The 56,809-nt window shown below is 64.2% G+C and carries 53 protein-coding genes (2 of these 53 running past the window's edge); 15 read left to right on the top strand and 38 right to left on the bottom strand.

Features of this window, described 5'->3' with window-relative positions; all coding sequences use genetic code 11:
• The 7 genes from AT984_RS03205 to AT984_RS03175 all read right to left on the bottom strand — a co-directional run.
• Positions 1–829: the 5' portion of an ABC transporter substrate-binding protein gene (locus AT984_RS03205; protein ID WP_058718875.1), read on the bottom strand. 221 nt of this gene lie to the left of the window's left edge; only the first 829 of its 1,050 coding nucleotides appear in the window; the start codon lies at positions 827–829; its stop codon lies beyond the left edge, outside the window.
• Between the two features lie 429 nt (positions 830–1,258).
• The gene (locus AT984_RS03200) at positions 1,259–1,969 is read right to left on the bottom strand and encodes an ABC transporter ATP-binding protein (RefSeq protein ID WP_058722056.1); all 711 of its coding nucleotides are present in this window, start codon (positions 1,967–1,969) and stop codon (positions 1,259–1,261) included.
• Positions 1,970–2,030: 61 nt separating this feature from the next.
• Positions 2,031–2,834, bottom strand: a complete 804-nt coding sequence (locus tag AT984_RS03195) for an ABC transporter ATP-binding protein (protein ID WP_231741507.1) — start codon at positions 2,832–2,834, stop codon at positions 2,031–2,033.
• Positions 2,831–4,126: a branched-chain amino acid ABC transporter permease gene (locus AT984_RS03190; protein ID WP_058718874.1), complete on the bottom strand. Its 1,296-nt coding sequence runs from the start codon at positions 4,124–4,126 to the stop codon at positions 2,831–2,833. Before AT984_RS03190 ends, AT984_RS03195 begins: the two co-directional genes overlap by 4 nt.
• Before the next feature lie 4 nt (positions 4,127–4,130).
• Positions 4,131–5,090 (bottom strand): branched-chain amino acid ABC transporter permease, encoded by a 960-nt coding sequence (locus tag AT984_RS03185; RefSeq protein WP_231741701.1) that lies wholly within the window; start codon positions 5,088–5,090, stop codon positions 4,131–4,133.
• A 225-nt stretch (positions 5,091–5,315) separates the two neighbouring features.
• On the bottom strand, positions 5,316–6,557 hold the full coding sequence (locus AT984_RS03180) for a branched-chain amino acid ABC transporter substrate-binding protein (protein WP_058718872.1): 1,242 nt from the start codon (positions 6,555–6,557) through the stop codon (positions 5,316–5,318).
• 49 nt (positions 6,558–6,606) lie between these two features.
• A complete protein-coding gene (locus tag AT984_RS03175) occupies positions 6,607–8,244 on the bottom strand; it encodes a 3-(methylthio)propionyl-CoA ligase (RefSeq protein WP_197418315.1) in 1,638 nt (545 codons plus the stop codon).
• A gap of 340 nt (positions 8,245–8,584) precedes the next feature.
• Here AT984_RS03175 and msrB point away from each other — a divergent pair, with 340 nt between their 5' ends.
• The 5 genes from msrB (at position 8,585) to AT984_RS03150 (ending at position 11,591) form a co-directional block, all read left to right on the top strand.
• On the top strand, positions 8,585–9,025 hold the full coding sequence (gene msrB, locus AT984_RS03170; protein ID WP_058718870.1) for a peptide-methionine (R)-S-oxide reductase MsrB: 441 nt from the start codon (positions 8,585–8,587) through the stop codon (positions 9,023–9,025).
• Positions 9,022–9,699, top strand: coding sequence for a septation protein A (locus tag AT984_RS03165; RefSeq protein ID WP_058718869.1), 678 nt, complete (start codon positions 9,022–9,024; stop codon positions 9,697–9,699). Before msrB ends, AT984_RS03165 begins: the two co-directional genes overlap by 4 nt.
• Positions 9,696–9,983, top strand: coding sequence for a BolA family protein (locus tag AT984_RS03160; protein WP_058718868.1), 288 nt, complete (start codon positions 9,696–9,698; stop codon positions 9,981–9,983). The genes AT984_RS03165 and AT984_RS03160 overlap by 4 nt, the downstream gene beginning before the upstream one ends.
• An 89-nt stretch (positions 9,984–10,072) precedes the next feature.
• Positions 10,073–10,879 (top strand): peptidylprolyl isomerase, encoded by an 807-nt coding sequence (locus tag AT984_RS03155; RefSeq protein ID WP_058722054.1) that lies wholly within the window; start codon positions 10,073–10,075, stop codon positions 10,877–10,879.
• Positions 10,880–11,003: 124 nt separating this feature from the next.
• On the top strand, positions 11,004–11,591 hold the full coding sequence (locus tag AT984_RS03150) for a DUF2062 domain-containing protein (RefSeq protein ID WP_058718867.1): 588 nt from the start codon (positions 11,004–11,006) through the stop codon (positions 11,589–11,591).
• 28 nt (positions 11,592–11,619) lie between these two features.
• Here the strand turns inward: AT984_RS03150 and AT984_RS03145 are convergent, their stop codons facing one another.
• The gene (locus AT984_RS03145) at positions 11,620–12,303 is read right to left on the bottom strand and encodes an ABC transporter ATP-binding protein (RefSeq protein WP_058718866.1); all 684 of its coding nucleotides are present in this window, start codon (positions 12,301–12,303) and stop codon (positions 11,620–11,622) included.
• A 105-nt stretch (positions 12,304–12,408) separates the two neighbouring features.
• Here AT984_RS03145 and AT984_RS03140 point away from each other — a divergent pair, with 105 nt between their 5' ends.
• Positions 12,409–13,080 (top strand): arylesterase, encoded by a 672-nt coding sequence (locus AT984_RS03140; RefSeq protein WP_442952161.1) that lies wholly within the window; start codon positions 12,409–12,411, stop codon positions 13,078–13,080.
• A 42-nt stretch (positions 13,081–13,122) separates the two neighbouring features.
• On the opposite strand, the gene AT984_RS03135 is transcribed toward AT984_RS03140, so the two are convergent.
• Positions 13,123–15,099 carry a DUF6600 domain-containing protein gene (locus tag AT984_RS03135; RefSeq protein WP_156421868.1) on the bottom strand — a complete coding sequence of 659 codons (1,977 nt, stop codon included), beginning with the start codon at positions 15,097–15,099 and terminating at the stop codon, positions 13,123–13,125.
• Between the two features lie 87 nt (positions 15,100–15,186).
• Entirely contained in the window at positions 15,187–15,723 is a 537-nt protein-coding gene (def, locus tag AT984_RS03130) for a peptide deformylase (RefSeq protein ID WP_058718863.1), read from the bottom strand.
• Between the two features lie 53 nt (positions 15,724–15,776).
• Here def and AT984_RS03125 point away from each other — a divergent pair, with 53 nt between their 5' ends.
• Complete coding sequence (locus AT984_RS03125) at positions 15,777–16,766, top strand: MBL fold metallo-hydrolase (protein ID WP_058718862.1); 990 nt, start codon at positions 15,777–15,779, stop codon at positions 16,764–16,766.
• Here the strand turns inward: AT984_RS03125 and AT984_RS03120 are convergent.
• From AT984_RS03120 to AT984_RS03060, 13 genes are all read right to left on the bottom strand, one after another.
• Positions 16,733–18,019 carry a solute carrier family 23 protein gene (locus AT984_RS03120; RefSeq protein ID WP_058718861.1) on the bottom strand — a complete coding sequence of 429 codons (1,287 nt, stop codon included), beginning with the start codon at positions 18,017–18,019 and terminating at the stop codon, positions 16,733–16,735. The two genes, AT984_RS03125 and AT984_RS03120, sit on opposite strands and share 34 nt — an antisense overlap.
• Before the next feature lie 58 nt (positions 18,020–18,077).
• Complete coding sequence (locus tag AT984_RS03115) at positions 18,078–19,739, bottom strand: hypothetical protein (RefSeq protein ID WP_058718860.1); 1,662 nt, start codon at positions 19,737–19,739, stop codon at positions 18,078–18,080.
• Positions 19,736–20,050, bottom strand: coding sequence for a DUF2628 domain-containing protein (locus tag AT984_RS03110; RefSeq protein ID WP_058718859.1), 315 nt, complete (start codon positions 20,048–20,050; stop codon positions 19,736–19,738). The genes AT984_RS03115 and AT984_RS03110 overlap by 4 nt, the downstream gene beginning before the upstream one ends.
• Before the next feature lie 45 nt (positions 20,051–20,095).
• Positions 20,096–21,616, bottom strand: a complete 1,521-nt coding sequence (gene ntrC / locus AT984_RS03105) for a nitrogen regulation protein NR(I) (RefSeq protein WP_058718858.1) — start codon at positions 21,614–21,616, stop codon at positions 20,096–20,098.
• 41 nt (positions 21,617–21,657) lie between these two features.
• Complete coding sequence (gene glnL, locus AT984_RS03100) at positions 21,658–22,737, bottom strand: nitrogen regulation protein NR(II) (RefSeq protein WP_058718857.1); 1,080 nt, start codon at positions 22,735–22,737, stop codon at positions 21,658–21,660.
• Between the two features lie 28 nt (positions 22,738–22,765).
• Positions 22,766–23,284, bottom strand: coding sequence for a hypothetical protein (locus AT984_RS03095; protein WP_058718856.1), 519 nt, complete (start codon positions 23,282–23,284; stop codon positions 22,766–22,768).
• Between the two features lie 106 nt (positions 23,285–23,390).
• A complete protein-coding gene (gene glnA, locus AT984_RS03090) occupies positions 23,391–24,806 on the bottom strand; it encodes a type I glutamate--ammonia ligase (RefSeq protein WP_058718855.1) in 1,416 nt (471 codons plus the stop codon).
• A 227-nt stretch (positions 24,807–25,033) separates the two neighbouring features.
• A complete protein-coding gene (locus AT984_RS03085; RefSeq protein WP_058718854.1) occupies positions 25,034–25,831 on the bottom strand; it encodes a competence/damage-inducible protein A in 798 nt (265 codons plus the stop codon).
• Positions 25,828–26,709 carry an EI24 domain-containing protein gene (locus AT984_RS03080; protein ID WP_082680289.1) on the bottom strand — a complete coding sequence of 294 codons (882 nt, stop codon included), beginning with the start codon at positions 26,707–26,709 and terminating at the stop codon, positions 25,828–25,830. The genes AT984_RS03085 and AT984_RS03080 overlap by 4 nt, the downstream gene beginning before the upstream one ends.
• A gap of 37 nt (positions 26,710–26,746) precedes the next feature.
• On the bottom strand, positions 26,747–27,709 hold the full coding sequence (locus tag AT984_RS03075) for a sterol desaturase family protein (RefSeq protein WP_197418230.1): 963 nt from the start codon (positions 27,707–27,709) through the stop codon (positions 26,747–26,749).
• A 5-nt stretch (positions 27,710–27,714) separates the two neighbouring features.
• Positions 27,715–28,509, bottom strand: coding sequence for a polysaccharide deacetylase family protein (locus AT984_RS03070; RefSeq protein ID WP_082679746.1), 795 nt, complete (start codon positions 28,507–28,509; stop codon positions 27,715–27,717).
• A 59-nt stretch (positions 28,510–28,568) separates the two neighbouring features.
• Positions 28,569–29,585, bottom strand: a complete 1,017-nt coding sequence (locus AT984_RS03065; RefSeq protein WP_058718851.1) for a YVTN family beta-propeller repeat protein — start codon at positions 29,583–29,585, stop codon at positions 28,569–28,571.
• Positions 29,586–29,699: 114 nt separating this feature from the next.
• Complete coding sequence (locus AT984_RS03060; protein WP_058718850.1) at positions 29,700–30,512, bottom strand: TIGR00266 family protein; 813 nt, start codon at positions 30,510–30,512, stop codon at positions 29,700–29,702.
• Between the two features lie 63 nt (positions 30,513–30,575).
• On the opposite strand from AT984_RS03060, the gene AT984_RS03055 reads away from it, so the two are divergent.
• Positions 30,576–31,451, top strand: a complete 876-nt coding sequence (locus tag AT984_RS03055; protein WP_082679745.1) for an IclR family transcriptional regulator domain-containing protein — start codon at positions 30,576–30,578, stop codon at positions 31,449–31,451.
• On the opposite strand, the gene AT984_RS03050 is transcribed toward AT984_RS03055, so the two are convergent.
• The 4 genes from AT984_RS03050 to phaC form a co-directional block, all read right to left on the bottom strand.
• Positions 31,441–34,266: an ATP-binding protein gene (locus tag AT984_RS03050; RefSeq protein ID WP_197418229.1), complete on the bottom strand. Its 2,826-nt coding sequence runs from the start codon at positions 34,264–34,266 to the stop codon at positions 31,441–31,443. The genes AT984_RS03055 and AT984_RS03050 overlap by 11 nt on opposite strands.
• Positions 34,267–34,529: 263 nt before the next feature.
• Positions 34,530–35,267, bottom strand: coding sequence for an acetoacetyl-CoA reductase (gene phbB / locus AT984_RS03045; protein WP_058718847.1), 738 nt, complete (start codon positions 35,265–35,267; stop codon positions 34,530–34,532).
• A gap of 183 nt (positions 35,268–35,450) precedes the next feature.
• Positions 35,451–36,632 carry an acetyl-CoA C-acetyltransferase gene (locus AT984_RS03040; RefSeq protein WP_058718846.1) on the bottom strand — a complete coding sequence of 394 codons (1,182 nt, stop codon included), beginning with the start codon at positions 36,630–36,632 and terminating at the stop codon, positions 35,451–35,453.
• Positions 36,633–36,659: 27 nt separating this feature from the next.
• Positions 36,660–38,456 carry a class I poly(R)-hydroxyalkanoic acid synthase gene (gene phaC / locus AT984_RS03035; protein ID WP_082679744.1) on the bottom strand — a complete coding sequence of 599 codons (1,797 nt, stop codon included), beginning with the start codon at positions 38,454–38,456 and terminating at the stop codon, positions 36,660–36,662.
• 172 nt (positions 38,457–38,628) lie between these two features.
• Here phaC and AT984_RS03030 point away from each other — a divergent pair, with 172 nt between their 5' ends.
• On the top strand, positions 38,629–38,937 hold the full coding sequence (locus AT984_RS03030) for a hypothetical protein (RefSeq protein ID WP_058718844.1): 309 nt from the start codon (positions 38,629–38,631) through the stop codon (positions 38,935–38,937).
• Here the strand turns inward: AT984_RS03030 and pgeF are convergent.
• The gene (gene pgeF / locus AT984_RS03025; protein WP_058722053.1) at positions 38,869–39,651 is read right to left on the bottom strand and encodes a peptidoglycan editing factor PgeF; all 783 of its coding nucleotides are present in this window, start codon (positions 39,649–39,651) and stop codon (positions 38,869–38,871) included. The two genes, AT984_RS03030 and pgeF, sit on opposite strands and share 69 nt — an antisense overlap.
• Complete coding sequence (gene maiA / locus AT984_RS03020; RefSeq protein WP_058718843.1) at positions 39,641–40,273, bottom strand: maleylacetoacetate isomerase; 633 nt, start codon at positions 40,271–40,273, stop codon at positions 39,641–39,643. The genes pgeF and maiA overlap by 11 nt, the downstream gene beginning before the upstream one ends.
• Before the next feature lie 156 nt (positions 40,274–40,429).
• Between maiA and AT984_RS03015 the strand changes: the two genes are divergently transcribed.
• A complete protein-coding gene (locus AT984_RS03015; RefSeq protein WP_058718842.1) occupies positions 40,430–40,990 on the top strand; it encodes an NUDIX hydrolase in 561 nt (186 codons plus the stop codon).
• Position 40,991: 1 nt separating this feature from the next.
• Here AT984_RS03015 and AT984_RS03010 read toward each other — a convergent pair whose 3' ends face one another.
• A complete protein-coding gene (locus tag AT984_RS03010; RefSeq protein ID WP_082679743.1) occupies positions 40,992–42,935 on the bottom strand; it encodes an EAL domain-containing protein in 1,944 nt (647 codons plus the stop codon).
• A gap of 38 nt (positions 42,936–42,973) precedes the next feature.
• Positions 42,974–43,669, bottom strand: a complete 696-nt coding sequence (locus AT984_RS03005; RefSeq protein ID WP_082679742.1) for a transglutaminase-like cysteine peptidase — start codon at positions 43,667–43,669, stop codon at positions 42,974–42,976.
• A 127-nt stretch (positions 43,670–43,796) separates the two neighbouring features.
• On the opposite strand from AT984_RS03005, the gene AT984_RS03000 reads away from it, so the two are divergent.
• Complete coding sequence (locus AT984_RS03000) at positions 43,797–44,660, top strand: HDOD domain-containing protein (RefSeq protein WP_058718840.1); 864 nt, start codon at positions 43,797–43,799, stop codon at positions 44,658–44,660.
• Positions 44,661–44,702: 42 nt separating this feature from the next.
• On the opposite strand, the gene AT984_RS02995 is transcribed toward AT984_RS03000, so the two are convergent.
• Positions 44,703–46,061 carry a glutamine synthetase family protein gene (locus tag AT984_RS02995; protein ID WP_197418228.1) on the bottom strand — a complete coding sequence of 453 codons (1,359 nt, stop codon included), beginning with the start codon at positions 46,059–46,061 and terminating at the stop codon, positions 44,703–44,705.
• 176 nt (positions 46,062–46,237) lie between these two features.
• On the opposite strand from AT984_RS02995, the gene AT984_RS02990 reads away from it, so the two are divergent.
• From AT984_RS02990 to AT984_RS02975, 4 genes are all read left to right on the top strand, one after another.
• Complete coding sequence (locus tag AT984_RS02990; protein WP_058718838.1) at positions 46,238–46,879, top strand: MBL fold metallo-hydrolase; 642 nt, start codon at positions 46,238–46,240, stop codon at positions 46,877–46,879.
• A 229-nt stretch (positions 46,880–47,108) separates the two neighbouring features.
• Positions 47,109–47,789, top strand: coding sequence for a rhodoquinone biosynthesis methyltransferase RquA (gene rquA, locus AT984_RS02985; protein WP_231741506.1), 681 nt, complete (start codon positions 47,109–47,111; stop codon positions 47,787–47,789).
• Positions 47,790–47,844: 55 nt separating this feature from the next.
• On the top strand, positions 47,845–48,480 hold the full coding sequence (locus AT984_RS02980; RefSeq protein ID WP_058718837.1) for a hypothetical protein: 636 nt from the start codon (positions 47,845–47,847) through the stop codon (positions 48,478–48,480).
• Positions 48,481–48,595: 115 nt separating this feature from the next.
• The gene (locus AT984_RS02975; protein ID WP_058718836.1) at positions 48,596–50,080 is read left to right on the top strand and encodes a peptide MFS transporter; all 1,485 of its coding nucleotides are present in this window, start codon (positions 48,596–48,598) and stop codon (positions 50,078–50,080) included.
• A gap of 8 nt (positions 50,081–50,088) precedes the next feature.
• Here AT984_RS02975 and AT984_RS02970 read toward each other — a convergent pair whose 3' ends face one another.
• The 6 genes from AT984_RS02970 to AT984_RS02945 form a co-directional block, all read right to left on the bottom strand.
• Positions 50,089–50,781: a LiaI-LiaF-like domain-containing protein gene (locus tag AT984_RS02970; RefSeq protein WP_058718835.1), complete on the bottom strand. Its 693-nt coding sequence runs from the start codon at positions 50,779–50,781 to the stop codon at positions 50,089–50,091.
• On the bottom strand, positions 50,778–51,194 hold the full coding sequence (locus AT984_RS02965) for a LiaI-LiaF-like domain-containing protein (protein ID WP_156421866.1): 417 nt from the start codon (positions 51,192–51,194) through the stop codon (positions 50,778–50,780). Before AT984_RS02965 ends, AT984_RS02970 begins: the two co-directional genes overlap by 4 nt.
• 153 nt (positions 51,195–51,347) lie before the next feature.
• Entirely contained in the window at positions 51,348–53,876 is a 2,529-nt protein-coding gene (gene lnt / locus AT984_RS02960; protein WP_058718833.1) for an apolipoprotein N-acyltransferase, read from the bottom strand.
• Positions 53,873–54,598 (bottom strand): hypothetical protein, encoded by a 726-nt coding sequence (locus tag AT984_RS02955; RefSeq protein WP_058718832.1) that lies wholly within the window; start codon positions 54,596–54,598, stop codon positions 53,873–53,875. The genes lnt and AT984_RS02955 overlap by 4 nt, the downstream gene beginning before the upstream one ends.
• Before the next feature lie 21 nt (positions 54,599–54,619).
• Positions 54,620–55,762, bottom strand: a complete 1,143-nt coding sequence (locus AT984_RS02950; RefSeq protein WP_231741505.1) for an SGNH/GDSL hydrolase family protein — start codon at positions 55,760–55,762, stop codon at positions 54,620–54,622.
• Between the two features lie 333 nt (positions 55,763–56,095).
• A protein-coding gene (locus AT984_RS02945; protein ID WP_058718831.1) for a M4 family metallopeptidase crosses the window boundary here: on the bottom strand, positions 56,096–56,809 show its 3' end. 894 nt of this gene lie beyond the right edge of the window; only the last 714 of its 1,608 coding nucleotides appear in the window; its start codon lies off the right edge, out of view; it ends in the stop codon at positions 56,096–56,098.

Genomic DNA, 56,809 nt, shown 5'->3' with positions numbered 1-56,809 from the left:
TCTCCAGTGCCTCGTTGATGATGCCGTCACGCTGCTTGACGAAGGCGATGGACGCATCCGGGTCGGCCATCACCTCCTTGGCGCCCTGGGCGAAGGCCTTCAGGAAGGCCTTGATCAGCTCGGGCTTTTCCTTGATCAGCTTGGGGCTGGCGATGATGGCGTTGCCATACAGCTTCACGCCATAGTCGGGGTAGGGAAAGATGTTCACCTCTTCGGCCTTGATGCCACGCGCTTCCAGGTTCAGCAGCGAGGTGAAGGAGAAGCCGGTGATCGCATCGACATCGCCGCGCACCAGCATGGTTTCGCGCAGCGGCGGGTCCATGCTGACCCAGCTGATGCCCTCGATCTTGTTGGCCTTGGCGAAGATGGGGAAGCCCTTGCGACCGGCGTCGAACACCGGCGCGCCCAGCTTCTTGCCGGCCAGCTGGGCGACCGTATTGATGCCGCCCTTCTTCAGAGTTAGCACCGCGGCCGGCGTATTGTTGTAGACCATCATCACCGCGACCGGCTTGTTCGGCGCGTCGGGATTGTTGGCGTGGAACTCCATCAGCGCCGCCAGGTCGGCAAAGCCCATGTCGTAGGAGCCCGAGGCCACGCGGGTCACCGCCCCGCCGGAGCCGCTGCCGGCGTCCAACTGCACATCGAGCCCGGCGGCCTTGAAGGTGCCTTTGGCGATGGGTTGCAGGAACAGCGCCGACGGCCCTTCGAAGCGCCAATCGAGCTGGAACTTGATCGGCGTCTGCGCGTGACTCAGCGAGCCCAGCAAGCTGAGGGTGACGCCGAGGGCGGCGTTGCGAAGCCAAGGGCGGCGGGTGAGGCGGGCAGTCATGGAGTCTCCGGTCAACAAATGGCGTTGACTCCGTGATTGCAAGCTCCGTGCCATTGCGCTGCGCCCTGCGCTTGTGCGTCTGTGTGGGCAAATGCGTAGGCAAGCAGGCGCCCGGCGCACGCAGATGTGCGTGACACCGCGCCCGAAGCACCAGTCTGGGGTGCGCGCTTCGCCCATGCCCCACGGCGGGGTCAGGCCGCACGCCTGAAGCTCGCTCACAGCGCCCGGCCGAACGTGCAGGCATTTGGGCAAGCTGGGCGAACTGGCCCTGTCAAGAGTTGCAAGCCTGCCGTCCGGCAAGCTGCGACGCCATGGGGGTGCCGAGCAAGGCGCAGGCCACCGTGCTACCCGACGGTATTGCGAGGCTCGGCAACACAGCCCTGTAAATAGATCGGCCTTCAGCCGATCCCATCTATGGCCGGATAGGTGCTAGACCTCCAGCCACTCCTTGCGCACATAGCTATTGCCGCGCAGCTCGGCCGGTGTGCCTTCGAAGACGATGCGGCCGTGGCCCATCACATAGCAGCGCTGCGAGATCTCCAGCGCAATCGCCAGTTTTTGCTCCACCAGCAGCACCGCAATGCCGCGCTCGCGCAAGGCCTTCAGGTACTCGGCCACCAGTTCCACAATCATGGGCGCCAGGCCTTCGGTGGGCTCGTCGATCATGATCAGATCGGGGTCGCCCATCAGGCTGCGGCACAGGGTGAGCATTTGCTGCTCGCCGCCCGAGAGCACGCCGGCCTCGGTGTGCTGGCGCTCTTTCAAACGCGGGAACATGCGGTACATATCCTCAAAGCCCCAGCGCGACTTCTTCTTCGCGCTTCCTGACTTTTGCCCCAGCAGCAGGTTCTGATGCACCGTCAGCTTGGGGAAGATGTCGCGGTTCTCCGGCACATAGGCCAGGCCCCAATGGGCGATCTCGTAGGCCTTGTGGCCCAGCAACTCGCGCTCGCCAAACTTGATCGAACCCTGCGCATCGACCTGACCCATGATGGTCTTGACCGTGGTGGAGCGACCCGAGCCATTGCGGCCAAGCAAGCTGACGATCTCGCCCGGCTCGACCCGCATGGTCACGCCATGCAGCACATGGCTTTTGCCGTAGAACGCATGCACGTCTTGCAGTTGCAGCGCGCGACCCATCTCGCTCATAAAACGCCTCCTGCTAGCTGCAGTGAATATGGAAATGCGAGAGCGAGCCTTGTCATGCGTGGGCCTCCGCCAGAACCGAACCCAGGTAAGCCTCTTGCACCTGCACATTGGCGCGTACCTTGTCGGGGGTGTCAAAGGCAATCACCTCGCCGTAGACCAGCACGGCGATCTTGTCGGCCAGGCCGAACACCACGCCCATATCGTGCTCCACCGTCAGCAAGGTCTTGCCCACCGTCACCTCCCGGATCAGCTGGATGAAACGCTGGGTCTCGCTCTTGCTCATGCCGGCGGTGGGCTCGTCCAGCAAGATCACGCTGGCGCCGCCGGCAATGGTGATGCCGATCTCCAACGCCCGCGCCTCCGCGTAGGTCAGGTTCATCGCCAGCACATCGCGGCGCTTGTCGAGGCGGATCATCTCCATCACCTCTTCGGCGCGATCATTGGCGTCGTCCAAGCCGGCCAGAAACTTCCAGAAGGCATAGCGGTAGCCCAGGCTCCACAGCACGGCGCAGCGGATGTTCTCAAACACCGATAAGCGCATGAACAGGTTCGAGACCTGAAAGCTGCGCGCCAGGCCGCGGCGATTGATCTCGTAGGGCTTGAGGCCGTCAATGCGTGCGCCATGCAGGCGCACCTCGCCGCCGCTGGGCGCGAAGCGGCCGCTGATCAGATTGAACAAGGTGGACTTGCCGGCGCCATTGGGGCCGATGATGGCCACCCGCTCGCCCGGCCGTACCTGCAGCTGTGCACCGCGAATGATCTCGGTCTTGCCAAAGCGCTTGCGCAGGTCCAGCAGTTCCAGGGCAAAGGGGCCACCCTGGTCGCCATGGCCCGCCGTGGGGATGTTCGTGCTCAAAGCGCTTCCCTCCGCTTGATCTCTTTTTCAATCTCTTCCTGCGTGGCATCCCACTCGCGCTTGAACTGGCGCCGGGTCAGCTCAAACAAACCCAGGCCCAGCAGCATCACCAGACCGGCACCAAACCAGGCATCGACATGGCCGCTGTTCAGCGTGGCACCCAGAAAGCGCAGCTGCGGCCCCATGGCCTCATTCATCTGGCGGTGATAAACCATCTCCACCATGGCCGCAGCACCGACCAGAATGGTCAAGGCCGTGGCCGCCAGGGCCAGGTAGGCCGTCCAGAGCCGGCGCAGCTTGCCGTAGGCCGCCACGCGCAGATTCATCATGATGAGCCCGGCAAAGCCGCCCGGCGCATACATCACCATGAAGACAAAGATCAGGCCCAGGTAAAGCAGCCAAGCCTTGGTCAGCTCCGACAGCAGCACCAGCGCCACCACCATCAGCACCGCGCCAATGATGGGGCCGAAGAAGAAGGTCGCCCCCCCCAGAAAGGTGAACAGCAGATAGGCGCCTGAGCGCGCCGCGCCGACGACTTCAGCGGTAACGATCTCAAAGTTCAGCGCACTCAAGCCGCCCGCGATGCCGGCGAAGAAGCCTGAAATCATGAAGGCCATGAAGCGCACCCATTGGGTGTCATAACCAATGAACTCGACGCGCTCGGGGTTATCGCGCACGGCATTGAGCATGCGGCCCAGCGGCGTGCGCGTGAGTGCAAACATGGCCGCGGTGCAAACAAAGCAGTAAACGGCGATCAGGTAGTAGACCTGGATCTGCGGCCCGAAGCTGATACCCCACACCGCCTGGCCCAGCACCCGATTGCCGGACACGCCGCCCTCACCGCCGAAGAACTCGGGCAGCATCAGCGACATGGACCAGATCAACTCGCCAATGCCCAGCGTGATCATCGCGAAAGGCGTGCCCGACTTCTTGGTCGACACATAGCCGAACAGCATCGCGAAGCCCAAGCCGGCCAGGCCGCCAATCACCGGCAGCAAGCTGACCGGCAACTGCCAGGCCCCGCTGCTGACCAGATTGAGGGAGTGGATGGTCAGGAAAGCGCCCAGGCCGCTGTACACCGCATGGCCGAAGCTGAGCATGCCGCCCTGCCCCAGCAAGATGTTGTAGGCCAGGCAGGCAATGATGGCGATGCCAATCTGCGAGAGCATGGTCTGCGCTAGGCCGCTGGTCCACAACAAGGGCGCCAGCAGCAAGGCCAGGGCGTACAAGCTCCAGACCAGCCAGCGACCGAAGTTGATCGGTTTGAAATGAAAAGGTTTATGAGTCCCCATGCTTTTAGTCGTCTCGCGTGCCCAGCAGGCCCTTGGGGCGGAAAATCAGGATCAGCACCATCAGCAGATACGGCAAGATGGGCGCCACCTGGGCCATGCTCAGTTTCAGAATCGGGTAACCGAACGTCGTCGGCCCCACGGCCAGGCCCCAGCTCGTGAACAAGCTGGCCAGCGAGCCGTCCACCGTTAACGGCAAGGTCTGCAGCAAGCCGATCAGCAAAGAGCCGACAAAAGCCCCCGCTAAAGACCCCACCCCGCCCACCACCACCACCACAAAGATGATGGAGCCGACGATGACCGCCATATTCGGCTCGGTCACAAAGGTGATGCCGCCGATCACGCCGGCCAGCGCCGCCAAGGCGCAACCACTGCCGAAGACCAGCATCAGCACACGTGGCACGTTGTGCCCCAGGGCTTCCACCATCTCGGGATGCGTCAGCGCGGCCTGAATCACCAGGCCGATGCGGGTGCGCGTTAGCAGCAGCCACAGGGCCAGCAACATCAACAGCGCCACGACCATCATGAACAGCCGCGTCAGCGGGAAGTTGGAACAAGCTGCACCCGCACACAGCTGCGCCGGTGCCGCGCCCCAGACCAGGGAAAGGCCCTGCAGCGGATGCTGAACAATCGTGAAGGCCGAGCCCTGCAGCGCGGCCGGCGGCGCGAAAGGCACGGCCAAGCGCCCCCAGATCAGCTGCACCAACTCCAGCACCACATAGGACAGGCCGAAGGTGATGAGCAGCTCCGCCACATGGCCGAACTTGTGCACCCGGCGCAGTGCCATGCGCTCGAATCCTGCGCCCAAGACTCCCACCAGCAAAGGTGCTAGGACGAGCGCCGGCCAAAAGCCCAGCACGCCCACGAGGCTGTAGGCGATATAGGCCCCCAACATATAGAAGCTGGCATGGGCGAAATTGAGCACGCCCATCATGCTGAAGATCAGCGTCAGCCCCGAGCTGAGCATGAACAGCAGCAGCCCGGAGGACAGGCCGTTAAGCAGATTGATGAGGATTTGGTCCAAGACTTGATCTTTGCAATGGGTTGGACAAGCTGCCTGCACGGCTCACAGCAGCGTGAGCCGGCGGCAGCAAACGTGCCGAGCTGGGTGTGGGGCGGACAGCCCTACTCCCGGTCAGCCTGATTCACAGGCTGCAGCTCGGTTCACGCACTCAGCGAAAGCCTAAAAACCTCAAGGCCGCTTCATCTGGCACGAGGTGGGCGTGCTGGACACATAAGACTCAAAAGTCTTCACCGGCGCCATGGTGTAGCCCGTGCCCTCAGGCGAGTACGGGTACTTGGCATCGGCCTTCTGCCAGACCGCGATGTAGAGCGGCTGCTGCAGCTGGTGGTCGGTCTTGCGCATCTCGACCTCGCCACCAAAGCTATTAACCCGCAGCCCTTCCATGGCCAGCGCCACCTTGGCCGGATCGGTGCTCTTGGCCTTGGCCATGGCCGAGCCCAGCAAGGTGTAGATGTGGATCACGCTGCCGGTGTAGAAGTCGTCCTTGAAGCGGGTCTGGAACTCGCTCATCCACTTGCCCATCTGGCCGCCCATGTTGTAGTGGTTGTAAGCCACTTGGTAGACCCGGCCGGCACCCGTGGCGCCCATGGCCGAAGGCGTGCCGGTGACGCCGGCGTAGTAGGTGTAGAACTTGCCGGTGTAGCCCGACTCATTGGCGGCCTTGATCAGCAGCGACAGGTCAGAGCCCCAATTGCCGGTGATCACCGTGTCGGCGCCGCTGGCCTTGATCTTGGCCACATAGGGCGCGAAGTCGCGCACCTGAGCGATGGGGTGCAGGTCTTCACCAACGATCTGAACATCGGGCCGCTTGCTCGCCAGCAACTCCTTGGCGTACTTGGCCACTTGGTGGCCGTGGGCATAGTTCTGGTTCAGCAGGAAGACCTTCTTCACATCCGGCTGATCCTTCAAGAAGGTGGTGATGGCCTCCATCTTCATGGAGGTGTCGGCGTCCATGCGGAAGTGCCAGAAGCTGCATTTGCTATTGGTCAGGTCCGGGTCCACGGCCGAGTGGTTGAGGAACAGCACCTCTTTGCCGGGGTTGCGTTCGTTGTGCTTGTTGATCGCGTCAATCAGCGCCAGCGCCACGCCCGAGCCATTGCCTTGGGCGACGTAACGCACGCCCTGGTCAATGGCGGACTTCAAGGCATTCAGCGACTCGACCGGGCTGAGCTTGTTGTCAATGGACACGATCTCGAACTTCACGCCCGCTGGGTTGCTGGCATTGAACTTCTCGGCAAAGAACTGAAAACTCTTGGCCTGGTTCTGGCCCACCGGCCCCATCAGACCCGAGAGCGGGTCGATCAGCGCGATCTTCACCGTCTCGCCCTTCTGGGCGTGGGCGGCGAAGGCAGAGGCGGCCAGCAAGCTAGCGATCAGGCTGCTGCGCAAGAGATGCTTGGGCTGTGTCATCGATGTCTCCTTTTTTGTCTCGGGCTTGAACAGGGGGAAAACGGTGTTGTCAGACTCCGGGCAGGCGGTAGTCCTTGAACTGCTGGCGAAGGGCAAGTTTTTGAATCTTGCCGGTGGCGGTGTGGGGGATTTCGTTCACAAAAACCACGTCATCCGGCACCTGCCACTTGGGGATGCGGCCGTCAAAAAACGCCAGCAAGCCTTCGCGGGTCAACACGGTGCCGGCCTTTTTAATCACCACCAGCAGCGGCCGCTCGTCCCACTTGGGGTGGACGCAGGCAATCACCGCGGCCTCAGCCACATCGGGGTGAGCCATGGCGACGTTCTCCAACTCAATCGAGCTGATCCACTCGCCGCCGGACTTGATCACGTCCTTGCTGCGGTCGGTAATCTGCATAAAGCCGTCGGGGTCAATGGTGGCCACGTCCCCGGTGGGGAACCAGCCCGGCTCGCCGTCCAGCGTCACCAGCGGTGTCGCGGTCTGGCCGTAATACTGGTTGATCACCCAATGGCCGCGCACCAGCAGGTTGCCGAAGGCCACGCCATCCCAGGGCAAAGCACGACCCTGATCGTCGGCAATCGCCATATCGATGCCGTAGACCACCTTGCCCTGCTTCTCCAGCAAGCGCTGCTGCTGGTCTTTGGGCAATTCCAGCTGGCGGGTATTGAGCTTGGCCAGCGTGCCGATGGGTGACAGCTCGGTCATGCCCCAGGCATGAATGACCTCCACCCCGTAATCGTCTTGCAAGGTCTTCATCATGGCCGGCGGGCAGGCCGAGCCACCGATCACCGTGCGCTTGAAGGTGCTGAACTTCAGCGCATTGGCCTTGACGTAATTGAGCAAGCCCAGCCACACCGTGGGCACGCCGGCACTGAAGCTGACCTTCTCGGACTCAAACAATTCGTACAGCGATTTGCCATCGAGATGGGGCCCCGGCAGCACCAGCTTGCAGCCGATCAGCGCGCAGCTGTAGGGCAAACCCCAGGCGTTGACGTGGAACATCGGCACCACCGGCAAGATGACATCACGCGCCGAGCAATCCAGCGCATCCGGCAGGGCCGAGGCGTAGGTGTGCAAAAGCGTCGAGCGGTGGCTGTAGACGGCGCCCTTGGGGTGGCCAGTCGTGCCCGAGGTGTAGCAGATGCTGCAAGCGGTGTTCTCGTCGAACTCAGGCCAGACATAGCAGGCGTCTTCGGCGTCCAGCAGTTCGTCATAGCAGAGCAGGCCGGGCAGGCTGGTCTGCGCAGGCATGTGGGCGCGGTCCGTCATCACGACGAAGTGCTGCACGCTGCTCAGCTCGGGCGCCAGCTTCTCCACCAGGGGCAGCAAGTTGAGGTCGAAGCACAGGATGCGGTCTTGCGCATCATTGGCGATCCAGGCGATCTGCTCGGGGAATAGCCGCGGATTGATGGTGTGGCACACCAGCTGCGAGCCCGAGCTGCCGTAATAGATCTCCAGGTGCCGGTAACCATTCCAGGCCAGCGTGGCCACCCGGTCGCCGGGCTCGCAGCCCAAGCGGGCCAAGGCCTGTGCCAATTGGCGGGAACGCCGCTCGGCCGCGGCCCAGGTGTAGCGATGTATATCTCCCTCGACCCGCTTGCTGACGATCTCTGTCTCGCCGGCATGCCTGGCGGCATGCTTGATCAGCGAAGATATCAGCAAGGGCATTGCCATCATCTGCCCCATCAAAGCCACGTTTTGTCTCCTGAATGTTGTCGTCGATCTCGCGCTGCCCTGTCGTCGCTTGATGCGCTCTTGTGCAAACCTTGGCGCAGACTAAGGCACGCTTGCCAGCTTGGATAGTCACCCGCGTTACACCGCGAGGGCAAGCCCTCTAGGGGTATTCACCGGCGCAAGACGCCCTTGTGCTTATCAAGGAAAAGACGCGCTGACTACACTGCCCCGACAAACACGCCGCACGCCCTTGGGCGCCAGCGTTTGACCCGCCCGCTTGGCTCGGGGCAAAGCTGTCACAGGTAGCAGCAACAAGCAGCCGCAACACGCAGCAGCGACAGGAAGTGCAAACATGAAGCAAGACGACAAGACCTACCCCGTGCAGAAAACCGACGCCCAGTGGCGCGCCGAGTTGGACGAGATGCAATACGAGGTTGCCCGCCATGCGGCCACCGAGCGGGCCTTCACCGGCAAGTATTGGGATCATTTCGCAGCCGGGCATTACAACTGCGTCGGCTGCGGCACGCCCTTGTTCGCGGCCGAGACCAAGTTCGACGCCGGCTGCGGCTGGCCCAGCTATTTCGCACCCGTCAATGCCGAGCTGATCGAGCGGGTGGTGGACCATGCGCATGGCATGGTGCGCATCGAGGTGCGCTGCAATAACTGCGGCTCGCACCTGGGCCATGTTTTCCCCGACGGCCCGCTGCCGACCGGCGAGCGCTTTTGCATTAACTCTGCCGCGCTAGACTTCACGCCTTCGCCCCCACACGCGCCGAATTCGGCGACCCCATGAAGCTTCTGCTCGACTTTCTGCCGCTGATCCTGTTCTTCGTCACCTTCAAGTACGCAGACTCACACAAAGACTGGGCCGCCGCTTTTGCCACCGAGCATTTGGGCTTCATGGTCTCGGGCGGCAAGGTCGGGCTGGAAGAAGGCCCGGTGCTGCTGGCCACCCTGGTGGTGATGGCGGCCACCCTGACGCAAGCCCTCATCACCAAGCTGCGCGGCAAAAAGATCGACACCATGCTGTGGGTCAGCCTGGCCCTGGTGGTCACACTGGGCGGCGCCACCATTTGGTTCCATAACGAAACCTTCATCAAGTGGAAGCCCACCGGCCTGTACTGGGTGATGGCCCTGGTGTTCTGGGTGTCGAACGCCCTGCTCGGCAAAAACCTGCTGAAGTCCATGCTGGGCGCTGAGCTGGAACTGCCGGCCGGCGTGTGGAAAAACCTCAACCGCGCCTGGGTACTGTTCTTCTCGGGCCTGGGTATTCTTAATCTCTACGTGGCTTATCACTTCTCCACCTCGGCCTGGGCTGACTTCAAGGTGTTTGGCGTGACCGGCATGATTTTGCTGTTCACCCTGGGCCAGGGGCTTTATCTGGCCCGCCACCTGCCTGAAGCGGCTGAGGAAGCCAAGGATGAGCCCAGCGACAAACACGCCGGCCAGCCGGAATCCAAACCATGAGCCCAAACCCAAAAGCCGCCGTCACCGACATCGAAGCCCGTCTGCAGCAGGCCCTGAGCCCGCTGAGCCTGAGCGTGCAAGACGATAGCCACCACCACGCCGGACACGCCGGCGCCCGCGAAGGCGGCCATTACAGCGTGACCGTGGTGAGCACCCGCTTTACAGGTCTTAACCGAGTGGCGCGCCATCGGCTCGTATATCATTCCCTCGGTGAACTGATGCAAAAAGGCATTCATGCCTTGGTGATCGACGCCCGCACGCCGGATGAACCCAATAAACCCTGAGTTAGTTTGTCATCTGCGCTCAGTACACTGCTGGACTTATCTTCTGCGCCAACCGGCGCAGTTTTTTCACCCAAAGCCAATTGCCCATGATGAAGAAGTTTGTGCTCGCCGCCTCCGTTGTGGCCATGATGTCTGCTGCGCTGCTGCCCCTGTCGGCCAGCGCGCAAAATCTCGCCATCGTCAACGGCAAGCCGGTGCCCAAGGCCCGCGCTGAAGCCCTGATCAGCCAAGTCACCAAGAGCGGCCAGCAGCAACGCACGCCCGAGCTCGAAGCTCAGGTCAAGGACGAAGTCGTACTGCGTGAAATCTTCATGCAAGAAGCTGCCAAGCGCGGCATCCCCGCTTCCGCCGACTACCAGGCGCAGCTGGAAATGGCCAAGCAAAGCATCATGATCCGCGAACTGTTCGCCGACTACGCCAAGAAGAACCCGGTGTCGGATGCCGATGCCAAGGCTGAGTACGACAAGTTCAAGGCCCAAAACAGCGGTCAAGAATTCCGTGCCCGCCACATCCTGGTGGAAAAGGAAGACGAAGCCATCGCCCTGATCAAGCAGATCAACGGCGGCGCCAAGTTTGAAGATCTGGCCAAGGCTAACTCCAAGGATCCCGGCTCCGCTGTCAACGGCGGCGACCTGGACTGGGCCAATGGCAATAGCTATGTGGCTGAGTTCACCAAAGCCCTGTCGGCCCTGAAGAAGGGTGAGATGACCCAAGAGCCGGTGAAGTCGCAGTTCGGCTATCACATCATCAAGCTGGAAGACCTGCGTGAAGCGCAGTTCCCCGCCTTCGACGACGTCAAGGCCCAGATCGTTCAGCGCCTGCAGCAGCAAAAAGTTGCCGCCTTCCAGCAAGAGCTGCGCGACAAGACCAAGACCGACTACAAGTTCTCGCGTTAAGCTGAACCGAGCTGACGCTTGATCTAAGGCTCGCACGGGATTAGTCCCGCCGGCCTCAAAATGCAACCCGCGCCGCCGAAAAGGCCGCGCGGGTTGTTCGTATCTGCTCCCTGGGTTTTCACACTTGCCTGCCACCCGATTCGCGCGCCGCATCCTGCCCCATCCCGACGTCCTGGCCAAAACGCCGGGCCTGCGCTGGCTGGGCCATTACCTCGGGCCGCGCCCCTGGCTGTGGGTGGCGCACCGCCGCCGCGTTGCCCTAGGCGCCGGCCTGGGCCTGGCGGTTGGGGTCATTCCATTACCCACCCAAATGGCCGTGGCCGCCGCCGCTGCGGTGATTTGCCGCGGCAATGTGGCCGCCGCCGTGGTGGCCACCTGGATCACCAACCCCTTCACCCTGGTGCCGATCTGGAGCCTGGCGATTTTTCTGGGTCGATTGGTATCGGGCCACACCGGCCCTATCGCCACACCCGAAATGCTGGCTTTGGAATGGACGCAGCCCGGCACCTGGCTGGCCTCGGCCTGGCTGTGGATTCAGGCCCTGGGCACGCCGCTGCTGATCGGCCTGCCGCTGGCCGGTCTACTGCTGGGCAGCTTGCTGTATCTGCTGGTGTACTTCGCCTGGTGGGCGGTGATTCGCGGTGAACGCTGGCGCCGGCTGCGCAGCCGCGCCAAGGCCAAGGCCAAGGCGGGTGCCAACGCGCGCGGCTGATCAAGCCCGCAAATTCAGAGCTTCAAACTCAGAGCTTCAAACGCCCGGCCTCGATGCGCAGTTGCCGGTCGCAAGCCTGGGCGATCTGCGTATCGTGCGTGACCAGCACCAAGGTCGTACCGGCTTCACGGTTGAGCTCGAACATCAAGTCCATCACGGCCGCGCCGGTGGCGAAGTCCAGGCTGCCGGTGGGCTCATCGGCCAGCAGCAAGGCCGGCCGCATCACAAAGGCGCGCGCCAAGGCCACACGCTGCTGCTCGCCGCCCGAGAGCACGCGGGGATAGTGCGCCAGCCGCTCACCCAAACCCACCCGACCCAGCATCTGTGTGGCCAGCGCACGCGCCTCGCGCTCGCCGCGCAACTCCAGCGGCAGCATGACGTTCTCCAGCGCGTTCAGATTGGGCAGCAGCTGAAAGCTCTGGAACACAAAGCCCAGCTCCGCCCCGCGCACCGCGGCGCGCTGATCCTCATTGAGTGCAAACAAATCATGGCCGCGCAAATGCACGCTGCCGCTGCTGGGGGTGTCCAGCCCCGCCAGAATCGCCAGCAAGGTGCTCTTGCCCGAACCCGAGGCACCGACGATGGCCACCGATTCGCGGGCCTGCAGCTGAAATGAAATGTCGCGCAGAATGGTCAACTCGCCAGAGGCGTCTTGCACGCGCTTGCAGACATCTTTCACTTCAAGCACGGCGATCGATGCGGTTTCGGACATGGAAGGTGACCTAGAAAAATGAGTAGTAGCGATAGCAGCAGCAAGAGCCCAGCCTTACGCCGTCAGGCCTTAAGCCGCCCGGCTTTTAGCCGACGCGCCTTGAGCTTGGCTGCCCTCCACTGTAGCCTGTGGGGCGCAGCTTTGCTGGTGCCAGGTCTTGCGCAGGCGACATCAGCCGCACCGGCAGCTGGCCCCACTGCCAGCCCCGCAGCCAAAGCCCTGCCGAAGATTTTGGTGCTGGGCGACAGCCTCTCGGCCGAATACGGCCTGGCTCGCGGCGAGGGCTGGGTAGCCCTGCTGGCGCAGCGCATCAAAGCGCAGAAGCTGCCCTTTGAGGTGCAAAACGCCAGCATCAGCGGCGACACCACCTCCGGCGGCCGGGCGCGCCTGCCGGCCCTGCTGGAGGAACACAAGCCCGCCATCGTCATCATCGAATTGGGCGGCAACGACGCCTTGCGCGGCCTGCCGCTGATGAGCAGCAGTGAAAACCTCTCGGCCATGGTTCGTGCGGCCACGCACGCCAAGGCCAAGGTCTTGCTGCTGGGCATGCAGGTGCCGCCCAATTACGGCGCCAGCTACGGGCGCGATTTCGCGGCCATGTATGTGGAGGTGGCCAAAGAGCAGCGCACCGCCCTGCTGCCGTTCTTGCTCGAAGGCGTTGCCGACCGGCCGGATGCCATGGAATGGTTTCAGCCCGACCGCATCCACCCCTTGGCCAAGGCCCACCCCGTCATGCTGGACAAGGTGTGGGCCAAGCTCAGGCCGCTGCTGCGCTGAGCCTCAGCGCAACGCCTAGCGCTCGTTCTCAGCGCTGAGTAGTCAGCGCTTGTCAGCCTCGCCACGGCGTGGTTCACCGTCACCACGTTCAGCCCGGCGCGGGACGCCGCTGTTTTCAACTCGGGCGGGGGCAGGGGCTTGCGGGGCCATTTGCGGGCGCTGCGGCAACTCGGCGGCGCGAGTTCGCTCGGGTTGGCGTTCGGGTTGGCGTTCGGGTTGGCGCTCAATTTGCCGCTCGGGCGCCCATTCGCGTGGGCGCTCCGGCGTCCGCTCTGGCTGACGCTCTGGCACTCGGTCCGGCATACGCTCCTGCACCCGCTCAGGCGCGCGTTCCTGGCTGCGCTCCGGGGCGCGTTGCGGCAGCTGAGCCGGTGCCTGCTGGGCGCCCCAGCCGGGCCGATTGAAGCCGGGCTCCGGGCTGTGCTCACGCACAGGCTCTCGAACGGGCTCACGTGAAGACTCACGCACCGGCTCCCGCGCCTGATCACGGCTGCCGCGCCAAGGTAGTTCCCCCGCAGCAACCGCAGGCGGATTCACCGGCACTGCAGCCGGGTTGACCGGCACCGCATTGCTGCCGCGGTTCGGAAGGGGAAGGCCTGGCTCGCGGTCACGCGCAAGCTCACGTTCACGCTCGCGGCGACCCACGTTGTCGCTGCGCCAAGGCAGGTTCTCACCCGGCTGCTGCGCCACCGGGCGCTGGGGCTGCACCACCGGCAGATCCTGGCGCCCAGGCGCCACCGGCAAGGGCCGCACCGGGGCCGCCTCGCTCACCGGCATGGGTCGCACGGCGCCGCCCTGGCTGGGCAGATAGCTGATGGCGCCCACCACATCGCGGTTGCTGCGCGGACGCTGCACCGTGACAGGATCGCGCTCATGGTTCAAGCGCTCACCATAGGCCGGGCCGTGGCGATAAGAAGGCACATAAATCTCACGGGGCGCCAGTGGGTACCAGCCGTAGCGCGGTGGCGGCGGCCGGCCGCCACCTACCGTCACGCCCACGCTCACCACCGGCCCGCCCACCCAAGCCACCAAGGCCGGCGCATACACCGGGCGCACCACATAGCGGCCCGGCGACCAGCACCAGCGATTGCCCCAGTAAACCCAGCGGCCGTAGTGGAAGGGCGCAAAGCCCCAAGGTGCATCGTCCACCCAGCTCCAACCCCAGTGGCGGGTCCAAACCCAGCGGCCGTAGCGGTAAGGCGCCCAATCCGTGGCGACGGCGGAGGGAATCCAGACATTGCCGTAATCGGGCGCTTGTTCCCAGCGGCCGTGGCGATCCAGGTCTTCCACGCCGGTCATCTCGGGCGAGACATAGCGCTGGCTGATGGCCGCAACGGAATCGCCTTCGGCGCGGCCCTGGGCCAGCAGCCAGTCGCTGAAGCTATCGGCCTGCAAGCGCTGGCGCTCGACCCTGGGGCCATTGGCCCACCAGACCTCGATCTGCTCGCCACTGTCCAGGCACACCGGCGGCACATTGCCACCGCGCTCGGACTCAAAGCGCAAGCGGCCCTGCATGGCGTCGGCACGGCTGCCGCGGTCCATCTGAGCCAGGCGGTAGAGGCCCTCACGTTCGGCAAAGAACAGGCCCTCGCGGGTCTGCACCTTGTATTCACTCACCGCCTCTTGCGAGCGCAGGCGCAGGCCCAGATCGCCCTTGGCCAGCAGCAGGAGCACGCGGCCTTCATCCAAGTGGGTGATCTCGAGATCGCTGCGCTCGTCCAGCCACAAGCTGCTGGAGCCGACGCGCAGGCTCAGCCGCGCACGCTCATCGGTGCGCAGGCGGTCGCCTTCGGCAATGGTTTGGTTGCGGGTGACGCGCGCCCAGGTTCGGGCCTCAGCATCGAAAATCCAGGCCTCACCAATGACCTCGGCCACGCGGCCGGCGCGGGTGGGCGGGTCGGCCGAGGCTGACTGAGCCGACCCGGCGAAACCGGCAAGACCGGTGAATGCCAACAGCACACACAAGCCGGCGCCCAAACGCCGTTTGACCCAAACTGAAAACTTAGCGGCGGCAGTCATGCGTTGCTCCTGTAGTGCAGGCTCAACGCGCCAGCCCCGCTAAAAGACGACGCGAGTTACAAAGCTTTTCACTTCTCTTCTCATTCATCAATCATCGGCATTTGGGTCCAACTCGGGGAAGAGCACCGAGGTGTAGCCAAAGCGGCTGAAGTCCTTGATGCGCATCGGGTAAAGCATGCCCTGCAAATGGTCGCATTCATGCTGCACCACCCGGGCGTGAAAACCATCGGCCTCGCGCTCGAAAGCCTGGCCCTGCGCATCAAAGCCGCGGTAGTGCAGGCGGGCAAAGCGCGGCACCACACCGCGCAGGCCCGGCACCGACAAGCAACCTTCCCAGCCCTCTTCCAGGTCCTCGGTCAAGGGCGTGATGACTGGGTTGATCAGCACCGTGGGTGGCACCGGCGGCGCGTCCGGGTAGCGCACATTGCTTTGGTAGCCAAAGATCACCAGCTGCAGATCAATGCCGATCTGCGGCGCCGCCAGGCCGGCGCCATTGGCCGCGCGCATGGTGTCAAACATGTCCTCGATCAGGCTCAGCAGGGCCGGCGTGCCGAACTCGGTCACGGGTTGGGCCACCCGCAGCAAGCGCGGGTCGCCCATTTTCAAAATCTCATGCACGGCCATCAGCGCTCATCCTTGGGTTATCGTTGTTCGAACGATTCTAGGAGGCAGACGGCATGACACCGGACTTTGTAGAAGATTTGGGCCAGGGCATTTACGCCATCGACACCGGCTTTCAGCGCCCACGTTTCGACGCGGCGTACTTGATGGTGGAGAACGGCCGCGCCGCCTTCATCGACACCGGCACCAACCATGCCGTGCCACGCCTGCTGGCGGCACTCAAGGCCTTGGGCCTGGGCGCCGACGCAGTGGATTGGGTCATTCCCACCCATGTGCACCTGGACCACGCCGGTGGCGCGGGTCTGCTGATGCAAGCCTGCCCCAATGCGCGGCTGCTGGTTCACCCGCGCGGGCAGCGCCATCTGATCGACCCGCGCGCGCTGTGGGAAGGCGCGCTGGCGGTGTACGGCGAGGAAGAAATGCAGCGCTCCTACGGCCAGCTGCTGCCGGTGGAGGAGGCGCGCACCCTGGCCAGCAGCGACGAGATGCGCATCGATTTGGGCGGCCGCCCACTTATGCTGATCGACACCCCCGGCCATGCCCGCCACCACCACTGCCTGTGGGACGCGCGCAGCCACAGCTGGTTCAGCGGCGACACCTTCGGGCTGAGCTACCGCGAGTTCGACTGTGCACTCAACGGCGCCTGGATCATGCCCAGCAGCACTCCGGTGCAGTTCGAACCCGAGCCTCTGCGCCAATCGATTCTGCGCATGCTGAGCTACGCGCCCCGGCAGATCTGCCTGACCCATTACAGCCGCGTCGGCCAAGATGGTGATCTGGCGCGGCTGAGTGCCCTGCTCCTGCGCCAAATCGATGAGATGGAAGACCTGGCCCTGGCCACCCCGCCCTCAGCCGACCGGCATGAAAAGCTCAAGGCCGGCCTGGCCGAGATCTATTTGCACCACTTGGCCGCGCACGGCAGCGGCTTGTCAGTGGCGCAACAGCTGGAGCTGCTGCACATGGACATCGAGCTCAACGCCCAGGGCCTGGGCGTGTGGCTCGACCGGGAAGCTCAAGCCGGCTTGCGCAAGGACAGCAAGGCGTAAAGCAGAATCGCGCCAAAGGTGGCGGTGCCGATGCCGCCCAGCGTCATGCCGCCGAATTTAAGCGTGTAGTCGCCGGTGCCAAGCACCAGGGTGATGGCCACCACCATCAGATTGCGAGGCTCGGCAAAATCAACGCCGTTGTCGACCCAGATTTTGGCGCCAGCCACCGTGATCAGGCCGAACACCACAATGCTCACGCCGCCCATCACCGCCAGCGGAATGGCCTGGATCAGCGCGCCGAACTTGGGCGAGAAGCCCATCAAAATGCCCAGCAAAGCCGCCACAACAAAGATCACCGTGGAGTAGATGCGGGTGGCGGCCATCACGCCGATGTTCTCGGCATAAGTGGTCACACCCGTGCCGCCGGCCGCGCCGCTGACCATGGTCGCCAGGCCATCGCCCATGAAGGCGCGGCCCATATAACGGTCAAGGTTTTGGCCCGTCATCGCACTCACGGCCTTGATATGGCCGAGGTTCTCGGCCACCAGAATCACCACCACCGGCGCGATCAAGAGGATGGCCTTGGGGTCGAAGACCGGTGCGGCAAAGTGCGGCACGCCCAGCCAGGCCGCTTGCGCCACCGCGCTGAAATCAATCGGCTTGCCCAGCCCCATGCCATTGGTCAAGACCGCGTAAATCACGCTGGCCAGAAGCAGGCCCAGCAGAATCAGCAAGCGCTGCGCCATGCCGCGGCTGTACACCGCCACCAGGGCCACGCTCACGAAGGTGGCACCTTGCATCCAGGCATCAAAGCCGGTGGGCGCCATATTCTTGATCGGGATGGCGGCCAGGTTGAGGCCGATCACGGCGACCACTGCGCCAGTCACCACCGGCGGCATCAGCCGGTCGATCCAGCTGGTGCCCAGCCAACTCACCAAGGCGCCAACCAGAAAGTACAACGCCCCGCAGGCAATGATGCCGCCCAGTGCCACAGCAATATTGGCGTTAGGCCCGCTGCCGCCGTAGCCGCTGGCGGCTATCACCACGCCGATGAAGGCAAAGCTTGATCCCAGATAGCTTGGCACCCGGCCGCCCACCAGCACAAAGAAGATCAGCGTGCCAATGCCGCTCATCAGCACCGCCACATTGGGGTCGAAGCCCATCAGCAGCGGCGCCAGCACGGTGGCGCCAAACATGGCGATCACATGCTGCACGCCCATGGCCAGGGTCTGGCCCCAGGGCAGACGCTCATCGGGGGCCACGGCACGCGCGTCGCTGGGCGCGACCTCACGCCATTTCGGGAAGTAGCTCATCGGGTGATTCCTTCAATTAGATGGCTGGCAGTGTAGTGAAGTGCGAGCCCTTGAGGCGCTAGTCGCCGCGATCCGCGCCCGCCGCCACAGATAGCAGTCGCGCGAACAAGTCCGCCGCCAAGCTGCCCTCGTCTTCGCTCAGTCGCTGCAGGGCGGCTGGCTGCTGGCCTGCTTCACGCAGCAAGAGGTCAACATGCAGCCAGTCGGTGTCCCGGCCGCCCACTGCCACCACGCGGTGCAACAAGCCAAGCTGGGCCAGCTGTTTGATCTCAAAGCCGGTGCCGGCACGATGCTTGGTCATGCCGCGCAGATCGAGCACGATGGCAGCGCTGCACTGCATCAGCTGCACCACGGTGGCCTGCCAGGCGGTGTTGAAGCAGAACACCTCGTTGATGCGATAACGGCCTTCTTTGTCGGGCTGGGTGAGCAAGCGGGCCTGCAGATCCGCACGGCTGATGCCGGTCGGCAGAAAGAGCTCGTGCAAACGGTTGGCCAGGAACTTCATCAGCTCGTAGGGGTCGACATTCATGGCCACCATGTCCGGCCCGCCGATCTGATGCACCGCCCCCACAAAACGCCAGCGTCCCTGCAACAAGTCCAGCAAATCATGCCGGCGGCTGTCTGAAGAAAACACCCGCAGCATCAAAAGCTGCGGCCCGTGGCCGGCGTCGGGCTCGGGCCCCAGGGCCAGGGCATAGCTGGCGATGGTGCCGCCCAGCCAAACCAGCAGCAAGGCGGAGCCACTGCCTGGGCTGGGGCTGAATTCGGTGGCATAAGCGGCGCTCAGGATAGCCGCCCAGACCACCAGGGTGTAGAGGCTGATCAGCGAGACCTCGCTGAGCCATCCCCGCTCCAGCACGCGCACCACCAAAGCCAAAGCCGCAAAGCCCGCCCAAGTCCCCAACAGCATCAACAGGCTGTTAGACAAAGCCCCCAGCAACTGCTGCCCAGTGCCCGCCTGCGGGCTGGCCAAATCGGCCCAGCATGAGCCCAGCTGCGACTGCAGCAGAACGAGCGCTGCGCCCGCGACGCACAGGCCACTGAGCACAATGATGAAGAGCGGCAAGACCTGACCCCGCAGGCTGCGATGCAGGCTCACAAAATACATGGCCCCGACGAGCAGGCCGACCAACAGCGCCTCACTGCTCGAAGTCTCTTGTGCCTCGGCCGCATTGGCGGGCCAAGCTGCCCAGCACACCAAGGCCGCCAAAGCACAGCTGCTCAGCCCCAAGCCCGGCAGCCGCCAGCGCCGGCCGGCAGGCCAATTGACTTGCACTGCGCCCAGGCCCACTAAGGCCGCCAAGGCACTGAAGCCCAGCGCATCCGACAGCGGCGACCCGCCGCGCCCGAACAAGAGAAAAAGCCCAGGCAAAGCCACCCAAGCGGCCCAGGCGGCCAGCGAGGCCCGCTGAATGCGGCGCTCGCGCTGCATGGCCAGCGCCGCCAGACCTGCGGCATCCAGCGCCCCGCTGCGCGGCGCGGGGGCTGGCTCAGGCTCGGGCGGAGATGCTGCTTGAGCGGGCACATCGGCCCGCGCCACGCCAAGCTGATTCAGCCCCATCAGGCGGCTGACTTTCTGGCGGTAGCGGCGGCGCATCAAGGGCGCCATCAACACCGCAGTGAGCAGCGCGAAGAAGAGGCCGCCAATCGCCAGTTCCATCAAGGATGTATCCAGCATCCGCTCAGAGGCCGGCAAGGGTGAGCAGGCCGAAAAAATCATGACCCACCCTCCTCCTGCGCCACCTTGACCCAGTCATGGCGATCCAGATACCAGCGATAGCAGCGGCTGGTCAGCGCGCCGATCAACAGCGCTTGCAGCAACCAGAGCAGACCCGCCACCTCAACGGGCCAGATCGACTGGGCCAACAGCACCGTCGCCGTGGGCAGCAAGACGGCGAGCAGCACGACCCAGGCCTTGAAGCCATGAAGCAGCAGCCACAGCGGCAGCATGAAGGCGGCCACCCAGGAATAGCCACTCTCATGCAGCGCGGTGCGGCCGCTGGGATGTCGGTACAGACTCAACTTGCTCAATCCGCCCTCCCCTGCCTCAATGGCGCGGCCCTGCCGCGCGGGCGCTTACACGTCCAGGTCCAACTCTTGAATCTTGCGGGTGATGGTGTTGCGGCCGATGCCCAACTTTTGTGCGGCCTCGATGCGGCGGCCGCGCGTCACATCAAGCGCCGTGAGGATGAGGCTAGCCTCGAAGCGGCGCGTCAGCAAGTCCCAAACGTCCGGTTCACCCGCGCTGAGCAGGCGGCGAGCCTCGCGCGCCATTTCGGCCACCCAGGCATCGGGCCCGGCACCGAAGCTGGGCAAGAGATTGGCGCCAGGCACCAAGCCGGGGCCTGGTCCCGCCAAGGCAGTGGCGCCAGCGCCAGCAGCGGCCAGGCCTTCAGACTCGGCGTTAGGACCCATCGAGCCGGCGGCTCGCGGCTGCAGGCCATCGCCGGCCAGCAACTCGGGCGGCAGGTCCTTGGCTTCAATCATCTGGCTGGGCGCCATCACGCTCAACCAATGGCAGATGTTTTCCAGCTGGCGCACATTGCCGGGGTAGCTGAACTCGCTCAGGCGCGCCAGCGCGGCTTCGCTCAGGCGCTTGGGCTCCACGCCCAGCTCGGTGGCGCTGCGCTGCAGGAAGAAGCGCGCCAGCACGGGTACGTCTTCGCTGCGCTCACGCAAGGCGGGCAGGCGCAGGCGGATGACGTTGAGGCGGTGGAACAAGTCTTCACGGAACACGCCTTGGCGCACCCGTTCTTCCAGGTTCTGGTGGGTAGCGGCGATGACGCGCACATTGGCTCGCATGGGGCTGTGGCCGCCGACGCGGTAGAACTGGCCGTCAGACAAGACGCGCAACAAGCGGGTTTGCAGGTCCAGCGGCATATCGCCGATTTCATCCAGGAACAAGGTGCCACCATCGGCCTGCTCGAAGCGGCCGCGCCGGCTGGCCTGCGCGCCGGTAAAGGCACCGCGCTCATGACCGAACAGCTCGGACTCCAGCAAATCCTTGGGAATCGCCGCGGTGTTGATGGCCACGAAAGGCCCATCCGCGCGCGGGCTGTGTTTGTGCAGGGCACGCGCCACCAGCTCTTTGCCGGAGCCGGACTCGCCGGTGATCATCACCGTGACATTGCTCTGGCTAAGCCGGCCGATGGCGCGGAACACGTCCTGCATCGCCGGCGCCTGGCCTAGCATTTCGGGCAACTGGGCGGCGGCCTCTTCGGCCACGGCTTCGCGCTGGCTTTCTTCTTGCGCGCGGCGGATCAGCTCCACCGCACGCGGCAGGTCAAAGGGCTTGGGCAGGTATTCAAACGCGCCGCCCTGGAAAGCGGACACGGCGCTGTCCAGATCGGAGTAGGCGGTCATGATGATGACCGGCAGCAGCGGCAGCTTGGCCTTGACCTTGGCCAGCAGGTCGAGGCCTGAGCCGCCAGGCATGCGGATGTCGGACACCAGCACTTGCGGGCTGTCTTGCTCCAGGGCGGCCAGCAAGTCGCGGGCATTGCTGAAGGTGCGCACCGGCAGGCCCTCGCGGCTCAGCGCCTTCTCAAGCACGAAGCGGATGGAGTGGTCGTCGTCAACAACCCAGATGGATTTCATGCGGTGTGTTCCCTGTGCGGATCAAAGCAGATCGGGTTGGATCAAGGCAATGGCAATGTCATTCGAAAATCGGTCCGGCCCGCCTCGCTTTCGCAGTCCAACATGCCCTGGTGTTGTTGGGCAATGGTCTGCGCCAGCGTGAGGCCGAGGCCGGAGCCGCCTTCGCGCCCCGACACCAGGGGGAAGAAGATGCGATCCCGAATCTCGGCCGGTATGCCAGGGCCGTTGTCCTCCACATGCAATTCCAATGCCAAGCGCCAACGCTGCTTGCCGATGGTGACCTGACGAGCCACCCGGGTGCGCAAAAAGATGCAGGCGTCCCCCGCTTGAATGCGCGCTTGCAAGGCTTGCGCCGCGTTCTGCACGATATTGAGCACCGCTTGAATCAGCTGCTCGCGGTCCCCGCGGAAGTCGGGCAGCGAGGTGTCGTAATCGCGTTGTACCTTGAGGCCGCGCGGGTACTCGACCAGGATCAGCGAGCGCACCCGCTCGCAGACCTCATGGATATTCACATCACCCACCACCTGCGCATGGCGGTGCGGCGCGAGCAAGCGGTCCACCAGGGACTGCAGACGATCCACCTCGTGGATGATGACTTGGGTGTACTCCTGCAACTCGGGCTGCAAGTCCATGGCCAGCAGCTGCGCTGCGCCGCGGATGCCGCCCAGCGGGTTCTTGATCTCATGCGCCAAATTGCGGGTCAGCTCCTTGGTGGCTTGCACCTGGTCGAAGCTGCGCTCTTCGCGCTCTTGGCGGTTTTGCTGGGCGTTCTCGATCAGCTCGACCAGGATCAAATCGTCAAACTCGGTTTGCGACACGATCACATGGACCGGCAGATCTTCCACCGTGAAGCCAGGGCCACTGGGCCGCGTGCCGCGGCGCAGCACGGCGTCAAAGCGGCTGCTGGAGTAGCTGTTACGGGCCAAGCCCTGCACGGCATCGCGCAGGCGGCTGGCGTCAACAAACCAGTCGTACAACTGGCTGCGCTGTACCGCACGGCGCGATAAGCGCATGGCGTTCTCAAACGCGGCATTGGCGAACAAGCATTCGCCGTCGGGCTGCACCACCGCCACCATGGTGGCCAGGGTGTCAAAAGCTTCGAAATTAGGGCTGTGGGTCATGGGGAGGTGGCCGGCCCAAAGGTCAAACTCAGGGCAGCTTGCTGATCTCTCGTTTCAGGGCCTGAACATCACTCTCTTGCCGGCTGACATTGGCCTTGAGCTCAAGCATGCGATCCAGGTAGCGCTGGTAATTGCGCTCGTCACCGCGCCGCTCGGAGTTGCTGGCCAATTCGCGCTGGGCAGCGGCCAAGCGTTCTTCGGCTTCGCGCAACTCGGTCTCCAGCACGCGGCGGCGTTCGCCGTCGCGGCTGCGCTGCTGGCCGGGCTCGACGCGCTGCGCTTCAGAACCGGCACTGGCGGCACTCGGCGCCGCAGCGCTGCCGCTGCTGGCGGGCCGGGGCTTGCTCGTCTGCATCACCGTGATGGGCGTGCCTTCGATGGTGCGGCAACCCTGCGCCGCCGCCTCCTTGGCCGAAAGCGCGTCGGTGTAAAGCACGGGTGGGCCGGGGCAGCGGTAAACCGGTGCACCCGACTGAGCCTGCACATGGGCGGCAGCAGCCACCAAGACGGTGGCCAGACAATTCTGCAAAGCGGATCGAATCAGCATGGCGCGATTGTGGACCAAGTTACTTGGCGGCAATGCGACAAAGACAGGCACAAAAAAGGGCAACCGAAGTTGCCCCCTTGTTCAGCTCAGGCGAGCCGCACGCGGTTTACAGCGTGTAGTACATGTCGAACTCGACCGGATGCGTGGTCATGCGCATGCGCGTGACTTCTTGCATCTTCAGTTCGATGTAGGCGTCGATGTAGCTGTCGGTGAACACGCCACCCTTGGTCAGGAAGGCACGGTCCTTGTCCAGATACTCCAGCGCTTGTTCCAGGCTGTGGCAAACGGTAGGCACCAGCGCGTCTTCTTCCGGCGGCAAGTGGTACAGATCCTTGGTGGCGGCTTCGCCCGGATGGATCTTGTTTTCCACGCCGTCCAAACCAGCCATCAGCAGGGCCGAGAAGCCCAGGTAGGGGTTCATCAGTGGATCGGGGAAGCGTGCCTCGATGCGGCGACCCTTGGGGTTGGCCACGAAGGGGATACGGATCGATGCCGAGCGGTTGCGGGCCGAGTAAGCCAGCTTGACCGGGGCTTCGTAGCCAGGCACCAGACGCTTGTACGAGTTCGTACCGGGATTGGTGATGGCGTTCAGTGCACGAGCGTGCTTGATGATGCCGCCAATGTAGTACAGGGCGAACTCGCTCAGGCCACCGTAGCCGTCGCCGGCGAACAGGTTCTTGCCGTCCTTCCAGACCGACTGGTGCACGTGCATGCCGGAACCGTTGTCACCAACGATGGGCTTGGGCATGAAAGTGGCAGTCTTGCCGTAGGCGTGGGCCACGTTCTGGATCACGTACTTTTGCAGCTGTGTCCAGTCAGCGCGCTCAACCAGCGAGCTGAAACGGGTGCCGATTTCCATTTGGCCGGCATTCGCCACTTCGTGGTGATGCACTTCAACCGGGATGCCCAGTTGTTCCAGGATCAGGCTCATTTCCGAGCGCATGTCTTGGCCCGAATCAACCGGAGGCACGGGGAAGTAACCACCCTTGACGCTCGGGCGATAGCCGGAGTTGCCGTGGTCGTATTCCTTGCCGGTGTTCCAGGCAGCTTCTTCGGAGTCGATCTTGACGAAGCAGCCGGACATGTCGACGTTCCAGCGGATCGAGTCGAACACGAAGAATTCGGGCTCAGGACCGAAGAAGGCGGTGTCGCCCAGGCCAGAGGCCTTCAGATAGGCTTCGGCGCGCTTGGCCAGCGAACGTGGGTCACGCTCGTAAGCCTTGCCATCGCTGGGCTCGACCACGTCGCAGCTCATGATCAGCGTCGGCTCTTCGAAGAAGGGGTCGATATTGGCCGTGTTGGGATCGGGCATCAACAGCATGTCGGAGGCTTCAATGCCCTTCCAACCGGCAATCGATGAGCCGTCAAACGCGTGGCCAGAGACGAATTTGTCTTCGTCGAAATGCGACACGGGCACAGACACATGCTGCTCCTTGCCACGGGTATCGGTGAAGCGGAAGTCAACAAACTTGACTTCGTTTTCCTTCACCATCTTCATCACGTCGGCGACGGTCTTGGCCATCAATAGCTCCTAGCGGGTAAATCTTGGGTGGGACTCAAAGAAATTGTTCGACAGGCACGTCGGTCAACATGCGCCGTGCTGTGTATTAAGCAGTTTGCGTGCCAGCACGGTGCATGGCCTTGCGACCGGGCGCCCAGCGGAATTATGCGGGGATTGCCGGGGCTTGCTAGCGCTTTGGCAAAAACAAACTCCCACGGCAGCCCTGTTTTGGTGCCAATCGATTTGGCTCATCGCACCATTTCAGTGCTGATGATGGCACCAAAATCGAGCACGCCTGTTTTCAGTGCGGCGTAGGCGGCCTCCATCTGCTCGGGCGCACCCTTCACGCCCAGCTCGATATGGCGGCCCCATTGCGGATGATCGACGCTGGGCAGGCTGAAAACCTTGATGCCAGCGAACTGCGCTTCCACCGCTTCCATCAGCGGCGTTAGCGAAGCTTCCATGGCGCCCTGCACGATCAGCGAGCGCTCTTGCAGCCCCACCGTGCGGTGCAGATCGGCATGCCGCTCATCCAGCACCCAGGCCATCATCGGATGCGCCATCACCGGGAAGCCGGGCACGAAGTAGACCGTGCCGACCGAGAAGCCGGGAATCTTGTTGAAGGGGTTGGGGATGATTTCGGCACCGGCTGGGAACACGCCCATCTGCAGGCGGCGCAGCGTGTCGCCCGCTTCAGGGTCAGGGCTTGCCTGACCCTGCTCTTGCGCCATTTGCGTGATGCGCTGCCAGATCAGTTCCTTGGCCTCGGGATGTAAGACCAGCTCGGCCCCCAGGGCAGCGGCGGCCGATTGGCGGGTGTGATCGTCCGGCGTGGCGCCGATACCGCCGCAGCTGATGACGAGATCGCCGCTGGCAAAGGCTTGGCGCAAATGCTCGGTGATCTGCGCCGGGTCGTCGGCCAGGTATTTGGCCCAATCCAGCTGCATGCCGCGAGCGGCCAACAGTTGGATGAAAGTGCTCATATGCTTGTCTTGGCGCTTGCCCGACAAGATCTCGTCGCCAATGATGATCAGGCCAACTTTCATGGGGTTTGCTCCTGCGCTTGAATCACGGACAGCTGCTCCGCCTCAATCACCGGCCCGCCCTGCCCACCCTGTACGCCCTGCCCCCGTGACATGCGCAGCTCCTGCAAGGCATTGAGCGCATAGTGGATGAACCACAGGGTGGAGAAGGCAAACACCAGGGTGTAGAGCCAGATCGACACCAGCACCAGCAGCGGCGCCAGCGCCACCGCCATCACGCCAAAAGCCCAGATGGCGGCGGGTGCTGCGCCCAAGAAACCGGTCACCAAGCCCAGGGTCATCATCGGCACCTTGTGGGCGCGCATCAGCTGCCGGCATTCCTGCGCCGAGGCATGCTCGGCCAGGGCATCAAAAGCAAACACCTTGTAGCTGAGCCAGCCGAAGATCAACGGCGGCACGATCAGGGCCAAGGGCGGAATCAGCCAGAAGGGCAGACTCACCAGCAAGGCGAACAGCGCCAGCACCGAATGCACCAGCGACCAAGCCAGCGACTTCCAGAAGGTGCCGCCCTGTTTTTTCTCCAGCATGGGGAAACGCCGCTCGGCCACCAGCTTGATCAAGGTGGGCGTCATCATCAACGCCACCAGCAGCAGGCTCAGCACCACAATCACCGGCAAGGCAAAAGCCAAGACCAGCAAGGGCGCCAACGCGCTGCGCAGACCGCTGGCGCCGACACTGTCGAGCCAACCCAGCAAGGAGTTGATCAGCTGCCAGGACTCCAGCGTGCTGCGCATGCCGGTCACCGCGTCTGCCCAGAAAAAATAGCCCAAGCCGAGGGCCAGCGTAGCCGACAGCAGCAGCGGCAAAAACGACATGGCGATCACCCGCGGATGCAGGCAATAGGCCGCCGCACGCCAGAAGGCGTCGGCAAGCTGACTCATGGACTTGACCATTGCTTGACTTCTCTCATTCAGCCGTTCAACTGGCGCCAAACAGGCGCCGCAAACCCAACCATTGCTGGGCCCAGAATCCGCGCCCGTAGTCCCGCCCGCCCTCTTCCGGCAATTGGTCGCGCACGCCGGTGGCATCCCATTGCAGTTTGAAGTCGCCAGTGCGGAAGATCACATCCCAAAACGCGAACAGCACGCTGAAATTGTGCCCGCCCAGCGTGCCGCGGCCGCCCGACTCATGGCCGATGCCGATGGAGTGATGGCGGCGATGAAAACGCGGGCTGACCACCACACGCTCCAGCACCGGCCCGAACCACAAGCGCACATTGGCGTGCTGCAGGTTTTCCATCAACTGCGAGAAGGCCACCAAGGCGATGAACTGACCCGGCTCCACCCCAATCAGGCGGGCCAGCAGCACAAAAGCGGCATCGCGGATCACATCGTCCAGAAGATGGTTGCGGTTATCGGTCCACATGCTCATCTCGCGCTGGCTGTGGTGCAGGCTGTGCAGCGCCCACCACCAATTCCACTGATGTTGGGCACGGTGCAGCCAGTAATTGACGCAGTCAAACACCAGCAGATAGAGGCAAAAACTCAGCAAGGGTTGGTCGGTGACGCCGGGCCACAGCGCGTCGAGCTGGAAGCTCGGCACACCCACCATGCGCATCTGGCCAGCCAGATAGTCCCACATCGGATCGATGCTGAAGAACATCGCCAAACGGAACAGGCCCAAGCGATGAATCAAGGTGTAGATCACATCCACCCGCTTGGCGGCGCGGTCGGTCTGCGCCTCCACCGGGCGCCAGCGCTCCAGGCCGCGAATGGCGGTCAGCATCACCGCAATTTGCAGCAAGCCCACCAGCAACCAGCCGGTCGCAGCAAAAGCGTCTTCCAGCAGATTGCCGCCGCCCAGATTGAACACCAGCGGCTGCACCACGGTTTCAAACAGCCAGAGCTGGCCCTGGGCAAAAAGATCAGTCAAGAATTCCATCATCGTCAGGGTTTGCTGGCGACGGCCTTGCCCTCGCTACGCTTGGCTTCCAGGCTGGCAAACAAGGGCGCGTAACGCGGGTGTTCACGCAGGGGCGCGAAGCACATGCCCTTGTCCTTGAGCCCTTGCATCAAAGGCTCAAGCACGGCAGGCGCCCAGGGGTCTTGGCGCGACCAGATGCCCAGATGCGCCATCAAGATATCGCCAGGCTTGATGTCACGCAGGGCGCGCTCCAGCAACTGGGCATTGGGGTGGCTTTGGCTGGACAACTCATCGCCCAGAAAGCCCGCCGCGCTCCAGCCCACATGGGTGTAGCCGCAGGCCTTGGTGGCGGCCAGCAGCGCGGGCGAACTCTTGCCGGCGGGGGCGCGGAACAGCGGGCCCATTTTCTTGCCGGTCATCTCGGTGAAGCGCTGGGCCACCTTGTCCAGGCTTTCGCAATACTGCTGCGCAGTGAGCTCAACGATCTGCGGCTTTTGCACCCCGGCGGCGCGGCGCATCTTGAAGCGGCCGTCGGGCAAGTCTTCTAGCCAGGTGTCGTGATCCCAGGTGTGGGGGCCAAAGTCATGGCCTTGTGTGGCCAGGTTCTTCCACCACGGCGCCCACTGCGCGTCCAGGGTCTGGCCGCCGGTTTGGGTGGGCTCATTGGCAAGGAAAAAGGTGGCCTTGGCATCGAAGCGTTTGAGCGTGTCCGCGATCAGCGGGGCCACGCCCATATGGCCGGTATCAAAGGTCAGGTAGACCGGCTTGTCGCAGGACGGGGCGGCCTGCAAGGTCGTGCCGACCAGCGTCAGAGCCATGGCAAGGGCTGTGGGCCTGGCGAAGCGCCCTGACAAAGACTCACACAGGGAAGCAAGCATCACTGGCGCGGCATGTGATCCAGCGTCCACACGCCATGCGGCGATTTGCCGACCTTGACCTGCTGGATCACCTTCTTGCTGACGGTGTCGATCTTGGTCAGCTTGCCGGCCCAGCGCGAGGTCACCAGCAGAGTCTTGCCGTCGCCCAGCACTTCCATATCGTCCGGGCCATTCGGGCCGGGGAACTGATCGACCACCGCAAAGCTCTGCAGATCGATCTTGCTGATGGTGTTGCCGGCGCGGTTGCTGACCAGCACATGACGCTTGTCACCCCAAGCGCGGAAGGAGTGGGCGCCATTGCCGGTGGAGATGCGCTTGACCAATTTGGGCGCGCTGCCGCTGACGTCGTAGACCTCCACTTCCTTGGCGCCGGTCAGCGCTACCAGGATGTGTTTGTCGTCAGGGCTCAGGAAGATGTCCGCCGGCATGGGGCCGACCTTGGTCTTCCAGCGCGGCGCCTGGGTGGCCAGGTCAACCGCCAGCAACTCATCGCTGTCTTGCAGGCTGACGTAGAGCACGGTGCTCTTGCTGTCGATGAACAAATGGCTGGGCGTCTTGGGCGCGGGAATGCGCTTGACCAGTTGGAAGGGCTTGGCCGTGTCGGCAGGCACCCAGCGGTACAGATTGACATGGTCCAGGCGGTTGGCGGCGGTGACAAACCACTTCATGTCCGGCGAGAAGCGCAGGTGGTAGGGGTCGGCAATGCCGTTGACCACGCGCTGCACCTCGGCCGTGGCCGGGTCGATGAAGGTCAGCGAATCACCCAGGGCATTGGCCACCACCAGGGATTTTTCATCCGGCGTGAGGTAGAGGTGATGCGGCTCTTTGCCGGTGGGAATGCGTTTGATCTGGGTGAAGCTGACCGGGTCAATCACGCTGATGTCGGCGTCCAGCGAATTCAGCACAAAGATGGGTTTGCTGACGGGCCCCGCCGGCGGGGCAGCCAGGGCGCTGGTCGCGGTCAGGAAACTCAGGGCCAAGCTGGCAAGAACACGCGGCCGGAACAAAAAAGACATCGATCAACCTCTGGCAAAAATGGGCGCTGCTACCCGTGTAGCAAGGCCCGCCAGTGTAGTTGCCCCGTCGGCGACACACCTTGCCGAGGGTCAAGGGCCGGTGCGCCCTGCGGCTCAGTCTTCGTCGCCGCCCAGCAAACCGCCGAGCAGGCCGCCGGCGGCCACGCCGCCGAGCAACGAACCTTCCTCACGGCTGCCGCCGCGCTGCGGTGCGGCAGCAAAAATACGCGACGCCAGGCGCGAGAAGGGCAGGCTTTGCAGCCAGATCTCGCCGGGGCCGGTCATCTTGGCCAGGAACAAGCCCTCGCCACCGAACAGCGCCGTCTTGATCTTGCCCACGTACTGGATCTCGAAATTGACATTGGGCGTGTAGGCCACCACGCAGCCGGTGTCCACCAGCACGGTTTCACCCGGCTGCAGGCTGCGCCGCACCACGGTGCCGCCGGCGTGCACAAAGGCCAGTCCGTCGCCGTCGAGCTTTTGCATGATGAAGCCCTCGCCGCCGAAGAAGCCCACCCCCAGCTTTTGCTGCAAGGCAATGCCCAGCGACACGCCACGTGCGGCGCACAAGAAGGCGTCTTTCTGGCAGATCAGCGTGCCGCCGAGTTGGCGCAGGTCCATTGGCAAAATCTTGCCGGGGTAAGGTGCAGCGAAGGCCACCTTGGCCTTGCCGTGGCCCTGATTGGTGTAGATGGTGGTGAACAGCGATTCGCCCGTCACCAGGCGTTTGCCCGCGCTCAGCAGCTTGCCGAAGAAGCCGCCCTGGGCCGCCGCACCGTCACCAAACACGGTGTCCATGCTGATCGCCGAGTCCATATACATCATGCTGCCGGCCTCGCCGATGGCGGCCTCGCCGGGGTCGAGCTCGACCTCGACGAACTGCATCTCGGCACCCTTGATTTCAAAATCAACGACATCCATGGCCATGCTTCTAACTCCTGTTCTGAAAAGCGCGGCGCCATCTTAACGAGGGCTACCTATACTGGGTCCATGACAGGACATTCGCCCGTGCCAGCGCCAGCGCCCGTACCCGCGCTCACACCAGCACCCTCTCCCGGCCCATCTCCCAGCCCCGCGCCAGCCGCCTCGCTCAAACCGGGCGACAGCTATGTGCAGTCCTTCGCGCGCGGCCTCTCCGTGATTCGCGCTTTCAATGCCGAGGCACCGCGCCAAACGCTCACCGAGGTGGCCAAGCGTTGCGAGCTGACCCGGGCCGGCGCCCGGCGCATTTTGCTAACGCTGGAAACGCTTGGCTACGTGAGTTGCGATGGCCGGCTGTTCGCGCTCACGCCCAAGATCCTCGACCTCGGCTTCGCCTATTTGTCGACCCAGCCGCTCTGGCATTTCGCCGAACCGGTGATGCAAAGCCTGGCCAGCGAGCTGGGCGAAAGCGTTTCCGCCGCGGTGCTGGAAGGCAATGACATCGTCTACGTGCTGCGTGTGCCGGCACGCAAAATCATGAGCATCAACCTGGGCCTGGGCAGCCGCTTGCCGGCCTGGTGCACCTCGATGGGCCGGGTCTTGCTGGCAGGGCTGGAGCCCGCCGCGCTGGAGCAATACCTGGAACGCCTGCGCCAGCAGCCCCTGGCCCGCCACACCGTGCGCACGGTCACCAACGAGGCCGATTTGCGCCTGCGCATCCATCAGGTGCGCGAACAGGGTTGGTGCTTGCTGAATCAGGAGCTGGAGGAAGGCCTGGTCTCGCTGGCCGCGCCCATCGTTGATCGCAACGGCCAGGTGCTGGCGGCGCTCAATATCGGCGCCCAGGTGAACCGGCGCCCGCCGGAGGCGCTGCTCGACACCTGCTTGCCCAAGCTGCTGGACGCGGCGCGGCAGATCTCGCGCTTGCTCGAACTCAAACGCTGAGCCGCTGCGGTGCCACGCAGGGCATGACGATTTCAAACGCCGCGCCGCCACCCGGCGGGCTGCTCACCGCGATATTGCCGCCCAGCATCGAGCGCACGATGTTGTAGCAAATATGCAGGCCCAGGCCACTGCCGCCCTGCCCCAGGCGCGTGGTGAAAAAGGGGTCAAAGACCCGCTCCAGATGCTGGGCCGGGATGCCCACCCCGTCGTCCGAAAAGCGCAGGCACACCAGGGCGAGGCCGGCATCGGTTTCGGCCGGCACGGCGCTGAGGCGAATCACCCCGTCAAGGCGCTCCCGCAGGCCGTGCACCAGGCTGTTGATGATCAGATTGCTAATCACCTGACCCAGCGGGCCGGGATAGCTGTCCATCTGCAAGCCGGCGGGCACGTCGATCTCCATGCGGTGGCCGGCCAAATTGACCCGCTGACGCAGGGTCAGCGCCACTTCGGCGCATACCTTGGCGAGATCGAATTGGCGGCGCTGGTCCGAGGTTTGGTCCACGGCCAATTGCTTGAAGCTGCTCACCAGCTCCGCAGCCTTTTCGATATTGCGGGAGAGCAAGCCGGCAGAGTCACCCAGGGAATGGGCGTACTGCGTCAACTCCGAGCGCCGCAAGGCACCCGCTTCGAGCTGGCGCAGCAGATGCAGGCTGCTGTCACGCAAGGTGCTGGCCACCAGCAAGCTATTGCCGATGGGCGTGTTGAGCTCATGCGCAATGCCGGCCACCAGGGCGCCCAGCGAAGCCAGCTTCTCATGGTGAATCAGCTCGTCCTGCGTTTGCTTCAAGCGATTCAGCGCCAGGTCGGCGCGCCGCTGGGCGCTGGCGGCCTGGGCGTAAGCGGCGGCATTGTCCAGCGCGATGGCGCCGTAGGCGCAAAGCGCGCGGAAGATGGCCAGCTCTCGTTCACCGTAGGCATCGCGCTGCGGCGACTGAATCGTCATCACTCCGATCAGGCGCTCACCCGCGAGCAAGGGGCCGTAGAGCAAGCTCCAGGTCTCCAAAGTGCCGGGCCAGACTTCCGGCACCTCATCGAGACCATCGGGCGCCAGATTCAACACGATCTCGGCGCGCTCGCGCGCACAGCGGGCAACGACGCGCTCGGGGTCGTTCAAGGCCAGTCGGTCGGGCTCCAGCGCCTGCCCATTCTCAACGCCAACAGCCATCGCCAACTCAGCACTGGGCTCGTCCATCAGATAGATCACGAAGCAGGCCGCATCAAGCAATTCGTTGACATGCTGGCGCAGGGCAGCCAGCACCGCCTGCGTGTCCAGGCTGGCGGTGATCTCACGCCCGATGGCGCCCAGGCTTTCCAGCACACCGATCGAGGCCTGCAGCGCCGCCGCCGCTTGGCGATGATGAGCCGCCTCGGCCCGCGCGCTGTCAAGCTGATGCTGGATCTGCAAGGCCAGGCTGCGTCGCTCCAGCGCCGCGGTATGGGTCTTGGTGTGCGCCTCTTGCGCCGCCAGGGCGCTGGCGTAGGCGGCCTCATAGTCACCGCAGGCCGCATGGGCCTTGGCCAGCTGGCGATGCAAGTCGGCCGGCGTGGCATAACCCTGAATGCCCTGGCCTAAGCGCTGGGCCTGCTGCAAAAACGCCAACGCAGCCGGCCCATCCGAGGCCTGCGCCAACAAAGACAAAGCCCTGATCTGCCCAACGCTATCCCCTTGCGCGCACGCTTGCTGCAGGGCTTTGTTGGCACAGGCTTGCGCCTCCTCGATCAGCCCCAGGCCCAGATAGCTGGCGGCTTGCCCCCGCCATGCGAATTCCAGCATGTCCGCGGCCATGCTGGCCTGTGCATGAACTTCCAAGGCCTGAAAGCGCGGCAGCGCCTCGGCCGGCTCGCCACAGTCCAGCGCCAGCAAGCCCAGGACATTGAGCACGGTGCTGAAGGGCCGGGAGCCACTCAAGCAAGCCAGCTGAGCTTCACTTTCCAGCAAGAAGCTACGCGCCTCATCAAAACGCCCGAGCAAGCGCAAGACATCACCCAGCTTGCTCAAAGCGGTGCCCAGGCTCGCCGGCCAGGCGTGGCGACGGGCCAGTTGCAAGGCCCGCTCATGCCACTCCAGCCCATGCTCAAAATCACCCAGCCGGACAAAGGTATCAGCCACGTTATTGGCCATGATGGAGGCGAGGCGCGCCTGACCGAAGCCCTGCGCCAAGGTGTGCGCCTGCATGAAATGTTGGATGGCACTGCCCAGATCGTTGGTCATCGCCTCAACGAGGCCGCGGGCCACCGCCACGAACAAGCCCAACTCGGGCGGCAGCGCCTGCTCGCTAGCGGCCGGGAATTGCCGGCGCAAGGCCTCGGCCGCAGCGGCCAAATCACTGAAAGCCAGTGCGCGAATCTGCCGCGCTTGCACCTGGCCCACGCGCAGGCCGTCGCCGCCCGCTTGGTAGGCGGCCTGGGCTTCATCCAGCGCGCTCATGGCCGCCTGGCCTTGGCCTAGATCGTCCAAGACCGCGGCATCCAGCCAGCTGCAATCGCCGCGGCCGATGTCATCGCCCACAGCAAGAAAACGCGCATCGGCTTCGCGCAGCGCCAGACTCGCGCCCTGCAGATCGGCCGCCAGCCAACGAAGTTCCGCACGCAGGAGCAGCAGGCGTGCGCCCAAGCACTGGCGCAGCACGGCCGGTAAGGTCTCGTCTGCCAGCAGGGCAAGCTCAGCCATGTCGGCTTGGGCCAGGGCGGCCTCACCATCGCGCTGGCGCAGATGCCAGGCCAGGCTCACGCTCGCAGTCACACCCACCTCGCCAGCCAATGAGGCCCGCTGCTGCAGCACGGCGAGTTCCTCGCTGGTGGCCAGTAGATTCATGAGTGTGAAAATTGACAGTTTCACTTTGATCATATCGGCGCGCACTGGCTTGCGGTGGGCTTGGCCTCCCTCAATTGCGGTTTATGTGAACAAAGCGTCACCTCAAGCGCCAGCGGCGCCGTTCGGCTTGCTGGCTGACCAGCCCCGGGCAAAGCATTTCGCGCATCAAGCGCATCAAATTGGCGGCAAAAAAAAAGAGTGCCCAATGGGCACTCTTTGAATTGCATCGAAGCAGGGGCAAGGGCCAATGCGGCCCCAGCAACTCAGCCCATGTGCAGGCCGCCGTTGCAGCTGAAGTCGGCGCCGGTGGTGAAACCGGAGTCTTCACCCGCCAGCCAAGCCACGATGGCAGCGATTTCTTCGGGCGTGCCCAAGCGCTTGATTGGGATGGTGGCGACAATTTTCTCCAAGACCTCGGGGCGAATGGCCTTGACCATATCGGTGCCGATATAGCCGGGGCTGACGGTATTGACCGTCACGCCCTTGGACGCCACTTCTTGCGCCAGGGCCATGGTGAAGCCATGCATACCGGCCTTGGCAGCCGAGTAGTTGGTCTGGCCGAACTGGCCTTTCTCACCGTTGACCGAGGAGATATTGATGATGCGGCCCCAGCCCCGCTCCAGCATGTCTTCGATCACCTGCTTGGTGACGTTGAACATGGAGTTCAGATTGGTATCGATCACCGCATCCCAATCGCCGCGGCTCATCTTGCGGAACATGCCGTCACGGGTGATGCCGGCGTTGTTCACCAGCACATCGATGGGGCCATGTTCGGCGCGCACCTTGGCGAAGGCCGCCACGGTGGAATCCCAATCCGAGACATTACCGACCGAGGCGTAAAAGGTGTAGCCCAGGGCGGACTGCTCATTCAGCCACTTGTCGAAGTCACGGCTGGGGCCGCAGCCGGCGATGACCTTGAAACCTTCTTTGTGCAGGCGCTGGCACATCGCAGTCCCGATGCCGCCCATTCCGCCGGTCACATATGCAATCTTCTGGCTCATAAAAACTCCTTGCCTCCACGGCTGGCTATTCGGTGTGGCCACTGGCTGCGCCGCGTCTAGAGCGCCGGCAGCGACCTATTGATATTCGATAAAGACGCAGGAAAGTGCGGGTGAAAACAAGCCTCACGCAAGACCCCGGGAGGGTCAAGCGGGTTGGCCCTATGCGGGTAAACCGAGGGCTTGTTAGCGTTCCACCGTCAAGGCCACGCCCATGCCGCCGCCGATGCACAGCGAGGCAATGCCTTTCTTGGCATTGCGGCGCTGCATCTCGTGCAGCAAGGTGACCAGAATGCGCGCGCCAGAGGCGCCGATGGGGTGGCCCAGCGCAATGGCGCCGCCATTGACGTTGACCTTGCTCATGTCCCAACCCATTTCCTGATGCACGGCACAGGCTTGGGCGGCGAAGGCTTCATTGATTTCGAGCAGGTCAAGGTCTTGCGCTTTCCAGCCGGCACGCTCCAACGCCTTGCGGGCCGCGGGCACCGGGCCCATGCCCATGATGGCCGGATCCAGGCCAGCGCTGGCATAAGACGCGATGCGCGCCAGCGGCGTCAAGCCAAGTTGTGCCGCCTTGGCCGCCGTCATGATCAGCAGGCCGGCGGCGCCATCGTTGAGGCCGGAGGCATTGCCGGCGGTGACACTGCCGGCTTTGTCGAAAGCGGGGCGCAGGCCAGCCAGCACCTCGGCATTGGTCTTGCGGTTGATGAATTCGTCGGTGTCAAAAATGATCGGATCGCCCTTTTTCTGGGCGATGCTGACAGCCGCGATTTCGTCCTTGAAGCGGCCGGCGTCCTGAGCCGCGGCGGCCTTTTGCTGCGAGCCCAGCGCCAGCGCATCCTGCGCGTCGCGGCTGATGCTGTACTGCTTGGCCACGTTCTCAGCCGTGATGCCCATGTGGTACTGGTTGTAGACGTCCCACAGGCCGTCGGTGATCATGGTGTCGACCAGCTTCCAGTCCCCCATGCGCTGGCCGTCGCGCGAGCCGGGCAAAACGTGGGGCGACAAGCTCATGCTTTCCTGGCCGCCGGCGATGACGATCTCGCTGTCGCCATCACGAATGGCTTGCGCCGCCAGCATCACCGCCTTGAGGCCGGAGCCGCAGACCTTGTTGATGGTGAAGCCGGGCACCGATTGCGGCAGGCCGGCCTTGATGACGGTCTGGCGTGCCGGGTTCTGGCCGGCGCCGGCGGTCAGCACTTGGCCGAGGATCACCTCATTGATTTGCGCGCCATCCAGGCCGGAGCGACGCAGCAAGTCCTTCACCACCGTCGCACCCAATTCCACCGCCGAAGTCTTGGCCAAGGTGCCGCCGAACTTGCCGATGGCAGTGCGGGCTGCGGCCACAATCACGATATCTGTCGTCATGTCTACTTGCTCCGTTTTAATTTCAAGTTAGGCTTTTTGCTTGACATAGCGGCCAGGCGCCGCCTCGATGGACTTGTACTTGCGATTACCCGCCGCCTTGGGCGCAGGGATCTGCTTGCCGGCATGGGTGGCCAGCCATGCGGACCAATCGGTCCACCAACTGCCCGGCTTCTCGACCGCAGTGGCAAACCATTGCTCGGCCGTGCCCGGCAGGGCCGCCGATTTGCCGACCCAGTAATTGCGCTTGTTCTTGGCCGGCGGGTTGATGACCCCGGCGATGTGGCCGGAAGCCCCCAGCACAAAGCGCTTATCGCCCTTGAACACCTGGGTGCTGCGATAGGCCGCGTCCCAGGGCACGATATGGTCTTCGCGCGAACCGTAAAGATAAACCGGCGCTTCAATCAGGCCGAGGTCGATCTTCTCGCCGCACACGGTCAGGGCGCCCGGCACTTTCAGCTCATTTTGCAGATAGGTGTGGCGCAGATACCAGCAGTACATCGGCCCGGCCATATTGGTGGCGTCACCGTTCCAGTACAGCAGGTCAAAGGCCGGCGGCGCTTCGCCCTTGAGGTAGTTGCCCACCACATAGTTCCAGACCAGATCGTTGGGGCGCAGGAAGCTGAAAGTGGTGGCCAGTTCCTGGCCCTTGAGCAGGCCCGGGCCCTTGGGGGCGTTCGGGCCAATGCTTTTTTCGCGCATCTGCACCAAGCCCTCGTCGACAAAGATGTCGAGGATGCCGTTAGCGGAAAAGTCGATCAGCGAGGTCAGCAAGGTCACGCTGCTGGCTGGCTGCTGGCCGCGCGCGGCCAGCACGGCCAAGGCGGTAGCCAAGATGGTGCCGCCGACGCAAAAGCCCAGACTGTCGATCTGATCAGCGCCGCTGATCTCACGCGTTACTTCGATGGCCTTGATGGCGGCGTGCTCGATGTAGTCGTCCCAGGTCCAGGCTGCGCAAGACGCATCCGGGTTGCGCCAACTGACCACAAACACGCGGTGGCCCTGCGACACCGCATAGCGGATCAGCGAGTTTTCGGGCTGCAGATCGAGGATGTAGAACTTGTTGATGCAAGGCGGCACCAGCAAGAAGGGGCGCTCGAAGACGGTGGGCGTCAGCGGCTTGTATTCGATCAGCTGAAAGAAATCGTTCTCGAACACGATGTCGCCGGGCGTGCTGGCCACATTGCGGCCGACCTCGAAAGCGCTCTCATCGGTCTGCGACACATGGCCGCGCTGCACATCGGCCCACAGCTGCTGCATGCCCTTGGCGATGCTCTCGCCCTGGGTTTGCAGGGCCAGCTTTTGCGCTTCCGGGTTCAGGGCCAGGAAGTTGCTGGGCGACGCCGCGTCGACAAACTGTTGCACGGCGAAGCGGATGCGCTGGCGGGTCTTTTCCTCGCCCTGCACCTGGTCGGCCATTTGCTGCAAAGTCTTGGCATTGAGCAGATACAACTGCGCCATGAAGGACGCGGCCGGGTTGGCGTTCCAGGATTCATCAGCAAAGCGGCGGTCGCCCAAGGGCTTGGGCGGGGCGGCGGGCACAGCCGCGGTCAAATTACCCAGGCTGCTCAGATGGAGCGCGTTATTCCACAGCTCGGTGGCCTGCTTGATGTAGTTGCCTTGCAACTCGCTCAGCGCCGCGGGCGAAATCTGCAGGCTCAGCATGGAGTTCCACATCTCGCCCAAAGCACCGACGCCATCGCTGGCTGGCTTTGCGCCGCCAGTCGAGCCGCTTGCCGCACCACTAGCCGCACCGGGGGCAGCGCCCTCCGACCTATCTTGAACAGCCTCGGCGGCTGCCGCTGAGGCTTTCGATTTACGTGCCATGAGTCTCCCAACCAATTACCAGACGATGAACTGATGATGATGAATGCACGGAGGCCTAGGACCGCTCCGCATGAACCCGCGCCAGACTCTTCGTCGCTGCGCAATAGCCCATGAGGATCATCCTAGTCATTTGCTGTTGTAACCTCCATCCCTTACCTTGTAATGACACCTCATGTACTTAATCGCAATTGCTTGGGGCTATGTGGCCGTGATGATGGCCTTGGCCGAAGCCACCAGCAGCCAAGGCAGCATTCTTGGCGCCGTGATCACTTTGCTGCTGTATGGCGTGCTGCCCATCACCATCTTGCTCTACATCCTGGGCGCCCCGGGGCGCAAAGCTGCACGCAAGAAGCAGGCCAAGGCCGAGGCCGAACTGGCCGCTCAGGCCTCGGCTGCCGCGCAGGCTGACACATCAACGCAAGCTGATGACGGCGACCATGCGCCCGCCCAGCCGCTCCCGCCGGTAGGAAAAGAAGCGTGAGTCTTCGCTGTAGGTGCACCAGGCGCCACCGCTGATCGCGCCCAGGCCCAGAGCCTGCAGCCGCTGGCGGGCCAAGCCCACCAGATCAGCGCGCCAGCGCGGCTCGCCCGCCGCGTTGGGGCGATAGCTGAACAAGGGTTGATCGTGCAAGAGCGGCGCCCGCCCGAAGGCTTGCAGCACATCGGCGCCCACTTCAAATGCGCTGGGGCCGATGCAAGCCCCCATCCAGGCTTGCACCTGCGCGGGCTGGCAACCGGCCGCAGCACACAGTTCGGCCACCGTGTTCTCCAGCACCCCGCCGGCCAGCCCCCGCCAGCCGGCATGGGCGCCGGCCACCCCACCAGGGGCGGCGAATAGCACGGGCAAGCAGTCCGCCACCTGAATCGCCACCGCCAACTCTGGCCGCGTGCTGACGCTGGCATCCACCTTGAGCTGCGGCACGCCCGGCAAGACATGCTCCGGCGCCAGGCGGGCGACGTCGCTGCCATGCACTTGGTGGAGAAACACCGCGCGCGCGCCCAGCGCTTGGCTGACCCGGGCCCGGTTGGCGGCCACGGCCGCGGGGTCGTCTTCGACCGCCCCGCCCACATTCATGCTGGCATGCGCGCCCTGGCTGACGCCGCCGGCGCGCGTGGTCATGAAGGCCTGCACCGGCAGGCCGGGGAACTCTGGCCGCAGCCAATCGGGGTCGATCAGCGCTGCCTCACTCAGCATCGGGGCAGGCGCTGGGTTGCGTCTTGGCGAAAGCGTCCAGCGCCATGCAGTTGGCAAACACCCGCATCACGCCGGGCACATGGTCCAGCCGGCAATCGAAACGCTTGGCGTTGAAGATTTGCGGCACCAGCACGCAATCGGCCAGGCCGGGCGTGTCGCCAAAGCAGAATTGGCCGGCACTGTGGCTGAGGCGCTGCTCCACCACGGCCAAGCCCTGCTCCACCCAGTGGCGGTACCAGCGATTCTTGTTGTCCTCGTCCACGCCCAGCTCCTTGCTGAGGTAGCGCAGCACCCGCAGATTGTTCAGCGGGTGGATTTCACAAGCGATGTCTTGCGCCATCGCCCGCACTTGGGCGCGGCCCAGGGCGTCGGCCGGCAGCAAGGGCGGCGTCGGGTGGGTTTCGTCGAGGTATTCGATGATGGCCATGGACTGGCTCACCAGCGCATCGCCATCGCGTAGCAGGGGCACCAGCTTGGAGATCGAGGCTTCGGCGTAGCTGGCATTGAACTGCTCGTTCTTGGCCAGGTGGACGCTGCGGTAGTCGTAATCCAGCCCTTTGAGTGCCAGCGCGATGCGCACCCGGTAGGAGGCTGAGGAGCGAAAGTAATTGAAGAGTTCCATGAGCGTGGATGATGCCACGGCGCTGTGACGGCGGACAGCTCGGGCGTGCGCTGCGCCGCCGAGAACACGCCACTCTTCGTCGGCATCTTCGGTGCCACTTGAGGGGCATTCCGCGCGTCATCTTGCCCACGCAAGCGCCCGGCTACACTCCGGCCCATGTGGCTGCCCCCTCGTTTCAAGTTTTGCTCCAGCTGCGGCGCGGCCGTGGACTACCGCGTGCCGGCTGACGACAACCGCGAGCGTGCGACCTGCGGCGCCTGCGCCAGCATTCACTACCAAAACCCCATCAATGTGGTGGGCACGGTGCCGATTTTGGGTGAGCCCGGCGCGGAGCAAGTGCTGCTCTGCCGCCGTGCGATTGAGCCGCGCCTGGGCTTGTGGACCCTGCCGGCCGGCTTTCTGGAATTGGGTGAAAGCTGCGAAGCCGGCGCCCTGCGCGAAACCATCGAAGAGGCCGGCGCGCAAGTCGAGATGCAGCCGCTCTACAGCCTGATCAATGTCTTGCGCGCCGGGCAGATTCATCTCTTCTACCGCGCCCGCCTGCTCTCGGCCGAGTTCGATCCAGGCCCGGAAACCCTAGAAGCCAAGCTCTTTTACGAGCATGAGATTCCCTGGGACGAGCTGGCCTTCCGCACCGTGCGTGAAACCTTGCAGCGCTATTTTGAGGACCGCCGCCTGGGCCGGCCCTTCACGCTGTTCAGCGCCGAAATCAGCTGATTCAGGCCCGACCGGCCGGCTGCGCCGTCGCCCAGGGGCCGGTCACGCCGTCCAGCTCGCAGTCCCACAAGGCCTGCACATCCATGGCGTCGACCACGCCCTCGGCATAGACCTTCAGCGCCAGGCTGCGCAGCATCACCACCATGCCGCGCACAAAGGCGGCGCGCGCCGCATCACCCGACACCCCGCTGACCACGGCCACGTCCAGCTTCACATAGTCCAGGCCGGCTTGGTAGAGGCGCTCCACCTGGGCCAAGCCGGCGCCGGCATGCTCCAAGCCCAACTTGAGCCCCAGCGGGCGCAGTTGCCGGCCCATTTCCAGCAAGAGATCAAAGTGGGCAATGGCTGCGCTTTCGGCCAGTTCCAGGCCGAGCTTGCGCGCTGCCTGCGGGGCTTGAAACACCTGCTCGCGCAGGCGCGCCACAAAGCTGCCGTCCAGCAACGAGGCCGGCGCCACATTGATGCAGCGGGCTTGGCCGTCGCGGGCGATGGCTTCCAGCGCCAGGGTCACGGCCAGCACATCCACATCGGCCGTCAAACGACTGCGCAAGGCCAGGGGCAGCCAGCGCGAAGCAGGCTCAAAGGCACCGCCCTGCTCCAGTTGCAGCTGCATCGGGCTTTCTTGATGCAGCACTTGACCCGCCTTGTCCAGCAGCGGGTAGGCCAGCAAGCGCCCGCGCTTCTCAGCCAGCGCTTCCATGATCTGCGCCCGCCAAGCGCGCTCGCCCAAGGCCAGCAAGCCCGTGACCGCTTCTTGCGCCCCAGGCCGCAGCTTGCTGAACTCAACCACAAAGCCGCTCTGGCTTTCGGCCCGCGCCAGCGCCGCATCGGCTTCACCGAACCACACACCCATGGCTTGATCGCGCGGCAGATCCACCGCGCCGACGGCCACGTGGATGCCATTGCCAAAGGCCGGCAGGCTGGCGCGCAAGGCTTCGCTCAAGGCCTGGGCCGTTTCCTGCGCCACATCCGGCGCGGGCAGCCACAGCGCGAAGTCCGCACCATTCAAGCGGCCGCCCAGGCAGCCGCGCACCCGGTCGGGATAGGCTTTCACCGCCTTGCCCACCGACAGCAAAATCTGATCGACGGCCGGCCGACCGAGGCGCTGGTTGAGTTCGGTCAAATCACGCAGGCGCAGCAGCACCAGGCCGGCATGGCTGGGGCCTTCGTCCCGACTCAGGGCCGAACTCAGCTCGGCCATGAAGTGCTTGCGCGAGCTCATGCCGGTCAGCGGGTCGCAATGCGCTTGCAGGCTCAGCACCTGCAGTTGTTCGGCCTGGGCCTCAAACATGCTCTTGACGCGCAACACCATGGCATTCATGGCTTGGCTGAGTCCGCGCAACTCGGGCACGCCAGATTCAGGCACCACCGTGAAGCTGCCCTCCACCACCGCCCGGGCTTGGGCGGCCACATTGTCCAGAGGCCGGCGGATGCGGCGCAGCACCCAAGCCGCCGCCAAGCTGGCCAGCACGCCGACCACGCTCAGCAGCAAGCTGATGCGGGTGACGCTGCGCCACAACTCATCATGGGCATAGGCCGACTGGCTTTGCACCTCCAGGCTGCCGACGGCATTCCAGCCATTGCTGACCTGGGCCACGCCGGGCTGGGCCTCGATGGGCGTCAGGGCGACAAACCAGGCCGGCGCGCGGGAAGCCAGGGCTGCGGCGCGGCGCTCAAGGGCCACCTTGCCGTCGGCATGGCGCAGCACCACGCTCTGATAGTAGCCGGTGTCGAACAGCGCCGACATCTGCAACTCCATCAAGGTCGGGTCGCCCTGCTGCTGCGACAAGACCAAGGCCAGGGCCTGGGCGTTGTCGCTGTTTTTCATTTGCAACTGGGTCTGCAGCAAAAGCCGCACCGACAGGGCTGATACCGCCACGCTGCCCAAGAGCGATGCCAGCAGCGCGGCCAAAACCAGCAATCCAACCTGACGCATCAAGGACATGGAAACTCCCCAACAAGACTATTCACTTCTCAGCACCCTTAAAAACCTTCGGCCCGCGCCTTGGCCAGCAAATCGCGCCACAAGGATAGACGTTGCAGCGGGTCCCCCGCCGACGTTGCCCCCACCCCTTGCCACAGCCCTTCGCCGTTGAAGCTGAACACCGGCTGCAAGTCAGGCCGCTGCGAGGCGGGCCGCACATCGGCAATCAGATTGTCCAGAATCAGTGGCTCCGCGCTCGGCTGCGCATAGTAGGCCAGCACCATATGCGCAATGGAGCGGCCGCCCAGACTGGCACGCACATAAACCATACGCAGCTTGGCCACCGGCATGCCGGCCGACAAAAGGGCGAAATACTTGGCAATGGCGTAGTCCTCGCAATCGCCCTGGCCCTTGGCCAGCGATTCCAGCGGGCTGGCCCAGTAGTCGATCTTGCCCCAGACCTCGATGTCGTCGCGAAATTCGATGTGCTTGTTGACGAAGCCATTGACCTCGCTCACCCGCGCCACTTCGTCCATGGCGGTGGCGCGCTCAATCAGCTGCAGCATCTGCTGCGCCTCGGCCAGCGCCCGCGGCGAGACCTTGGCCGCCGCCTCCAGCCAGCGACCGCGATCCAGCGCGTAGCTCAGCGTAGGCAGCACGCCGGCCGCCAAGGCCAGGCTCGCACAGACGCGCAGCAGCCAGCGCCGGGTCAAGCCCGGTCTAGGCACTTTGGCACGTTGAGCGCAAAAGAGCATGCGTTGTTGCGTCCGAATTCAGCTGGCGAGAGGCCTGCAAAGCAATGCAGCAAGCCATAATCCGATGCACTTTACAGGCTGCGCCCCATATGGCGGCCAGGTGCAGGGCCAATTTCCTTTGTATTCCATGAGCACCCAGACAATCCGCCAAGAAGTTGACAAAGCGCGCCAGACCGGACCGCTCAAACAAATCATCATCCCCCCATGCCCTGAGCTGCTGGCCCGGCTGCAACAGGCGATGGCAAACAACCCGCCAGATTTGACCGAAGTGGCACGCATCGCCGCCAGCGATGTGGCCATGTCCGCCACCCTGCTGCGCCTGGCCAACAGCCCCATTCACCTGTCCGACGGCATGCCCTGCAACACCGTGGGCCAAGCCATGACCCGGATTGGCCTGGACGAGACGGCGCAGGTGATGACCGCCTTTCTGCTGCGCAATGCCTTCCCGGTCAACAACCCGCATCTGACCCGCTTCTGGGAGCGCTCAGCCAAACGCGCCCGCGCCATGGCTTTTGTGGCACGGCAGCTGCCGGGCTTGTCGCCCGACCTGGCCCACACCTTCGGCCTGTTTTGCCATGTGGGCATTCCGGTCCTGCTGCAAAGCTTGCGCGGCTATGGCTCGACCCTGGTGGAGGCCGCCGCGCGCATTGACCGCTCCTTCATCGCCACCGAAAACGCCAACCACCGCACCGACCACGCCGTGGCCGGCGCCCTGCTGGCCCGCGCTTGGAATATGGCGCCGGAGCTGATGGCGGCGATCCGCCTGCACCACAGCCTCGAATCCATGGGCGCCTCGGACATCGAACCCGAAGTCCACACCCTGGTTGCCGCCGGCCTGATCGCCGAGCACCTGATGCGCATGCACGAGGGCCTGGACCAGGAAGCCGATTGGGCCGCCCACCACGCCGACGCCATGGCTTGGTTGCACATCAGCGCGGAAGACCTGGAGCATTGGGACGACCAATTGCGCGCCTTGCTGGACCACGCCTGAGCCCATCCTCCGGCCCGCACTCGCCGGGCCGGCGAAGGCGAATCAAGCCAACTCAAGATAGCGCGCCAACTCCCAATCCGTCACGCATTGATTGAAGCGCGCCACCTCTGACTGGCGAGTTTCAACAAAGTGGTTCACGAACTCTGGGCCAAACAACTCTTTGGCCAGGCTGGATTGGATCATCGCGGCCGTGGCCTCGGCCAGGGTGGCGGGCAGGCGCTGCACGTCTTCCGCGCCGTGATTAGCGCCATTCACCGCCGGCAGCTCAAGCGCGAGCTGATGTTCAATGCCATAGAGGCCCGAGGCCAGTGCCGCTGCAATGGCGAGGTAGGGATTGGCATCCGCGCCCGCACTACGCGTCTCCAGCCGCAGCGATGAGGCCGCGCCGGGGATCACGCGCAGCGAAGCATTGCGGTTGTCGATCGCCCAGGTCGGCTTGACTGGCGCCAAGTTGTTGTCCACCAAGCGCTTATAGCTGTTGATGAAGGGCGCGTACATCGGCAGCAACTGTGGCAGGCCGTATAGCTGACCAGCGATGAAATGACGCATGGTGTCGCTCATGCCGGCCGCGCCCTTGGCATCATGGAAGGCGTTGCGGCCATCGCGCCAAAGGCTTTGGTGCAGGTGCTGGCCGCAGCCGGGATAGTCCACCGAGAACTTGGCCATGAAGGTGTTCAAGAGCCCGTGTCGGCGGCCAATCTCACGCACCGACTCCTTGAATAGCACCGCACGGTCGGCCGCTTGCAAGGCCTCGGTGTAGCGGATCGCGGCCTCAAAATTGCCGGGGCCGGCCTCGGTGTGCAAGGCCTCCAGCGGCACATCCATGGCGTTCAGGTTGGTGAACAAGTCGCGCACAAAAGCCTGCTGGGCATCAATGCGAAAAGGCGAGTAATTGGTGGCGCCATGGGTGGCGGTAACCAGGTCGCGATAGCCCTTCTGGCGCACCGACAGCTCGGTTTCGGCCAGCACAAACCACTCAAACTCAACCCCGACCTGGGCCGTGAAGCCCATGCGCTCGGCCTTTGCCAGCACCCGCTTGAGCACTTGGCGCGGGCAGATCGGCAGCGGTTGGCCGTCGGCCTGAACATGCTCGCCCAGGATCAGCCAACGGCCATCATCCCAAGGCAGCTGACGCGCGGTGCTGGGGTCAAGCCGCAGGCCAATGTCCGGGAAGCCGGTGTGAAAGCCGGTGAAGCTGACGCGGTCGTAGAGCCGATCCTCAATGTCCCAGCCGAACACCGCGCTGGCAATGGTGCCGCCGCCCTCCAACATGCTGGCCATCTTCTCGCCGCTGAGGTGCTTGCCGCGGCAGACGCCGTCGATGTCGGTGACGGCAAATCGCACATAGGGCTCTTTTTCCAACACCATCCGGGACAGCTTGATTGCCGACGCATCCGCCATGAAAAGGCTCCAAAAAATGCCCTTCTCGGCAGGGCGATATCAGCCGCGCTCCCCGGGAGGGACGCCGGCGCACGATGAGCCCCATATTAAGATCGAATGCGCGGGCCATTCGCCCGTGTTTACCTTGCACTGCTGCATTCAGAACCCGCTCCTCGACCGCCCCACACGGCCCGCCCATGACCCTGCGCTACCTCACCGTTCCCGTCACCGCTTTCGCGCAAAACTGCTCCATCGTCTGGTGTGATGAAAGCCGTGAGGCCGCCATCATCGACCCTGGCGGCGACCTGCCGCGTTTGTTGGAAGTGGTGCGCCAGCAAGACCTGACCCTCAAAGCGATTTGGCTCACCCACGCGCATATCGACCATGCCGGCGGCACCGGTCAGCTGGCGCGGGAATTGGGCTTGCCCATCATCGGCCCGCATCCGGGCGATCAGTTCTGGATCGACGGCCTGGCCAAGCAAAGCCAGATGTTCGGCTTCCCCGCCGCCGAGCCCTTCACCCCGACGCGTTGGCTGGCCGACGGCGACACCGTCAGCATCGGCAAGCAAACCCTGAATGTGCGCCACTGCCCCGGCCACACGCCCGGCCATGTGGTGTTCCATAGCGCCGCGATCAAGCGCGCCTTTGTCGGCGATGTGCTCTTCGCCGGCGGCGTGGGCCGCAGCGACTTCCCCGGCGGCGACCATGCCACCTTGATCAACTCGATCACCCAAAGGCTTTGGCCCATGGGCGACGACACGGTGTTCATCCCCGGTCACGGGCCTGAGAGCGACTTCGGCACCGAGCGCCGGACCAACCCTTACGTCCGCGGCACCTGAACGCTGGAACTTGCTGCAACGGCAGCGGCCCAGTCAGGTCCAATTTTGATGGCATATTGGCAGCCGCCACGCCAAGTTCCTTGCCGCGCTGCATCGTACTTGGGCTGTCACTTTGTCTGAAGTCACGCCATGTCTGATGCCTGAAACCGCCACCAGCTCACCAACCGAACTTGCTCGGCCCACCTTAGCGGGAGCAACGGCGCCCGCAGTACGCGCCAGACCGCCGCTGGTGCCGAGCTATCTCGAACGGGTCTACTGGTGGGCCTATGTTCACCCCAGGGCGGTGCAGACTTTTGAGCGCGGCTGGCTGGTCAATGCCATCTTGTTTGGCAATTACGCGCGTTTGAGCGACGCGGCCATCAAGGATTTGACCGAGCCCAGCGGACAAGGCCAAGCCATGCCGAACCGCACTCTGCAGGTGGCCTGCGTCTACGGCAATCTCACAGCGCGCCTGCAACAAGCCTTGGCACCGCAGGCGCAACTGGATGTGCTGGACATCTTGCCCGTGCAGCTGGAAAACTTGGGAAGGAAGCTACCTCCGTCGGAGCAGCTGCGTTTGCTGCATGGCGACTCCTCGGCCTTGCCGGCTGCCAACGCCAGTTACGAACAAGTGCTGATGTTCTTCCTACTGCACGAGCAACCAGAGGCCGTGCGCCGCGCCAGCTTGGCGGAAGGGCTGCGCGTACTCAAACCCGGTGGCAAGCTGGTTATCGTGGACTATCACCGCCCAGCAGCCTGGCACCCCTTGCGTCCCCTGATGCGGCTAGTTTTCAAATGGCTGGAACCCTTTGCCATGGATTTGTGGCGACATGAGGTGACGAGCTTCCTGCCTGCGCAAGACCCGCCGCTCAAGGTCGAAAAGCATTTGTACTTCGGCGGCTTGTATCAAAAGTTGGTGATTCGCCGCTGAGCCTTGACGCGGCCGAGGGGCCTCGGCTCAGTCAGCTGCCCCGACAATCGCCGCCATGTCAGAACGCCCCGCCGAAAGTTCAAGCCCAGCACCCCACGGCACAGTTCGCCGCCTGCGCGCACAGCTGCCGCGCCTGGCCCTGGCACTCGCGCTGCTGGCCCTGAGCTTGCCTTTGGCCTATCGCCTCTTCGGCCCGCGCGGTGTGGAGGTGCAAGTGCAGCGCAAGATCTGGCGCCTGGAGATCGAGGTGGAGCGGCAGATCGCCGAGCTGGGCTCGGCCTGGTGCGATGAGTTGCCCGCCGGCGCACAGGTCCAAAGCCAGCGCTTGGTGGGAGCAGCCGTCGATACACCCGCTACCGCGGCTGCAAGTGCCGACGCCCCACTTCGCGCCCATTGCCGCTACACCGTGCCGACTTGGCGCACGCTGTGGCAAGCCTCCCGACAAGGCGTAGACCCCGAACCACCACGCTGGCCCGAGCCCGAATTGACGCAAGGCTCGCAGGAGCTGAGCCGCCAGCGCCTGGGCGCACGCCATCAGTTTTACGAGTTAGAACTGGTGGCCGCGAACGGCCAGCGCTGGGTCTGCCGCCAACCGCTGGACAACTGGCGCCGTCTGCCGCAAGGCCGCAGCTTCCGTCTGCTGGTTGACCGCCAAGGCAGCGCCAACTGCGCCAGCGTGCCCAGCGGCTGAAAGCAGCCAAGCCACTCAGCCGATCAACTGCCGAAACGGCCGAAACGACGGATCCGGCCGACCCGCCGATAAGATGCCGCAGCTTTTCAAAAACCCCCACCGCTCACGCCCACCCATGAACCTGCCCCGGCCTTCCCGCTTCTCCTCCATTCCGCCCGGCGCGGGCGTGCTGTTCTTTGTCCAGATGTTCTCGACCCTGGGCTTTGCGGTGCTGTATTCCAGCCTGGTGCTCTACGCCACGGAGCATCTGAAGTTCGACGCCGAAAAGGCCGCTCTCATCATGGGCGTGTTCGGCGCCTTCAACTACGGCCTACATCTGTTCGGCGGTTATCTGGGCGGGCGATTCCTGAGTAACCGCAATCTCTTTGTGGGCGGCATGGTGCTGCAGGTGCTGGGTTGCGGCGCTATCGCCGGCGGCACGGCGGAATTGCTCTACTGGGGCCTGGCCCTGTTCCTGACCGGCAGCGGCCTCAACGTCACTTGCCTGAACATGATGCTGACACAGCGCTTCGCGCCCGAGGACAGCCGGCGCGAGGGCGCCTTCCTGTGGAACTACGCCGGCATGAATGTGGGCTTTTTCATCGGCTTCAGCGTGGCCGGCCACTATCAGCTGAGCAAGAACTACACCGACCTGTTCTTGTTTGCCACCTTGGGCAATGTGGTGGCCATCGTGCTGGCCCTGGCTTTCTGGCGCGTGCTGGCCGACATCGACACGCCCTTGCTGAAGGCCAGCCCGCGCGACTTCAAACTGCGCCTGGCGGCCGGCATGGCTATTCTGGCCGGCCTGGTGCCGCTGCTGTGGTTCTTGCTGCAACACCCGGATGGCACAGAGTCTTTGCTCAAGCTGATTTCGGCCGGCGTGGCGGTGGCGCTGATTGTGCTGACGGTGCGCCACACCCATGTGCCCGAGCGTAAGCGCATGTGGGCCTATCTGATTTTGACTCTGGGCTCGCTGATGTACTGGTCGCTCTACCAGATGGCGCCCAGCGGGCTGCAGCTGTTTGCGGTCGGCAATGTGAAGCTGGAGTTGTGGGGCATTCGCATCGCACCGCAATGGGTGCAGAACATCAACACCTTGGTGATCGTGCTGGGCGGCCCGCTGCTGGCGGCCTGGTTTGCGCGCTTGCGTGAGCGTGGCTGGCCGGTGGACGTGCCCCAGCAGTTTGCCGCCTCCCTGGTGCTGATGGGCCTGGGCTTTCTGGCCTTGACGCTGGGCATCAGCCTGGCTGATGCGCAAGGCAAGGTCGACTTTGTCTGGCTGGGCAGCAGCTATGTCTTGCAAAGCCTGGGTGAGTTGCTGATCTCGCCGGTGGGCTACGCCATGATCGGCCGCCTGGCCCCGCGCCAGTACCAGGGCGTGATGATGGGCAGCTGGATGTTGGTGACCGGCCTGGCCTCGCTGTTCGCGGCGGACTTCTCCGGCATGGTGGCCCAACCCGCAGGCAGCACCGCGTTAAGCAGCAACCCGGCCTACGCCAGCCTGTTCACCCAGCTGGGCCTGGGCAGCGTAGCGGTGGGCGTGCTGCTGGTGCTGATGATTCCGACCCTGCGCCGCCTGATTGGCGCTGAGCCGCAAGCCGAGGCCTCAGCCAAGGCTTGACCCTCAATTCAGTTGCGCAACTCCAGGCCGCCCAGCACCAGCTCGGCCTGGATCAGCAGCTGCTTGCTGCTCATCAGCGGCGGCGTGGTCTTGTCGTCGATCTCTGACAAGAGCGGCTTGCCAGTCACGCTAACGCGCCAGTCCGGCGGCAAAAAGAGCTTCACACTGCCCATCACCACATGGATCCGCAGCTGAGCCGTGCCTTCGATGGAGGCCTGGCGCAGATCGAGCTGGGCCTCACCCATCACCACCTTGATCTCGCCGCCGCTAAAACTTTGGCTGCTGATCTTGGACTGGTTGCCGCTCAGAATCGTGCTGAGCTGAATGCGATCTTCCGCATGAAGCTCAACGCCATCGGCCCCGGTTCTGCCGCCACCACCCAAACGGCCACGGGCCATCACCAGCACACCGGCGCCAATCAGAATCAGCGGCCAGAAGTCGCGCCAGCGGAAGTCAAAAACGCCCAGATGCCGCAGCGTCAGCAAGCCGCCCACTGCAATCAGCGCGAAGCCTATGCCTCGGCCGCGCGCATCGCTGTCCTGGCTCAGCTTGAGCACCCCCAGCGCAATCAGCACCAGCGGCCAAAAAGGCAGGATGCGCCGCACATCGAAGATGTGAAAGTTGTCCAGCAAAAAAGCCAGGCCGAGCAGGGTCAGCACCAGGCCAAAGAGCATCTGCTGTTTGGAATCGTTGGATCTCATGATGTCTTTTCTTGTTCCGGTTCAATGATGTCGGCGCGCTCCCCACGCACCCCGCGCAGGCCCCAAGCCCCTTGCAGCAGCTTCCACACGCCCAGGCCGACCAGCAGCACCGGCCAGCTATTCATGTAAGTCATGCCCAGATACCGGGTCTCGCAAGCGTAGAACCAGCCTGAGAGCGCCATGATGAAAATGCCGCTGCCGACCTGCTCAGCGCTGCGTGCGGTCAATAGCCGCATCACACCGAAGGCGGTGATGGCCAAGGGCCAATTCGCCCGCAGCCAATCCATCAGGTGGTAGCCGCGCTGCTCCGCCAGCGCCACCACGCCGATGACGATCAAACAAAGCCCGAAGAAGAAATGATCTTGCGGCCGATTTCGATCCGACCTTGGGCGACGTGGCGAGCGCTGGGACATGGACAAGCTTCCGTGATTTGCAAGGCTGCCACGATAAGCGAGCGCCGCCCGGCTGTCGCCGGAATTTTGACGTTTGGTCAGACGGATGGCGCCAACAACCTAGGGAGCCGACGAACGTCAAAAGCCAGCAGGAGGCTTTGCCCCCAAGTCGCGCTAATTGGCCAACAGCCTCAGCAACAGCCAGGTCGGCAAACCCAGGTAGAGCGCGACCTGGCTCAGGCGCTCCAGGCCGCGCCGAATCCAGGCGGAGCGGCTCGGCTGCAACAACACCGCCAACACGGTGCCCGCCTCAATCACGGCACGCAGCACCGCCGCGCACAAGATCACGCCCATCGCCCAGGCCGCCCACCAGAGCGCGAAGGCCTTGGCGTAGGCCAGTAGGCCAAAGCTGTAGTACTCGCCCAAGGCGCTGCCGTAAGCGATGTATTGATGCAAACGGAAAGCAGGCAAGGCCAGCAGCAGCGGCAGCAAACCGTACTTGAGCAGCGGGCGATCCAGCCAGCCCAGGCGCATGGCCGCGCGCGCCGCGGCATAGAGGCTGGCGCGTGAGGCCTGCGACGAGTGGCCGCTGCCATCCAACCGCAAGGCGCGCGCCAGCGCCGCAGGGTCGGCCAGGGCCAAACCGTAAGGCCAGCGCTCGCCGCTCACCAAGCGCAGCGTGGCGCCCGTGCCGGGAATGGCCAGGCGCCAGGGTTCAAGCGAAGCGATATCGCCCAGCGCCAACTCCAAGCGCTGTGGACCACGGCTGAGCACCAGGGCTTCACCCTCAATGCGAGCGCATGCCGTGAAGGCCCGTAGCACGCACCAGGCGGCTGCCTCCGGGGCGAGAAAGAGCAGGCCGAAGATTCGCAATTGCGCCAGGGTATTGGTCTGCAAAACCGTATCGCCAAACAGCATGACCGCCGCCATCCCCAGCAGGCTGCCGCGTGCCAACGTACGCAGCAAGCCTGCGGCAATGCGTGCACCCGGAGGCAGCACGGCCACTTTGAAGTCCACGGGAAGGGCTGCGCCAGCCGCCTCGGCATCGCCACCCTCGCCGGCCAGCCCAAGGCGCCGGCCCAAGGCCGTCATAGCGGCCAAGCCAGCCATCAGCACCAGCGCGATTGCTGCCGCTCGCCCGACCCAGTCGCCCCACCTGACCATCAAGGTCAATGGCGGCTCCCGCATCGCCTGTTCCCCCATCACCAGAGTGCGCTCCCCTAGGCGCGAGCCGGCGATCACGCTGCCGCTGGGGTCAATCACGGCGCTGTAGCCGCTTGTCGTCACGCGGTATTGCGGCAGACGGGTTTCGATGCTGCGAAAGGCGGCCACGGCCTGATGCAATGCGGCGCCTTGCGCGTTGGCGCTGAACCAAGCGTCGTTAGACATCGTCAGAATGGCCTGCCCGCCCAGGCGGGCACCTTCGATGGCCAGATTGACATCCACATCGTCCAGGCAAATCAAGGGCAGCACCGGAATCTCGCGCCCATCGGCCAAACGCAAAGGGAACACCCGCGAGCCGGAGCCGGGGCGCCAATTGCCCGCCCAGGGCAGCCATTGGCGCAGCGTTGGCCGGTCGAGCCAGCCGGGCAGATACTCGGTCAGCGGGAACAGCCGCGTCTTGCGATAGAGGCCCAGCAAGCCCGCGCCCGGCGTCACGAAAGCCGCGGCGTTGTACTCCCCTGCTGCATCACGGTCGTAAGTGCCAAACACAAAGGGCACGCCGGCCGCGTTGACGATGGACAGGATCTCATGGTCAAGTTCGGCGCCGGCCTCACTCTTCGGGTGACCGAAGGTGGTGGGGTAAACCGTCTCCGACCACAGCACCGCATCCGCATGCTGGCGCTCAACAGCGTCGTAAGACATGGCGTAATGGGTGTCCAGCACCTCGCGCACCACCGCCGCTGCGCCCTTTTCCCGGCGCAGGCTTTCGTAGTCCACGATGTTGGATTGCACCAGGCCGATGCGCAGCGATTGGCGGGAGGCTGGCGATGCTTGCGACGGCGTGGCCGACTCGCTCGGCTGCGTTGGCAGTGCCGACAGAGCAGACAGCGCGAACAGGCCATAGCCGGCCAAGAGCAGCGGCGGCAGCGTTGCCAGCGCCAAAGGCTTGGCGATGGCGCGCACACCACCCGCCACCCGCGCCAGCGCGGCCGTGAGTGCTTCGTTCGACAGCAACAAGCAGACCGTGAGGCCCGCCGCGCCACCAAGGTCCGCGGCTTGGCGCAGCAGGCGCGAGGGGTAAAGCCCATGGCCGAGGGTGTCGCCCAGCAGCTTCGGGCCCAACCACTCGGTGGCGACCCAAGCGGCGGCCGCAGCTAGGGCCGCTAGCGCAGCACCCAACCGGCGGCGGGCGATATGTCGTACCAACGCATAGGCCAAGAATTGCGGCTGAAACAGCGGCGCGGCCAGCAGCAACAAGGCCAGTCCCGGCGCGGCGCCCAGTTGCGTGTAGCTGCCCATGGCAATACCGAACCAAGCGAACACCGCGGCAGTGAAAGCAAGCGACATCGCCCAGGCGTTGAGCAAGCCGCGAGCCAGGGTCGGCTCCGCATCCAGCGTGCGCAACCAGGGCAGCAAGGCCACAAAGCCAAGCAGCCAGCCTGCACCGCCGCGCGCGTACAGCCCGCACAAGAGCGCGCTGGCCAGAATGCCCAGCCAGCGGCTATCGCGCAGCCGGGTCCAAGTGCTGGCGGGCCTCATGGCGCAGGCCGCGCCGACTCAAGCGGCGCGGGAATGACAATGCGCCGCACCGGCATGCCGGGCGGCGCAAGCTCGGGCGGCACCACGCGGTTCTTGGGAATCGCAAGCGGCTGCTTGGCGGCGTCGAAGAATTGGTAGTCGGGTGCGAACATCAATATGGGCTCGATGCGCTTACCATCATCGGTGGCTTGATGATGGCGCACATAACCTTCAGGTAAGACGAAGTCCTCGGGCACCGCCAACCCGACCAGGGCCGGCCGAGTGCCCGGCGGTGAGAAAGCGCCTAGGCCGGTGTAGACGCCGGCCTGGTGCAGGCGATCAATCACCTCGGCCATCGTCGGGCGCTCGCCCTCGTTCACATAGTCGGCAAGGTCGGGCGAGAGGTCGCCATTGGGGTCACGTTGGCGCCAGATGCGGCCGGTGGCGCTGGCGGGCTGCGCGCTTGTTGCCACCACCGCAGGGCGTGACTGCCCCTCAGTTGGGCCCACTGGCGCGGGCGGGATCGCACGCGCTGTCAGCACCATCGGCGCACTTGCTGCGCTTGGCGCACTGGCGGCAACGACAGCGACTGGCGGCGCCGCGCCAGTCGCTGTGCCTTCACCACCACGGGCCGTCAGCATCCACCAGCCGCCCACCACGCCAAGCGCTGCCAGGCCTAAGGCCAGCAGCAGCAAGCCCCTGGCGGGCCGCCAGGCAGCGCGTTCCGGCGCCGGTTCACGCACGAGAGAGTCCCGCGCCCAGCCTTATGGCGCCGACGGATTGGAGGTCGAGACCGCCCAGCCCATGCGCTCGTGGCCGTACTGATTCCACAGCGGGCTCTTGCCGCCGACAAAGCTGGTGTAGCGCGGTGCGCCGCTGCCGGTGGTGCCACCGAAGAGGCCAGCCGTCACGGTGCCGCCGCTATAGGTCGGGTGGGTGTCATCCGACTGGATGTAGTCATAGCTGCTGCCCGCGGAGACGAAGTGTGCATTGGCGTCGCGCAGGGTCGCGCGCAGCGTGCTGGTGATGCGCGTCAGATAGGCCGCCTCACTATCGCCCGCCACATAACGCAGGGCCTCGGAGTCGACCTTGCCGTCGCCATTGCTGTCGTAATCAGCGCCCATGTACTGGGCGAAGTTGTCGGCGCATTGAAAGCCTTTCTGGCGGGCGTACTCGCACATCCAGTAATTCATCTTGGCCAGCTTGGGCAGAAAGACGGATTGCAAATTCACCGTAGCGCCGGTCGTGGCGTCTTTGCAAGAGCTTTGCACGTTGTCGGCGGCATAGCCCGGGTAGTGCAGATTGGAAATGACCTTGACCTTGGTGCCGGCATAGGCGTTGGCATTGATGAAGTCCATGGCGGCAGCGACATAGGTCTTGCAGCTGTTCACCCCGGCGTCCATGCCCGAGTAATCGCAGGTACCGGTCTGGCTCTTGAAGGCGGTGCGGGCTTGCAGGCCGTCGTTGCCGCACATCTCGAAGGTGACGGCCCGCGTCGAGCTGGCCTGCATATAAGACTTCTCGGCCACGATTTTGTTGTTGTAGATATCGGCCGCCACCGCGCCGGATTTGGCGCGGCGGATGCTTTCGATGTCTGCATTCCACAGGGCCGACAAATACTCCGCATCCACCGTCGGCGCCGCATACTTGGCCGCATTGAGGGTGGAGCCGTTATAGCCCGCGTAGATGGAATCGCCGTAGGCCACCACCCGGTATTTAGTTGTGGTGCCGGCGCGGTCAATGGTCCAGGACACGTTTTGCGTCAGTGTGTTGGCATTGGCGGGAGCCGCCGCCCCCAGCAAGAGCATGGCGGGCAAAAGCGAGCACAGCGCTGTGCGAACGCGGGCTTGCAGCGCGCCGATGCGGCGCGGGCGAGGACTTGTAGGGTCGGGAGTCTTTGTCAACATCTTTGTCTCCTTGAACGATTGATTTTCGAAAGGAAAAGAGCGCCCGAAGCCAGCCGTGCTGCCAGACGCCATGCCGAAGCGCAATGACATTAGCACCGGGCCCCAGGGCATTGCTGCGGGGAATCCCTGCGCTGCAGCGCAGCAAGACCGCAAAGCCATGGTCTTGGCTCGCAGGGCCAATTCGACTTGCATACGGCGGCAAACAGGGGGCAGCCAGACATGGGCCACGGTGAACCCCGCTTGCACATTGCACTCACCGGCGCCAACGCAGGCTGAAAAGAAAAAGGGGCAGGCCAGGCCCACCCGCCCCTTCGCTACGCCATGTGGGCGCCGTCAGTTCACACCAACCGCGCTCCAAGCCGCGGCCACTTTGGCCGAGTAGTCGGTCCCCAGCGTGCCCACCAGTTCGGCTGCCGCTGCCAAGGTGGCAGCGCGGGCGCCGGCATAGTTGGTGTTGGAGGTCATCTTGGTGGTCAGTGCGCGGTACCAAATCTTGGCGGCGGCATCGCGGCCGATGCCGGTCAGCACCGCACTGCCGGTGGCCACGCGGGTGTTACCGGCCACGCAAGTGGGGCTCTGGCCATAGCTGCTATTCGTGCCTTCGGCCAGGATGAAGAACAGATGGTTGGCCACGCCCGAGCTGTAATGCACGTCCAGGCTGCCGACACCCGAATACCAGCAGTCGGCCGAAGCGCCGTCAGCGCTTGGCTTGATCATGCTGCGCAGATAGCCACCGGCCTTGGGCAAGCGCTCGCCAATCAGGTAGTCGCCGGGGTCGCTGGCGTTATTGGCATAGAACTCGACCATGGTGCCGAAGATGTCGCTGGTGGCTTCGTTCAAACCGCCCGACTCGCCGGAGTAGGTCAGATTGGCAGTGCGTGAGGTGACGCCGTGCGTCATCTCATGTCCGGCCACATCCAAGGAGTCGAAGGGGTTGTACCGGGTGCCATCACCGTCGCCGTAGGTCATGCAAAAGCACGAGTCGGACCAATAGGCGTTGTTGTAGTTGCGGCTGTAATGCACCCGGTTGTAGGCGCCCTTGCCGTC

The organism is Paucibacter sp. KCTC 42545 (assembly GCF_001477625.1).
Lineage (GTDB): Bacteria > Pseudomonadota > Gammaproteobacteria > Burkholderiales > Burkholderiaceae_C > Paucibacter_A.
This window is presented reverse-complemented; position numbering and strand designations above follow the sequence as displayed.

Coding starts and splice junctions, on each gene's coding strand:
- AT984_RS03200 (WP_058722056.1), bottom strand. CDS start 1,969: ATGGGTCGCGCGCTGCAACTGCAAGACGTGCATGCGTTCTACGGCAAA.
- AT984_RS03190 (WP_058718874.1), bottom strand. CDS start 4,126: ATGGGGACTCATAAACCTTTTCATTTCAAACCGATCAACTTCGGTCGC.
- AT984_RS03185 (WP_231741701.1), bottom strand. CDS start 5,090: ATGCTCAGCTCGGGGCTGACGCTGATCTTCAGCATGATGGGCGTGCTC.
- AT984_RS03180 (WP_058718872.1), bottom strand. CDS start 6,557: ATGACACAGCCCAAGCATCTCTTGCGCAGCAGCCTGATCGCTAGCTTG.
- AT984_RS03175 (WP_197418315.1), bottom strand. CDS start 8,244: ATGGGGCAGATGATGGCAATGCCCTTGCTGATATCTTCGCTGATCAAG.
- msrB (WP_058718870.1), top strand. CDS start 8,585: ATGAAGCAAGACGACAAGACCTACCCCGTGCAGAAAACCGACGCCCAG.
- AT984_RS03165 (WP_058718869.1), top strand. CDS start 9,022: ATGAAGCTTCTGCTCGACTTTCTGCCGCTGATCCTGTTCTTCGTCACC.
- AT984_RS03160 (WP_058718868.1), top strand. CDS start 9,696: ATGAGCCCAAACCCAAAAGCCGCCGTCACCGACATCGAAGCCCGTCTG.
- AT984_RS03155 (WP_058722054.1), top strand. CDS start 10,073: ATGAAGAAGTTTGTGCTCGCCGCCTCCGTTGTGGCCATGATGTCTGCT.
- AT984_RS03145 (WP_058718866.1), bottom strand. CDS start 12,303: ATGTCCGAAACCGCATCGATCGCCGTGCTTGAAGTGAAAGATGTCTGC.
- AT984_RS03135 (WP_156421868.1), bottom strand. CDS start 15,099: ATGACTGCCGCCGCTAAGTTTTCAGTTTGGGTCAAACGGCGTTTGGGC.
- def (WP_058718863.1), bottom strand. CDS start 15,723: ATGGCCGTGCATGAGATTTTGAAAATGGGCGACCCGCGCTTGCTGCGG.
- AT984_RS03125 (WP_058718862.1), top strand. CDS start 15,777: ATGACACCGGACTTTGTAGAAGATTTGGGCCAGGGCATTTACGCCATC.
- AT984_RS03120 (WP_058718861.1), bottom strand. CDS start 18,019: ATGAGCTACTTCCCGAAATGGCGTGAGGTCGCGCCCAGCGACGCGCGT.
- AT984_RS03115 (WP_058718860.1), bottom strand. CDS start 19,739: ATGATTTTTTCGGCCTGCTCACCCTTGCCGGCCTCTGAGCGGATGCTG.
- ntrC (WP_058718858.1), bottom strand. CDS start 21,616: ATGAAATCCATCTGGGTTGTTGACGACGACCACTCCATCCGCTTCGTG.
- glnL (WP_058718857.1), bottom strand. CDS start 22,737: ATGACCCACAGCCCTAATTTCGAAGCTTTTGACACCCTGGCCACCATG.
- AT984_RS03095 (WP_058718856.1), bottom strand. CDS start 23,284: ATGCTGATTCGATCCGCTTTGCAGAATTGTCTGGCCACCGTCTTGGTG.
- glnA (WP_058718855.1), bottom strand. CDS start 24,806: ATGGCCAAGACCGTCGCCGACGTGATGAAGATGGTGAAGGAAAACGAA.
- AT984_RS03085 (WP_058718854.1), bottom strand. CDS start 25,831: ATGAAAGTTGGCCTGATCATCATTGGCGACGAGATCTTGTCGGGCAAG.
- AT984_RS03080 (WP_082680289.1), bottom strand. CDS start 26,709: ATGAGTCAGCTTGCCGACGCCTTCTGGCGTGCGGCGGCCTATTGCCTG.
- AT984_RS03075 (WP_197418230.1), bottom strand. CDS start 27,709: ATGGAATTCTTGACTGATCTTTTTGCCCAGGGCCAGCTCTGGCTGTTT.
- AT984_RS03070 (WP_082679746.1), bottom strand. CDS start 28,509: ATGGCTCTGACGCTGGTCGGCACGACCTTGCAGGCCGCCCCGTCCTGC.
- AT984_RS03065 (WP_058718851.1), bottom strand. CDS start 29,585: ATGTCTTTTTTGTTCCGGCCGCGTGTTCTTGCCAGCTTGGCCCTGAGT.
- AT984_RS03060 (WP_058718850.1), bottom strand. CDS start 30,512: ATGGCCATGGATGTCGTTGATTTTGAAATCAAGGGTGCCGAGATGCAG.
- AT984_RS03055 (WP_082679745.1), top strand. CDS start 30,576: ATGACAGGACATTCGCCCGTGCCAGCGCCAGCGCCCGTACCCGCGCTC.
- AT984_RS03050 (WP_197418229.1), bottom strand. CDS start 34,266: ATGAATCTACTGGCCACCAGCGAGGAACTCGCCGTGCTGCAGCAGCGG.
- phbB (WP_058718847.1), bottom strand. CDS start 35,267: ATGAGCCAGAAGATTGCATATGTGACCGGCGGAATGGGCGGCATCGGG.
- AT984_RS03040 (WP_058718846.1), bottom strand. CDS start 36,632: ATGACGACAGATATCGTGATTGTGGCCGCAGCCCGCACTGCCATCGGC.
- phaC (WP_082679744.1), bottom strand. CDS start 38,456: ATGGCACGTAAATCGAAAGCCTCAGCGGCAGCCGCCGAGGCTGTTCAA.
- AT984_RS03030 (WP_058718844.1), top strand. CDS start 38,629: ATGTACTTAATCGCAATTGCTTGGGGCTATGTGGCCGTGATGATGGCC.
- pgeF (WP_058722053.1), bottom strand. CDS start 39,651: ATGCTGAGTGAGGCAGCGCTGATCGACCCCGATTGGCTGCGGCCAGAG.
- maiA (WP_058718843.1), bottom strand. CDS start 40,273: ATGGAACTCTTCAATTACTTTCGCTCCTCAGCCTCCTACCGGGTGCGC.
- AT984_RS03015 (WP_058718842.1), top strand. CDS start 40,430: ATGTGGCTGCCCCCTCGTTTCAAGTTTTGCTCCAGCTGCGGCGCGGCC.
- AT984_RS03010 (WP_082679743.1), bottom strand. CDS start 42,935: ATGTCCTTGATGCGTCAGGTTGGATTGCTGGTTTTGGCCGCGCTGCTG.
- AT984_RS03005 (WP_082679742.1), bottom strand. CDS start 43,669: ATGCTCTTTTGCGCTCAACGTGCCAAAGTGCCTAGACCGGGCTTGACC.
- AT984_RS03000 (WP_058718840.1), top strand. CDS start 43,797: ATGAGCACCCAGACAATCCGCCAAGAAGTTGACAAAGCGCGCCAGACC.
- AT984_RS02995 (WP_197418228.1), bottom strand. CDS start 46,061: ATGGCGGATGCGTCGGCAATCAAGCTGTCCCGGATGGTGTTGGAAAAA.
- AT984_RS02990 (WP_058718838.1), top strand. CDS start 46,238: ATGACCCTGCGCTACCTCACCGTTCCCGTCACCGCTTTCGCGCAAAAC.
- AT984_RS02980 (WP_058718837.1), top strand. CDS start 47,845: ATGTCAGAACGCCCCGCCGAAAGTTCAAGCCCAGCACCCCACGGCACA.
- AT984_RS02975 (WP_058718836.1), top strand. CDS start 48,596: ATGAACCTGCCCCGGCCTTCCCGCTTCTCCTCCATTCCGCCCGGCGCG.
- AT984_RS02970 (WP_058718835.1), bottom strand. CDS start 50,781: ATGAGATCCAACGATTCCAAACAGCAGATGCTCTTTGGCCTGGTGCTG.
- AT984_RS02965 (WP_156421866.1), bottom strand. CDS start 51,194: ATGTCCCAGCGCTCGCCACGTCGCCCAAGGTCGGATCGAAATCGGCCG.
- lnt (WP_058718833.1), bottom strand. CDS start 53,876: ATGAGGCCCGCCAGCACTTGGACCCGGCTGCGCGATAGCCGCTGGCTG.
- AT984_RS02950 (WP_231741505.1), bottom strand. CDS start 55,762: ATGTTGACAAAGACTCCCGACCCTACAAGTCCTCGCCCGCGCCGCATC.